This window comes from Campylobacter sp. BCW_6468, from assembly GCF_001762865.1.
Taxonomy (GTDB): domain Bacteria; phylum Campylobacterota; class Campylobacteria; order Campylobacterales; family Campylobacteraceae; genus Campylobacter_D; species Campylobacter_D jejuni.
Genome location: NZ_MJXQ01000030.1, coordinates 57,672 through 115,342, shown reverse-complemented (window position 1 = coordinate 115,342; position 57,671 = coordinate 57,672). Strand labels below are relative to the sequence as shown.

Annotated in this window: 58 protein-coding genes and 3 pseudogenes (2 of these 61 cut by a window edge); 42 read left to right on the top strand and 19 right to left on the bottom strand. The window is 30.0% G+C overall.

From position 1 onward, the window contains the following. The 8 genes from hypF to AJ889_RS03330 all read left to right on the top strand — a co-directional run. Nucleotides 1–934, top strand: the 3' portion of a protein-coding gene (gene hypF / locus AJ889_RS03365; protein ID WP_032582488.1) for a carbamoyltransferase HypF. 1,256 nt of this gene lie to the left of the window's left edge; the window shows 934 of its 2,190 coding nt (coding positions 1,257–2,190); its start codon lies off the left edge, out of view; the stop codon is at nucleotides 932–934. A 77-nt stretch (nucleotides 935–1,011) separates the two neighbouring features. Further along, the gene (gene hypB, locus AJ889_RS03360) at nucleotides 1,012–1,755 is read left to right on the top strand and encodes a hydrogenase nickel incorporation protein HypB (RefSeq protein WP_002852110.1); all 744 of its coding nucleotides are present in this window, start codon (nucleotides 1,012–1,014) and stop codon (nucleotides 1,753–1,755) included. After that, a complete protein-coding gene (locus AJ889_RS03355) occupies nucleotides 1,755–2,036 on the top strand; it encodes a HypC/HybG/HupF family hydrogenase formation chaperone (protein ID WP_002776342.1) in 282 nt (93 codons plus the stop codon). Before hypB ends, AJ889_RS03355 begins: the two co-directional genes overlap by 1 nt. Beyond that, a complete protein-coding gene (gene hypD, locus AJ889_RS03350; protein WP_002799859.1) occupies nucleotides 2,020–3,111 on the top strand; it encodes a hydrogenase formation protein HypD in 1,092 nt (363 codons plus the stop codon). The genes AJ889_RS03355 and hypD overlap by 17 nt, the downstream gene beginning before the upstream one ends. Beyond that, on the top strand, nucleotides 3,108–4,082 hold the full coding sequence (gene hypE, locus AJ889_RS03345) for a hydrogenase expression/formation protein HypE (protein WP_032584687.1): 975 nt from the start codon (nucleotides 3,108–3,110) through the stop codon (nucleotides 4,080–4,082). Before hypD ends, hypE begins: the two co-directional genes overlap by 4 nt. Next, nucleotides 4,082–4,426 (top strand): hydrogenase maturation nickel metallochaperone HypA, encoded by a 345-nt coding sequence (hypA, locus tag AJ889_RS03340; RefSeq protein WP_002871809.1) that lies wholly within the window; start codon nucleotides 4,082–4,084, stop codon nucleotides 4,424–4,426. The genes hypE and hypA overlap by 1 nt, the downstream gene beginning before the upstream one ends. Nucleotides 4,427–4,520: 94 nt before the next feature. Continuing rightward, entirely contained in the window at nucleotides 4,521–6,548 is a 2,028-nt protein-coding gene (locus AJ889_RS03335; protein WP_002934605.1) for a site-specific DNA-methyltransferase, read from the top strand. Beyond that, nucleotides 6,541–9,090, top strand: a complete 2,550-nt coding sequence (locus AJ889_RS03330) for a DEAD/DEAH box helicase family protein (RefSeq protein ID WP_002867719.1) — start codon at nucleotides 6,541–6,543, stop codon at nucleotides 9,088–9,090. The genes AJ889_RS03335 and AJ889_RS03330 overlap by 8 nt, the downstream gene beginning before the upstream one ends. A gap of 30 nt (nucleotides 9,091–9,120) precedes the next feature. Here AJ889_RS03330 and holA read toward each other — a convergent pair whose 3' ends face one another. Next, nucleotides 9,121–10,086, bottom strand: coding sequence for a DNA polymerase III subunit delta (gene holA / locus AJ889_RS03325; protein WP_002934607.1), 966 nt, complete (start codon nucleotides 10,084–10,086; stop codon nucleotides 9,121–9,123). Beyond that, nucleotides 10,079–12,013 (bottom strand): ribonuclease R family protein, encoded by a 1,935-nt coding sequence (locus AJ889_RS03320; protein ID WP_002934608.1) that lies wholly within the window; start codon nucleotides 12,011–12,013, stop codon nucleotides 10,079–10,081. The genes holA and AJ889_RS03320 overlap by 8 nt, the downstream gene beginning before the upstream one ends. A gap of 118 nt (nucleotides 12,014–12,131) precedes the next feature. On the opposite strand from AJ889_RS03320, the gene ilvC reads away from it, so the two are divergent. From ilvC to AJ889_RS03295, 5 genes are read left to right on the top strand one after another with little or no spacing between them, the layout of a single operon-like run. Next, a complete protein-coding gene (gene ilvC, locus AJ889_RS03315; protein ID WP_002858483.1) occupies nucleotides 12,132–13,154 on the top strand; it encodes a ketol-acid reductoisomerase in 1,023 nt (340 codons plus the stop codon). Between the two features lie 3 nt (nucleotides 13,155–13,157). After that, entirely contained in the window at nucleotides 13,158–14,240 is a 1,083-nt protein-coding gene (locus AJ889_RS03310; protein WP_070293254.1) for a divergent polysaccharide deacetylase family protein, read from the top strand. Continuing rightward, on the top strand, nucleotides 14,230–15,003 hold the full coding sequence (locus tag AJ889_RS03305) for a DNA-processing protein DprA (protein ID WP_032584684.1): 774 nt from the start codon (nucleotides 14,230–14,232) through the stop codon (nucleotides 15,001–15,003). Before AJ889_RS03310 ends, AJ889_RS03305 begins: the two co-directional genes overlap by 11 nt. Next, nucleotides 15,000–15,383 carry a Holliday junction resolvase RuvX gene (gene ruvX, locus AJ889_RS03300; RefSeq protein ID WP_002852281.1) on the top strand — a complete coding sequence of 128 codons (384 nt, stop codon included), beginning with the start codon at nucleotides 15,000–15,002 and terminating at the stop codon, nucleotides 15,381–15,383. Before AJ889_RS03305 ends, ruvX begins: the two co-directional genes overlap by 4 nt. Nucleotides 15,384–15,411: 28 nt before the next feature. After that, nucleotides 15,412–16,251, top strand: a complete 840-nt coding sequence (locus AJ889_RS03295; RefSeq protein ID WP_074484747.1) for an RsmB/NOP family class I SAM-dependent RNA methyltransferase — start codon at nucleotides 15,412–15,414, stop codon at nucleotides 16,249–16,251. Nucleotides 16,252–16,426: 175 nt separating this feature from the next. Here AJ889_RS03295 and msrA read toward each other — a convergent pair whose 3' ends face one another. The 4 genes from msrA to aspS are packed head-to-tail and all read right to left on the bottom strand — an operon-like array spanning nucleotide 16,427 to nucleotide 19,820. Next, nucleotides 16,427–16,924: a peptide-methionine (S)-S-oxide reductase MsrA gene (gene msrA / locus AJ889_RS03290; protein ID WP_002852283.1), complete on the bottom strand. Its 498-nt coding sequence runs from the start codon at nucleotides 16,922–16,924 to the stop codon at nucleotides 16,427–16,429. A gap of 41 nt (nucleotides 16,925–16,965) precedes the next feature. Continuing rightward, complete coding sequence (gene ppa / locus AJ889_RS03285; RefSeq protein ID WP_002867724.1) at nucleotides 16,966–17,484, bottom strand: inorganic diphosphatase; 519 nt, start codon at nucleotides 17,482–17,484, stop codon at nucleotides 16,966–16,968. Nucleotides 17,485–17,493: 9 nt separating this feature from the next. Further along, a complete protein-coding gene (locus tag AJ889_RS03280; RefSeq protein WP_002859580.1) occupies nucleotides 17,494–18,072 on the bottom strand; it encodes an adenylate kinase in 579 nt (192 codons plus the stop codon). Next, nucleotides 18,069–19,820, bottom strand: coding sequence for an aspartate--tRNA ligase (gene aspS, locus AJ889_RS03275; RefSeq protein ID WP_032584680.1), 1,752 nt, complete (start codon nucleotides 19,818–19,820; stop codon nucleotides 18,069–18,071). Before aspS ends, AJ889_RS03280 begins: the two co-directional genes overlap by 4 nt. A 90-nt stretch (nucleotides 19,821–19,910) precedes the next feature. Between aspS and AJ889_RS03270 the strand changes: the two genes are divergently transcribed. From AJ889_RS03270 to mrdA, 12 genes are all read left to right on the top strand, one after another. Beyond that, nucleotides 19,911–20,771 carry an NAD(+) kinase gene (locus tag AJ889_RS03270; protein ID WP_002852365.1) on the top strand — a complete coding sequence of 287 codons (861 nt, stop codon included), beginning with the start codon at nucleotides 19,911–19,913 and terminating at the stop codon, nucleotides 20,769–20,771. Next, complete coding sequence (locus tag AJ889_RS03265) at nucleotides 20,771–22,294, top strand: AAA family ATPase (RefSeq protein WP_070293252.1); 1,524 nt, start codon at nucleotides 20,771–20,773, stop codon at nucleotides 22,292–22,294. Before AJ889_RS03270 ends, AJ889_RS03265 begins: the two co-directional genes overlap by 1 nt. Nucleotides 22,295–22,399: 105 nt before the next feature. Continuing rightward, nucleotides 22,400–23,644 (top strand): bile resistance response regulator CbrR, encoded by a 1,245-nt coding sequence (gene cbrR, locus AJ889_RS03260; RefSeq protein WP_002858608.1) that lies wholly within the window; start codon nucleotides 22,400–22,402, stop codon nucleotides 23,642–23,644. Next, complete coding sequence (locus AJ889_RS03255; protein ID WP_002904511.1) at nucleotides 23,635–24,450, top strand: TatD family hydrolase; 816 nt, start codon at nucleotides 23,635–23,637, stop codon at nucleotides 24,448–24,450. Before cbrR ends, AJ889_RS03255 begins: the two co-directional genes overlap by 10 nt. Next, entirely contained in the window at nucleotides 24,450–25,568 is a 1,119-nt protein-coding gene (locus tag AJ889_RS03250; protein ID WP_002874294.1) for a lytic transglycosylase domain-containing protein, read from the top strand. The genes AJ889_RS03255 and AJ889_RS03250 overlap by 1 nt, the downstream gene beginning before the upstream one ends. Further along, the gene (locus AJ889_RS03245) at nucleotides 25,528–26,355 is read left to right on the top strand and encodes a septal ring lytic transglycosylase RlpA family protein (RefSeq protein ID WP_002852227.1); all 828 of its coding nucleotides are present in this window, start codon (nucleotides 25,528–25,530) and stop codon (nucleotides 26,353–26,355) included. The genes AJ889_RS03250 and AJ889_RS03245 overlap by 41 nt, the downstream gene beginning before the upstream one ends. A 5-nt stretch (nucleotides 26,356–26,360) precedes the next feature. Next, on the top strand, nucleotides 26,361–26,849 hold the full coding sequence (locus tag AJ889_RS03240) for an HAD-IIIA family hydrolase (RefSeq protein ID WP_002872380.1): 489 nt from the start codon (nucleotides 26,361–26,363) through the stop codon (nucleotides 26,847–26,849). Further along, entirely contained in the window at nucleotides 26,840–27,355 is a 516-nt protein-coding gene (locus AJ889_RS03235; protein ID WP_002859585.1) for a hypothetical protein, read from the top strand. Before AJ889_RS03240 ends, AJ889_RS03235 begins: the two co-directional genes overlap by 10 nt. Further along, entirely contained in the window at nucleotides 27,337–27,798 is a 462-nt protein-coding gene (locus AJ889_RS03230) for an LptA/OstA family protein (RefSeq protein ID WP_002934613.1), read from the top strand. The genes AJ889_RS03235 and AJ889_RS03230 overlap by 19 nt, the downstream gene beginning before the upstream one ends. After that, nucleotides 27,795–28,391, top strand: coding sequence for a ribosome biogenesis GTP-binding protein YihA/YsxC (gene yihA / locus AJ889_RS03225; RefSeq protein ID WP_002859990.1), 597 nt, complete (start codon nucleotides 27,795–27,797; stop codon nucleotides 28,389–28,391). Before AJ889_RS03230 ends, yihA begins: the two co-directional genes overlap by 4 nt. Beyond that, the gene (locus tag AJ889_RS03220) at nucleotides 28,388–28,882 is read left to right on the top strand and encodes a hypothetical protein (RefSeq protein ID WP_002859588.1); all 495 of its coding nucleotides are present in this window, start codon (nucleotides 28,388–28,390) and stop codon (nucleotides 28,880–28,882) included. The genes yihA and AJ889_RS03220 overlap by 4 nt, the downstream gene beginning before the upstream one ends. Further along, entirely contained in the window at nucleotides 28,883–30,688 is a 1,806-nt protein-coding gene (gene mrdA, locus AJ889_RS03215) for a penicillin-binding protein 2 (RefSeq protein ID WP_002934614.1), read from the top strand. It abuts the gene before it with no gap. A 120-nt stretch (nucleotides 30,689–30,808) separates the two neighbouring features. Here mrdA and AJ889_RS03210 read toward each other — a convergent pair whose 3' ends face one another. From AJ889_RS03210 to AJ889_RS03150, 12 genes and pseudogenes are all read right to left on the bottom strand, one after another. Further along, nucleotides 30,809–32,599 carry an aminopeptidase P family protein gene (locus AJ889_RS03210; protein ID WP_002865668.1) on the bottom strand — a complete coding sequence of 597 codons (1,791 nt, stop codon included), beginning with the start codon at nucleotides 32,597–32,599 and terminating at the stop codon, nucleotides 30,809–30,811. Nucleotides 32,600–32,614: 15 nt separating this feature from the next. Next, entirely contained in the window at nucleotides 32,615–34,168 is a 1,554-nt protein-coding gene (locus tag AJ889_RS03205; protein WP_002867729.1) for a peptide MFS transporter, read from the bottom strand. 198 nt (nucleotides 34,169–34,366) lie between these two features. Next, a pseudogene (locus tag AJ889_RS09615) lies at nucleotides 34,367–35,046 on the bottom strand (oligopeptide:H+ symporter). A 38-nt stretch (nucleotides 35,047–35,084) separates the two neighbouring features. After that, nucleotides 35,085–35,438 carry an amino acid transporter gene (locus tag AJ889_RS09610; RefSeq protein WP_230108722.1) on the bottom strand — a complete coding sequence of 118 codons (354 nt, stop codon included), beginning with the start codon at nucleotides 35,436–35,438 and terminating at the stop codon, nucleotides 35,085–35,087. Nucleotides 35,439–35,446: 8 nt separating this feature from the next. Further along, a complete protein-coding gene (locus tag AJ889_RS09605; RefSeq protein WP_032584675.1) occupies nucleotides 35,447–35,857 on the bottom strand; it encodes an amino acid transporter in 411 nt (136 codons plus the stop codon). 126 nt (nucleotides 35,858–35,983) lie between these two features. Continuing rightward, nucleotides 35,984–36,532 (bottom strand): hypothetical protein, encoded by a 549-nt coding sequence (locus AJ889_RS03180; protein WP_002859998.1) that lies wholly within the window; start codon nucleotides 36,530–36,532, stop codon nucleotides 35,984–35,986. Then, the gene (locus AJ889_RS03175) at nucleotides 36,525–37,631 is read right to left on the bottom strand and encodes a hypothetical protein (RefSeq protein WP_072227280.1); all 1,107 of its coding nucleotides are present in this window, start codon (nucleotides 37,629–37,631) and stop codon (nucleotides 36,525–36,527) included. Before AJ889_RS03175 ends, AJ889_RS03180 begins: the two co-directional genes overlap by 8 nt. Next, nucleotides 37,618–38,493 carry a GTPase Era gene (gene era / locus AJ889_RS03170; protein WP_002935094.1) on the bottom strand — a complete coding sequence of 292 codons (876 nt, stop codon included), beginning with the start codon at nucleotides 38,491–38,493 and terminating at the stop codon, nucleotides 37,618–37,620. The genes AJ889_RS03175 and era overlap by 14 nt, the downstream gene beginning before the upstream one ends. Continuing rightward, nucleotides 38,490–39,809, bottom strand: coding sequence for an ATP-dependent protease ATPase subunit HslU (gene hslU, locus AJ889_RS03165; RefSeq protein WP_002869809.1), 1,320 nt, complete (start codon nucleotides 39,807–39,809; stop codon nucleotides 38,490–38,492). The genes era and hslU overlap by 4 nt, the downstream gene beginning before the upstream one ends. Beyond that, nucleotides 39,806–40,348 (bottom strand): ATP-dependent protease subunit HslV, encoded by a 543-nt coding sequence (gene hslV, locus AJ889_RS03160; RefSeq protein WP_002781630.1) that lies wholly within the window; start codon nucleotides 40,346–40,348, stop codon nucleotides 39,806–39,808. The genes hslU and hslV overlap by 4 nt, the downstream gene beginning before the upstream one ends. After that, the gene (rplI, locus tag AJ889_RS03155) at nucleotides 40,348–40,791 is read right to left on the bottom strand and encodes a 50S ribosomal protein L9 (protein ID WP_002859592.1); all 444 of its coding nucleotides are present in this window, start codon (nucleotides 40,789–40,791) and stop codon (nucleotides 40,348–40,350) included. Before rplI ends, hslV begins: the two co-directional genes overlap by 1 nt. Before the next feature lie 12 nt (nucleotides 40,792–40,803). Next, nucleotides 40,804–42,024, bottom strand: coding sequence for an argininosuccinate synthase (locus AJ889_RS03150; protein ID WP_002935099.1), 1,221 nt, complete (start codon nucleotides 42,022–42,024; stop codon nucleotides 40,804–40,806). 155 nt (nucleotides 42,025–42,179) lie between these two features. Here AJ889_RS03150 and AJ889_RS03145 point away from each other — a divergent pair, with 155 nt between their 5' ends. The 13 genes and pseudogenes from AJ889_RS03145 (at nucleotide 42,180) to AJ889_RS09585 (ending at nucleotide 52,901) form a co-directional block, all read left to right on the top strand. Then, a complete protein-coding gene (locus AJ889_RS03145) occupies nucleotides 42,180–42,425 on the top strand; it encodes an RNA-binding S4 domain-containing protein (RefSeq protein ID WP_002864726.1) in 246 nt (81 codons plus the stop codon). Continuing rightward, nucleotides 42,422–42,829, top strand: coding sequence for a tRNA (adenosine(37)-N6)-threonylcarbamoyltransferase complex ATPase subunit type 1 TsaE (gene tsaE / locus AJ889_RS03140; RefSeq protein WP_002867644.1), 408 nt, complete (start codon nucleotides 42,422–42,424; stop codon nucleotides 42,827–42,829). The genes AJ889_RS03145 and tsaE overlap by 4 nt, the downstream gene beginning before the upstream one ends. Beyond that, entirely contained in the window at nucleotides 42,822–43,550 is a 729-nt protein-coding gene (gene lptB / locus AJ889_RS03135; RefSeq protein WP_002855252.1) for an LPS export ABC transporter ATP-binding protein, read from the top strand. Before tsaE ends, lptB begins: the two co-directional genes overlap by 8 nt. Continuing rightward, nucleotides 43,550–44,800 (top strand): RNA polymerase factor sigma-54, encoded by a 1,251-nt coding sequence (locus AJ889_RS03130; protein WP_002869812.1) that lies wholly within the window; start codon nucleotides 43,550–43,552, stop codon nucleotides 44,798–44,800. Before lptB ends, AJ889_RS03130 begins: the two co-directional genes overlap by 1 nt. Before the next feature lie 163 nt (nucleotides 44,801–44,963). Then, nucleotides 44,964–46,388 carry an anaerobic C4-dicarboxylate transporter gene (locus AJ889_RS03125; protein WP_070293250.1) on the top strand — a complete coding sequence of 475 codons (1,425 nt, stop codon included), beginning with the start codon at nucleotides 44,964–44,966 and terminating at the stop codon, nucleotides 46,386–46,388. 141 nt (nucleotides 46,389–46,529) lie between these two features. Beyond that, nucleotides 46,530–46,717 (top strand): annotated as a pseudogene (gene kdpF / locus AJ889_RS09155) (K(+)-transporting ATPase subunit F). 9 nt (nucleotides 46,718–46,726) lie between these two features. Continuing rightward, nucleotides 46,727–46,930: a potassium-transporting ATPase subunit KdpA gene (locus AJ889_RS09600; RefSeq protein WP_032584672.1), complete on the top strand. Its 204-nt coding sequence runs from the start codon at nucleotides 46,727–46,729 to the stop codon at nucleotides 46,928–46,930. Then, nucleotides 46,911–47,243 (top strand): potassium-transporting ATPase subunit KdpA, encoded by a 333-nt coding sequence (locus AJ889_RS09595; protein WP_215424921.1) that lies wholly within the window; start codon nucleotides 46,911–46,913, stop codon nucleotides 47,241–47,243. Before AJ889_RS09600 ends, AJ889_RS09595 begins: the two co-directional genes overlap by 20 nt. Then, nucleotides 47,243–48,418, top strand: a complete 1,176-nt coding sequence (gene kdpA / locus AJ889_RS03110; RefSeq protein ID WP_070293248.1) for a potassium-transporting ATPase subunit KdpA — start codon at nucleotides 47,243–47,245, stop codon at nucleotides 48,416–48,418. Before AJ889_RS09595 ends, kdpA begins: the two co-directional genes overlap by 1 nt. A 9-nt stretch (nucleotides 48,419–48,427) precedes the next feature. Next, nucleotides 48,428–50,479, top strand: a pseudogene (kdpB, locus tag AJ889_RS03105) (potassium-transporting ATPase subunit KdpB). A gap of 1 nt (nucleotide 50,480) precedes the next feature. Continuing rightward, nucleotides 50,481–51,059 carry a potassium-transporting ATPase subunit C gene (locus AJ889_RS03100; protein ID WP_044278543.1) on the top strand — a complete coding sequence of 193 codons (579 nt, stop codon included), beginning with the start codon at nucleotides 50,481–50,483 and terminating at the stop codon, nucleotides 51,057–51,059. A 58-nt stretch (nucleotides 51,060–51,117) separates the two neighbouring features. After that, entirely contained in the window at nucleotides 51,118–52,233 is a 1,116-nt protein-coding gene (locus AJ889_RS09590; RefSeq protein WP_224326895.1) for a sensor histidine kinase KdpD, read from the top strand. A 23-nt stretch (nucleotides 52,234–52,256) separates the two neighbouring features. After that, a complete protein-coding gene (locus AJ889_RS09585) occupies nucleotides 52,257–52,901 on the top strand; it encodes a DUF4118 domain-containing protein (RefSeq protein ID WP_079261384.1) in 645 nt (214 codons plus the stop codon). 101 nt (nucleotides 52,902–53,002) lie between these two features. Here AJ889_RS09585 and uvrB read toward each other — a convergent pair whose 3' ends face one another. After that, nucleotides 53,003–54,976: an excinuclease ABC subunit UvrB gene (gene uvrB, locus AJ889_RS03090; protein WP_032584670.1), complete on the bottom strand. Its 1,974-nt coding sequence runs from the start codon at nucleotides 54,974–54,976 to the stop codon at nucleotides 53,003–53,005. A gap of 153 nt (nucleotides 54,977–55,129) precedes the next feature. On the opposite strand from uvrB, the gene AJ889_RS03085 reads away from it, so the two are divergent. The 4 genes in view from AJ889_RS03085 to AJ889_RS03070 are tightly spaced (each overlapping or abutting the next) and all read left to right on the top strand, a layout consistent with a single transcriptional unit that may run on beyond the window. After that, entirely contained in the window at nucleotides 55,130–55,360 is a 231-nt protein-coding gene (locus AJ889_RS03085) for a hypothetical protein (RefSeq protein ID WP_002852327.1), read from the top strand. Further along, nucleotides 55,350–55,592 carry a hypothetical protein gene (locus AJ889_RS03080; protein WP_002854947.1) on the top strand — a complete coding sequence of 81 codons (243 nt, stop codon included), beginning with the start codon at nucleotides 55,350–55,352 and terminating at the stop codon, nucleotides 55,590–55,592. The genes AJ889_RS03085 and AJ889_RS03080 overlap by 11 nt, the downstream gene beginning before the upstream one ends. Then, nucleotides 55,589–56,026 carry a prepilin-type N-terminal cleavage/methylation domain-containing protein gene (locus AJ889_RS03075; RefSeq protein ID WP_002852324.1) on the top strand — a complete coding sequence of 146 codons (438 nt, stop codon included), beginning with the start codon at nucleotides 55,589–55,591 and terminating at the stop codon, nucleotides 56,024–56,026. The genes AJ889_RS03080 and AJ889_RS03075 overlap by 4 nt, the downstream gene beginning before the upstream one ends. Further along, a protein-coding gene (locus AJ889_RS03070) for a primosomal protein N' (protein WP_074484734.1) crosses the window boundary here: on the top strand, nucleotides 56,008–57,671 show its 5' portion. 190 nt of this gene lie beyond the right edge of the window; only the first 1,664 of its 1,854 coding nucleotides appear in the window; its start codon is at nucleotides 56,008–56,010; the stop codon falls past the right edge of the window. The genes AJ889_RS03075 and AJ889_RS03070 overlap by 19 nt, the downstream gene beginning before the upstream one ends.

The window sequence follows — 57,671 nt, the reverse complement described above, 5'->3', positions numbered from 1 at the left end:
AATTTCTCCTTATATAGGGGATTTGAAAAGTCTTGATGTGCATGAGAGATTTTTTAAACTTTTAGAATTTTTTAAACAAAATTATGATTTGAAATTTGATGCGATTTTGTGCGATAAACACCCGCATTTTAGCTATGCAAAAGAATTTGAAGAAAGGATTAAAATTTCTCATCATTATGCGCATTTTTGTGCGGCTTATTTTGAATACGAAGAAAATTTTGCAAAAGATGAAAAGGCTTTAGCTTTTATTTGTGATGGAACAGGTTATGGCGAAGATGGTAAAATTTGGGGTGGAGAAGTTTTTGTAGGAAATTTAAAAGAATATGAAAGAATTGCACATTTTGAAAATTTCACTCTTATAAATAGTGATATTAAAAATATACAAAATTTAGCCTTAAGTCTTATTTTTCATTATGATTTAGAAGATAAGGCTAAGGATTTTTTAGCAAAAATTCCAAAAATTAAACTTAAAAATCTTAAAAAAATTTATTCTCATTCTAACTTACAAACAAGTTCTTTAGGACGCATTATCGATGCTTTTGGAAGTATTGTTTTTAACTTAGAAAAAAGTTCTTATGAAGCTCAAGTTGGCTTAATGTGTGAAGCTTTTTATGATAAAAATCTTGATTTTTCTTATAAGCTTTTTGTAGAAAAAGGGCAGGTTAATTTTAAAAATTTAATCCTAGGGGCTTTGCAAGATGAAAAAACTAAGGCGATTACAGGTATGTTTAATGCCTTGGCAAATTTTATCATAGATTTTAGCAAAGATTATGATTTAAAAGTGCTTTTAAGCGGAGGGGTTTTTCAAAACAAAACCTTGCTTGAAATTTTAAAAGCTAAAAATTTTGATTTTTTTATACCTTTAAAGTACCCTTGTAATGATAGCTCCATAGCCTTAGGACAAATGGTGCATTTTTTAAATTTAGAAAAATAAAGCAAATATTCTAAAAACTCATAATTTTTTAATGCTTTTAAGGTTAAAATGAAACAAAAAATATATAAGGAAAGAAAATGTGTAAAGATTGCGGCTGCTCTATAAATTCAAGCCATACGCATGGTCATCATCACGACCACCATCATGAAAATCCAAGTTTAAAAGAAAGCAAAACCATAGAAGTGATTTCTAAAATTTTAAGCAAAAATGATGAAGAAGCTAAGCACAATAGAGCGCATTTTAATGAAGCTAACACGCTTTGTATTAATTTAATGAGTTCCCCAGGTAGTGGAAAAACCACGCTTTTAGAAAGCACGATTAAGGCTTTGAAAAATGAACTTAAAATTGCTGTGATTGAAGGGGATTTAGAAACCAATAATGACGCTCTAAGGGTAAAAAATGCCGGAGCTTTGGCGTATCAAATCACTACAGGACAAAGCTGTCATTTGGACGCTTTTATGGTGCATGAGGCTTTGCATCATTTAGCCATTGATGATGTGGATTTGCTTTTTATAGAAAATGTTGGAAATTTGGTTTGTCCTGCAAGTTATGATTTAGGAGAGCATTTAAATGTGGTTTTGCTTTCGATAACTGAAGGAAGTGATAAGCCGCAAAAATACCCTGTGATGTTTAAAAAGGCTGATATAGTTTTAATCACAAAGGTAGATTTGGCCCATCATTTTGATTTCGATATTAAAGAGGCGACTAGGTTGATTAAAGAATTAAATCCTAGAGCAGATATTATCACCCTTGATGCAAAAAATGGCACCAATATGGAGCTTTGGTATAAGGTGCTTAAACTTAAAAAGGAGCTTTTTTAATGTGTTTGTCTATACCTTCTGAAATTTTAGAAATCGATGAGTTAAACAATGCTTTAGTACAAACTTTAGGCGTGAAAAGAAAAGTTAATTTGGATTTGATTGATGAACCTTTAAAACAAGGCGATTATGTATTAATCCATGTAGGCGTTGCTATGGAAAAAATCGACAAAGAAGCTGCACTAGAAAGCATTAAAACCTATCAAGAAATAGTAGAAAAAATGAATAGTGGAGAGATAAAAAGTGATGAAGGAGATTTGGGTTTAAATGAATTTCATCGATGAATTTAGAGATAAAGAAAGCATTTTAGCTTTAAAAAAACTCATAGAACAAGAACTTAAAAATCCTATTAATATCATGGAAATTTGCGGTGGGCATACGCATAGTATCATGAAATATGCTTTGCCTTCTATTTTGCCAAAGGAAATTAACTTTATCCATGGGCCAGGATGTCCTGTTTGTGTTATGCCAAGAGTTCGCATTGATACAGCTATCAAGTTAGCCTCCATGAAAGATACGATTTTTTGTACTTTAGGGGATCTTTTAAGGGTGCCTGGAAGTGAAATTTCTTTACTGGATTTAAGAGCTAAAGGGGCTGATGTTAGAGCGCTTTATTCTCCGCTTGAGGTTTTGGAAATTGCTAAGCAAAATTTAAACAAAAATATCATCTTTTTTGCTATAGGTTTTGAAACTACTACGCCTATGAGTGCTTTACTTCTTCAAAAGGTTATAGAAGAAAAAATAAATAATGTCTTTTTTCATATCAATCATATCACAGTTCCAGCACCTGTAGAAGCGATCATGAATGATGAAAATGTAAAAATCAATGCTTTTTTAGGTCCTTCTCATGTGAGTGTGATAACAGGTTATGGTATTTATGAGCCTTTAGCAGCAAAATTTAAAACCCCTATAGCGGTGAGTGGTTTTGAGCCAGTTGATATTTTAGAAAGTGTGTTAAATATCATAAAACAAAGCAATGAAGGCACTTTTAAAGTGTATAATCAATACAAAAGAGCCGTAAGCAAAGAAGGCAATGTTAAAGCACAAAATTTAGTAAAAAAATACTTTAGGGTGTGTGATTTTGAATTTCGTGGCTTAGGACTTATTAAAGATGGAGGCTTGGAGTTAAAAGAAGAATTTAGCGCTTACGATGCGAGTAAAAAATTTGATTGTGCGGTGCAAAGTAAAAATGAAAGCAAAGCCTGTATTTGTGGGCAAATTTTAAGAGGTTTGGCCAAGCCTTATGATTGTAAAGTTTTTGGCAAGGCTTGTACGCCAAGAAGTCCTATAGGAAGTTGTATGGTTTCTGGCGAGGGTGCTTGTGCGGCGTATTATAAATACTCAAAGGTGAATGCATGAAAAATATTTCCTTAGCCCACGGAGGTGGCGGAGAAGAGATGAATGAGCTTTTAACTAAGCTTTTTAAGATCTTTGATAATGAAATTTTAAACGCAAATAATGATGCAGCGATTTTGGGAAATTTGGCTTTAAGCACGGATTCTTTTGTTTTAAGTCCGATTTTTTTAGATGAAGAGGTTAATATAGGCAAACTTTGTGTTTGTGGTTCTATTAACGATGTTTTGATGGTGGGTGCTAAGCCAAAATATCTAAGCTTAGGACTTATCTTAGAAGAAGGTTTTGAGCTAGAAAAACTAGAACACATTTTAAAAAGCATTAAAGAAGAATGTGAAAAATGTGGAGTTATGTTAGTTTGTGGCGATACTAAAGTTGTTCCTAAGGGCAAGGCAGATGAAATTTATATCAACACTACAGCCTTAGGTGAAATTATTTCTAAAAAAGAAAGTAAAAATATCAAAGCAGGGCTTAGCATACTTCTTTCAGGCGATATAGGAAGGCATGGAGCTAGTGTTTTAATCAAAAGAAATGAGCTAGAAGCTAATGTTAAAAGTGATTGTAAGGCTTTAGATAAAGAGGTTTTAGAGCTTTTAGAAAAAGATATAAAGGTTGTAGCAATGAGAGATGCTACTCGCGGGGGGCTTAGTGCGGTTTTAAATGAGTGGGCAAAGCAAAGTGGAAATGATCTTTTGATCTTTGAAGAAAAAATCATCGTTCAAGATGAGGTTTTAGGACTTTGCGAGCTTTTTGGTTACGAAGCGTATGAGCTTGCAAATGAAGGCACTTTTATACTTTGTGTGGAAAAAGAAGATGAGTTAAAAGCCTTGGAAATTCTAAAAAAATACAATGTAAATGCGAGTATTATAGGAGAAGTTTTAGAAGAGAAAAAAGCACGCGTGATCTTACAAAACGCTTATGGAGCAAAACGCTTTTTAGAAAGCCCTAAAGGCGAACTTTTACCAAGAATTTGCTAATGCACGAATTAAGTATAGTAGAATCTTTAATCGAACTTTGCGAAGAAAATGCCTTAAACAATAAGGCTTGTAATGTGCAAGAAATTTATGTAAAAATCGGGCGTTTAAGCGGTATAGAAGTGGATCTTTTTAAGCGTTGTTTTGAAACTTTTAAAGAAAACTCAAATATTTGCAAAAATGCTAAACTTTTTATAGAGCTTGCTCCGCTTGAAATTTTATGCTTAAAATGCGATCAAACAAGTATTTTAGAAGAAAATGTTTTTAAGTGTCCTAAATGTCAAAGTATAGAATATAAAATCATACAAGGTGAGGACTTGCACCTTATGCGACTTGTGATGGAGTGAGATAATAAATTTAGAAACATTGTTTTTTGTTTGATTTTATATAATTTCTAGTATTATAATAAAATAAAATTTTTAATTTTACAAGGATTAAAATATGCTAAAAGATAAATTATTGCAAGATTTAGAAGAACATTTTGAAACTTTAGGACAAGTTAGAAATTTAGCACAAAATTATGATGAAAGATTGTTTAATTATCTTTTAGAAGAAAGTAAATATAAAGAAGAATTTAAAAATAGATTTTTTATTTTTAATAAAAAAGTTTTGATTTTTAAAATAAATGAATTTTTAACATTTTTAGATCTTAAAAATTTAAGTGGTAGCTTTACAAGCTATGCTAACAAAATAGGACTTGCAAATAAAACAAAATCTCTTTTAAAAACAAATAACGAAGTAGTATTAAATTTTGCTTTTAAAGATGGCATTATAAAAGGCGGACAAAGTAAAGATGAGCAAAAAACACAAGAGATATTTTTCAATGAAATACTAGCTCATGATGAAATAGATGTGTTATTTGATAAAAAAGCTTTGCAGAATTTTGAACTAATAGGTGAAATAAAAAATTTACAAGAATATTTAAAAAATAATCCAAATTTGCTCATAAAAGGCAATAATTTACTAGTGTTACATTCTTTAAAAAAGCTTTATGCAAATAAAATAAAATTAATCTACATTGATCCACCTTATAATACGGGTAATGATAGTTTTGGTTATAATGACAAATTTAAACACTCTACTTGGCTTACTTTTATGAAAAATCGCCTTGAAATTGCTAGGGAATTTTTAAGAGATGATGGTGTGATTTTTGTGCAATGTGATGATAATGAACAAGCATATTTAAAAGTACTTATGGATGAGATTTTTGGAAGAGATAATTTTGTAAATAGTATAGCTGTTAAATTAAAAAATATTGCAGGAGCAAGTGGAGGAGGAGAAGATAAAAGATTTAAGAAAAATATAGAGTATATTTTAATTTATGGTAAAAGTTATGAAAAATTAGAACAATTTAAATCTGTATATGATTCTAGAGAATTGTATTCTCATATAAGTTTTTGCAAAGAAAATAATATTAGTTGGAAATATACTTCGGCTCTACTCAATGGCGGTGAAAAAAAGTTAATAGCTACAACACTTGATGGTGATGGCAATGAAATTAAAATTTTTGAAAGAATTAATTATGATATAAAATCCATAGGACAAATGATAAAAGATTTTAAAATGAATGAGAAAGAAATTTTTTATCATTATGTAAATAAAATTTTTAGAACCACGATGCCACAAAGTTCAATTAGAGTGAGAGTTCTTGAAAAATTAAAAGAATTAAATTTAAGTCCTTATCTTATATCTATAGAATATACCCCAAAAAGTGGAAGAAATAAAGGTGTTGTATACGAGCAATTTTATAATGGAGAAAAATTAAATTTATTCGCATGGCTAAAAGATGTTATAGAAATTAAAGATAAGCAAATTTTTAAAAAAGAATTAGCTGGAACTTTATGGGATTTTGCTTTCGCAATGACAAATTTAACAAAAGAAGGGGATACTCAATTTAGCAATGCAAAAAAACCCGAAGCTTTACTTCAAAGAATTATAGAAATTTCTACAAATGAAAACGACATAGTAATGGATTTTTTTGCGGGAAGTGGCACTACTCTAGCCGTTGCTCATAAAATGAAACGCAAATGGATAGGCATAGAACAAATGGATTATATAGAAACTATCACAAAAGAAAGACTCAAAAAAGTCATAGAAGGTGAGCAAGGTGGTATCAGCAAAGCAATAAATTGGCAAGGTGGTGGAAATTTTGTTTATGCTGAGCTTATGCCACTTAATGCAATTTATAAAGAAAAAATACAAAATTTAAATGATGAAAAAGAACTAGATAATATTTATCAAGAGTTAAAAACCAAAGCTTTTTTAGATTATAGAGTAGATATAAATGAAATTTTAAAAGATAAAGAATTTGAAAATTTAGACTTAGAAAGCAAAAAAGAAATTTTAAAACTTGTTTTAGACTCTAATATGGATTATCTTTTATATGGTGATATAAAAGATGAAGATTATGCCTTGTCTAAAGAAATAATAAAACTTAATAAAATATTTTATGGTGATGAAAATGTTTAATAAAAAACTACACGAGCTTTTACAAGAAGAATTTGGAAAAAGAGGTATAGAGCAAATAGAAATTCCTTTTTACGTAAAAGAGAATTTATCAAAAGAATTAAGAATTTATCAAGAAAAAGCTCTAAAGTATTATTATGCAAATTCTGATAGCATAAAACAAAGACATTTAATGTTTAATATGGCAACAGGAAGTGGAAAAACTCTTATAATGGCTGCATTAATACTAGATTGTTATAACAAAGGATATAGAAATTTTATATTTTTTGTAAATTCTACTTCGATTTTAGAAAAAACTAAAGCAAATTTTGCAAATAAATATTCTAGCAAATATCTTTTTAAAGAAAATATAAATATAGACTCTAAAAATATAGAAATTAATATTATAAATAATCTTTTTGAAAGCAAAAATGAATGCATTAATATATATTTTACAACTATACAAGCTTTATTTTCTCTTTTTAAAAATGAAAGAGAAAATTCTTTAAGCTTTGAAGATTTAAAAGATGAAAAACTTGTATTTTTAGCTGATGAAGCTCATCATTTAAATAGTGATACTAAAAGCAAAAACGAAAACGAGCTTAAAGAAGGTTGGGAAGCTATTATAAAAAGAGCTTATGAAAGCAATAATGAAAATTTATTATTTGAATTTAGTGCTACTATTCCGCAAGAATTTAATGTTTTGGAGAAATATCAAGATAAAATTATTTATGAATACACCTTAAGAGAATTTTGCAAAGAGGGATATTCTAAACGTATATTTTTAGTTAAGTATGACAATGATAGTTTAGAACATAGATTTTTAGGAGCCGTGCTTTGTAGTCTTTATAGAGAGTTGTTGGCTCAAAAATATAATATCATATTAAAGCCTGTTGTTTTACTTAAGAGTGAATCTATAAAAGAATCTATGCAAAATCAAGAAAAATTTATAGATTTTATAGATAATTTAGAAAGCTTGCATATAGAAGATTTTTATAAAAATATAAACAAAGAAAGTGATCTTTTAAATAAAAGTTTAGAGTTTTTTAAAAAAGAATATCAAAATACTTATGCAAAAACTATTGTAAATTTTTTGAAAAATAATTTTAAAACGCTTTATATGTTAAACACAAATGATGATAAAGAGCTAGAAAAAAATCAAATTTTACTTAATAGCTTAGAAGAAAAAGATAATCAAATAAGAGTTATTTTTTGCGTTGATAAACTTAATGAAGGTTGGGATGTTTTAAATCTTTTTGATATAGTTAGGCTTGGAAATAAAAAGGCAAGTAAAACAATAACCACAAAGGAAGCACAACTTATAGGAAGAGGTGCTAGATATTATTCTTTCAAAAGCGATTTGTTTGATTTTGATGATGAGTTTAGATTTAAAAGAAAGTATGATAGTGATCTTGAAAATGAGTTAAATGCTTTAGAGAAATTAACTTATCATACTAGAAATGATGTTGAGTTTATCAAGCAACTCAATGAAAGCATGAATAAAGAAGGATTATTATTTGAGGAGGAAAAAACACGCATAGATTTAATAGTCAATGAAAAAATAAAAGAGATTATTAAAAATAACAAAATTTATTACGCTAATAATAAAAGAATCAAAAAGCGTGATTTGAAAAATTTTTACATTACAAGAATTGAGATGGAACAAAAAATAAAAGGTTTGCAAATTCCTTATTTTTCAAATTCTATAAAAGAAAGTGAGGAGAAATTTGAAGAAATCAAAGAAGAATATGATCTTCAAAAACCATCTGCTCTTAATCATATAGATAATATATATTTTTTAAAAGCTATGAATATATTAGGACTTGATTTTAACAAAATCAATGAAAATTTTACTTTTAAAAGCAAAAAAGATTTTATAGAAAATTGTTTAAAAAATACAGTTGTTTGTTTTTCAAAACGACAAGAATTTAATCAAATAAATAATCTTGAAATAGCCAAATATATTTTAGAAAATTTTAAATCGCTCAAGCAAAACATAAAACAAGAATACGAAGTAAGTGAGTTTATAACTCATGAATTTAATATAGGGAATAAGGTAGTATTTAAAAATAAAGAGAATTTTAAGGAAATGAATTTTGAGTGGCTTTATCACAAAACTTTTTGTTTTGATAGTAATTTAGAAAAAGAATTTTTAAATTTTATAGAAGTGAAAAAAGATGAAATCAATAAAGTGTTTTCTAAATGGTTTGTTATAAGAAATGAAGGCTTTGAAGAATTTAAAATTTACGATAATAGAAAAGATGAAGTAACTTATGCTATGGGATTTGAACCTGATTTTATTTTCTTTGGTAAGAAAAATAAAGATGATGATAATTTTTTAAGCATACAATGTTTTATAGAAACAAAAGGAGAGCATTTAGCAATAGCAAAAGATGCTTGGAAGGAAGAATTCTTAGAGACTTTAAAAGGAAAAATAATAACCACCAAGGATGATAAAAAATTAACTCTTCAATCTTTACCGTTTTTTATAAACAAGAACTTTAATATAAATGATAAATTCCTTAGTAGTTTTGATGAATTTGTAAGTTTTCAAGATGAAAGATAAGTAATATTTATTTTTACCAAGTATATAAATCTAGCTTTTCAAAATTCTTGCAAGTTTAAGCAAATTTGAAATCAAAAATTCTTTTTTTACGAGCTTAGAATTGGTTTTAAGCTCGTATTCGCATTTAAGCAAAAGAGTGAAAATTTCTTTATATTGTTCGATTTTTAAATTAAAGGCTTGAGAGCTTAAATTTTGTCCCACTTGAGGAGGTGGAGTATAGCCTAAAAGATCTTTAAAGTCAATTTTACCATTGACTTTAGCATAAAGTGCGATTTTAAACAAACGATAAAAAGAATTATACAAAGAGTTGATTAAAGCAATTTCATTAAAATTATCTAAAATTTTTTCAAGTTCGCTTTTAAAGTCTTGTTTTTTTAAAATTTTCTCAAAAAAGCTTTCAAAACTTCCTGTATTCAAACTATAGCAGTATTGTTCTATGGTTTTTTCATCTACTCTTAAACCACTAAATTTATTAAGCTCACTCGCAGCAAGATATAAGTTTTCATCAAAACTTGTAAAAAGAGTAAATAAAGCATTTTGAGTGATTTCAACCCCTAGTTGTTTTGCTTTTATGCTTAAAAGTTCCACGCCTTCTTTAGCTCCGTTAGCTTTGAAAAATCTTACAAAATGAGGAGAGAAAATTTTTTCTATATCGCTTTGTTTAGAATTTTCATCATAAAGCTCTAAAAGAAAGAAATTGTTCGTATTGTTTTTGCAAAGTTCGACTAAAATTTTAAGATCTTTTGTTGGAATTTTTTTAGAAGTTTTGATTTCTAGTAATTTTTTTTCGCTAAAAAGCGATCCTGCGCTTAAAAAATCACTCGCACGAGTGAAGTTGTATTCTTCAAAAAAAAGTTTTAAAGTTTCATCGGGCTTATATTTTTCTTTTATAAATTCAGCATAAAGTTCGCTTTGAAAATTATCTGCTCCATAAAGAAAGAAAAAATTAGGTATTGAATCTTTAGAAAGTAAGATTTGAAGCTCTTTTCTATACATTTTCTTCCTTTATAAGTCTTTGGGTGATTTTAGCATAAATTTTTGCCATAACTATATCCGCTTCTATGATTTGCACCTCAACACTTTCTAGCAAATTTACACGCGTATCATAAAGGATTATATCTGCTCCTTTGATTTCATCATCTAGTTTAGCTATGCAAAGTCCATCATTTTGCACAACTAAAGCTTTAAATTTTTTGCCTATATTTTTAGCTGCCCATCTAGCAAATTTTCTATCCATAAAATCAAAAGCAACCTTATCCGCCTCTCTTTCAAGTGTGCTAAGATTCTCGCAAGTGCTTTCTATGTTTAAAAGTAGATAATTAAAAAGTTTTTCATCGTTTTTTTGCTTGGCTTTTAAAAGTCTGTGCAAAATAAGATCAGAATACCTTCTTATAGGGCTTGTAAAATGTGAGTATTTATCAAAACCTAAGCCAAAATGCCCCGCATTTACGCTAGAATATTCCGCTTTTTTTTGTGCTTTGATGATGAGTTTATCTACTTCTGCTCTTAAATTTAACTCATCGGATAAAGCTTGTATGTCGCGTATGAGTTCAGGAAGATTGGGTTTAAAATTTACATCGATGCCTAGTTCGCGTAATTCATTTAAAAGCTTATCGATTTTTCTTGCATCAGCACTTAAGTGATTTCTAAAAACACCTATATCTATGAGTTTTGCTGCGGCTTTATTGGCTAAAAGCATACAATCTTCGATCAAATTATGCGAAGGCGTGTCTTTTTCAAAAACTGTGCTTTTTAGACTTAAGTTTTTATCTAGATTCATTCTTAATTCTTCGGTGCGAAATTCAAAGGCATTTTTAAGACGCATTTTGCGTAAATTTTTTGTGATTTCAAAAAGCTCATAAAGCCATGAAAGCTCTTTTAAATCAGGTTTTTGTATTAAAATTTCATCAACTTCATCATAATTAAAACGGCGTTTTGAGTTGATAATACCTTCAAAAAGTTCTTCTTTTATGACTTTATTTTCATGATCGAGTGTGATTTTAAAACAATACGCTAAGCGATCTAAATGAGGTTTTAAAGAACAGATATTTTCACTTAAAGGATGCGGTAGCATAGGTATAGCAATATGTGGAAAATAAATAGAAAATCCACGATTTCTTGCTTCTTTATCTATAGCGCTATAAGCATAAACATATTCGCTAACATCAGCAATAGCTACATAAATTTCTCGTTTTTGGGTGTCAAAATAAATCGCATCATCAAAATCTTTTGCATGTATAGGATCTATGGTGCAAAAAGGCAAGGCTCTTAAATCCATGCGATTTTTATACATACTCGCATCAACACTATCACCGTTTGCTAGAGCTTCTTTGATACAAGCGTCGCTAAATTCGTTATTTTTATTAAAAAGAGCTAGGGAGATTTTTTCATCTACGCTTTCATCATGGATATGCCCTAAAACTTCTATGATATTGTTATTTTCATTTTCTATTTTTAAAATTGTCCCTAAAGGTAGTGCTTTTAAGGATTTTTGAGAAGCTTTTAAGGTGGTGCTTAATCCTGTTTTGATATTCATTCCAAGCACGGCTTCGCCATACCTTTTGGTGATCACTAAAGAGGTTTCATTGGCTCTTTTTAGAACCAAAATCACCTTTGCACTGGGGCGTTTTTTCTTTAAAGGTAGAAGTTTTACTGCGACTATATCTTTATAGTTTGCGCCTTTTAGGTTTTTGTTTTCTATCAAAAGATCTTTTTTGAAACTTTCATCAAAGCATTGTAAAAAACCTGTGCCTTTACTCGAAATATCAAGTACTCCAAAGGCAAAACCATTGTTAAGATAGTATTTGTTTTTGTGTTCTTTGATGATATGATTGGTTAAAAGTTCTCTTAAAATTTGTTTAAATTCATTGTTTACTTCGTGAGAGCTAATGCCATAACTAAGACTGTTTAAAAATTCTTTCACTTTTGATACTTTATGATTTTTTGTAAAATTCTTACATAAAGTTTATAAAAAAAATATGAAATTTATACTTTAATTGCTATAATAATACCTTTAATTTTTGAATTTTTAAGGAGTGAATATGGCTATTACAGTATATTATGATAAAGATTGTGATTTAAATTTAATCAAATCAAAAAAAGTAGCAATTATAGGCTTTGGCTCTCAAGGGCACGCTCATGCGATGAATTTAAGAGATAATGGCGTAAATGTAACTATCGGACTTCGTGAAGGTAGTGTAAGTGCTGTTAAAGCAAAAAATGCTGGTTTTGAAGTGGTGAGTGTGAGTGAGGCTTCTAAGATAGCGGATGTGATTATGATTTTAGCTCCTGATGAAATTCAAGCAGATATTTTTAATGTCGAAATAAAACCAAATTTAAGTGAAGGCAAGGCTATAGCTTTTGCACACGGTTTTAATATCCATTATGGTCAAATTGTTGTTCCAAAAGGTGTAGATGTTATCATGATAGCACCTAAAGCACCAGGTCATACAGTAAGAAATGAATTTACTCTAGGTGGTGGAACTCCTTGTTTAATAGCTATCCATCAAGATGAAAGCAAAAATGCTAAAAATTTAGCCTTAAGTTATGCAAGTGCGATCGGGGGTGGACGTACAGGTATTATAGAAACAACCTTTAAAGCCGAAACAGAAACAGATCTTTTTGGTGAGCAAGCTGTGCTTTGTGGTGGACTTAGTGCTTTGATTCAAGCAGGTTTTGAAACTTTGGTTGAAGCAGGTTATGAACCTGAAATGGCTTATTTTGAGTGTTTGCATGAAATGAAACTCATTGTGGATTTGATTTATCAAGGTGGTATTGCAGATATGCGTTATTCTATTTCAAATACTGCAGAATACGGCGATTACATCACAGGGCCAAAGATTATCACTGAAGAGACTAAAAAAGCGATGAAAGGTGTTTTAAAAGATATACAAAATGGTGTTTTTGCAAAAGATTTTATCTTAGAACGCCGTGCAGGTTTTGCTAGAATGCATGCAGAACGCAAAAATATGAATGATTCTTTGATAGAAAAAACAGGACGCAATTTGCGTGCTATGATGCCTTGGATCAGTGCTAAAAAATTAGTAGATAAAGATAAGAACTAAACATTGTCAAAGAAAAAATTAGTTCAAATTCAGCGTTATTTAATCATAGCTATACTTTTTTTACTTTGCATAGCTTTAGCTTTGGGAATTTTAGTAAAATATCAAAATTCCCAAGATGTTTCTTCTGTTAAGCCGGATTATTTTATTGATAAGCAAGAAGATTTAATTTCATTAAATAAAGATCATTATGAAATTGGTATTTTTCAAGAGAATGAGTTTGATAATAATAAATCTGTAAGTATTTTAGAGCAAAAAATTCAAGAAATTGATGATTTAAATACAAGTTTAAATGAGCAAAATTTAAGCAGTGTGGAGCAGAATTTAAGTTTAGAGCAAAATCAGAGTTTAGAACAAAATTTTATTCTAAAAGATACAAATTTAACCCAAGATCAAAATTTAACTTTTAATGAAGATATTCATTTAAATAAAATTTCTAAAAAACCAAAACTTGCTATTATTATCGATGATATGGCAAATGCAAGTCAGGTTAGAGGTTTAAAAGCTTTAAATTTAAAGTTAAATCCTTCTTTTTTTCCGCCAGATAAAAACCATAGCGAAACGCCAAAACTTGCTTTAAAATTTGATTTTTATATGGTGCATTTACCTTTAGCAGCGACTAATTACAATAAACCTGAGCTTGATACTTTAAATTCAAATGATAGCAAAGAAAGAATTTTTAAAAAAATCAAGCAAATTAAAAAAGATTTTAAGGATTTAAGATACATCAATAATCACACGGGAAGTTTATTTACAAGCAATGAAGAAGCTATGAGAAAGCTTTATGAGGTTTTAAAAAATCAAAATATATTTTTTGTAGATTCTAAAACTATAGGAAATTCTAAAGCAAATAAAATAGCCAAAGAGTTAAATGTTCCTTATATACAAAGAGATGTGTTTTTGGATAATGAAGATGATGTTAATTATGTTAAAAAACAACTTGAAAGTGCGGTAAAACTTACACAAAAAAAAGGTTTTGTTATAGCCATAGGACATCCTAGAAAAAATACTTTTAAAGCTTTAGAGCAAAGTAAAGATTTGTTAAAAAGCGTTGATCTTGTGTATTTGAGTGAAATTTATGGCAAGTGAAATTTTGCCTGATGAATTTTTAGAACTTTTTAAAGATTTAAAAAAGCCTCCTAAAAAATTACACTATAAAGGAAATTTATCTTTATTAAAACAAGATAAAATCGCTATTATAGGTTCAAGGCGTATGAGTGTTTATACGAAAAATTGTGTTTTTTCCTTAGCGAGTATGCTTAAAAATGCTCATCTTTGCGTGGTAAGTGGCGGTGCTTTGGGTGTGGATATCACCGCAAGTATGGCAGCTATGCCAAATACTATAGGTATTTTTGCCAATGGTTTAGATCAAATTTATCCAAGAACTAATGAAAAAATCATTAAACAAATTTATGGAAATGCTTTAGCTTTAAGTGAATACGAAGATGATTATTTGCCAAAAAATTATGATTTTTTACTAAGAAATCGTTTGGTTATTGCTTTAAGTAAGGCCGTTGTGGTTGCACAAGCAGATATAAAAAGTGGTTCTATGCAGAGTGCAAAACTTGCTTTAGAACTCAATAAACCTTTATATGTTTTACCACAAAGACTAGAAGAAAGCACAGGAACTAATTTTCTTTTAAAGGAAAATAAAGCAAAGTTAATTTGTGATTTTAAAGAATTTGTAAGTGAGTTTGCAAGTATAGATATAAATCAAGATGAATTTTTAGAGTTTTGTAAAAAAGGTGTGAGTGTTGATGAGGCTTTAAAAATTTATGGACAAAAAGTTTATGAATATGAACTTGAGGGAAAAATTTCCATAGAAGGGCTTTTTATAAGGGTTTTAGCATGAGAGCTTTGGCTTTAGATGTAGGTTTAAAACGCATAGGTGTAGCGCTTTGCATAGATAAAAAGATCGCTTTGCCTTTAGATGCAGTTTTAAGAAAAAATCGCAATCAAGCCGCTAATGAAATCAAAAATTTACTTAAAATACATGAAATTTCTTTACTTATTGTAGGCATTCCTAAGGGTGGATCAAGTGAAGAAGAAATGACAAGACGCATTAAGCATTTTGTTTCTTTGCTTGAATTTGATAAAGAAATTTGCTTTGTAGATGAAAGCGGAACAAGCAAAGAAGCTTTAGGATACGGCGTAGCCAATACACGCAAAAAAGATGGTAAATTAGACTCTTTATCCGCTTTTATCATGATAAAGGATTATTTTGCTCTCTAGAATAGAAAAACTTTATACCAAAGATGAAATGCAAAATATTTTATCTTCTTTTACTCAAGAAAAAAATGTTTGTGTATTTACAAATACTTTAAAAATTAGCATTGAAGAATTAGAAAAAGAATTTTTAAAACAAAAATTAAAATTTAAAAAGATCAATGCTTATTGTTATTTGTTTGATACCAAAGATAAGGCTATCTTAAGTTCTATGAAAGTTTTTAATGAGGCGCACTTTTATATACAAAATTATTCTTCTTATTTGTGTGCTTTAAATTTAGAAGTCAAAGCAGGGCAAAGGGTTCTTGATATGTGTGCAGCTCCGGGTGGTAAAAGTATCAATCTTGCAAATTTTATGCAAAATACAGGTTATTTAGCTTGCAATGAGATGAGTAGGGATAGATTTTTTATTTTGCAAAAAAATCTTAAAAATTACGGCGTGAATGCTAAAGTTTTTATGAAAGATGGTAAAAATATAGGCAATTTATGTCCTTTAAAATTTGATAAAATCTTACTTGATGCACCTTGTTCGACTTTTGCTAAAATAGGTTTTGATTTGGAAAAAAGTTATAAAGAAATCAAAAATATTGCAAAAACTCAAAAAAAACTTCTACATTCTGCTTTAAAGGCATTAAAAATAGGTGGAGAGCTTGTATATAGTACTTGTACCTTTACCAAAGAAGAAAATGAAGAAGTGATAGAGAATGCTTTAAAAAGTGAGTTTAAATTAGAGCTTTTAGATATTGATTTGGAAAATGTTGAGGCTAAAGCAGGGCAAAGTGAAGAATTTGCTGAAATTTCAAAATGCAGACGGATTTTACCAAGCTTAGACTATGATGGATTTTTCATAGCTAAACTTAGGAAATTATGTTAATTAATAAAATTATTCACATTTAAATACAAATTCATAAAAAAACTTAAAAAACAATAAATAATTTTTTCTTTATTTTAAAGCTTAAAGTTCTATTTTTAAGTACTTTGAAAAGAAAATCACAGCGTGAAAAGGCTGTGAATAAAGTTGAATTTTTTTTAACCTTAAAAAGATGAAATTAGTCTGATTGTATTTTTTGCAGTTTTGGAGCTATTACAGCTTGACAATATCCTTGATCGGGATTATTTATAAAATAATGTTGATGATAGTTTTCAGCTTTATAGTAAGTTTGCAATCTTGAAATTTTAGTAACTATTTTTTTACTAAATATTTTTTGCTGTTCTTCAATGAAATTTTGAGCTAAAATTTTATCTTCTTCATTTTCGTAAAATATTATTGAGCGATATTGTATGCCAATATCTTCACCTTGTTTATCTATACTTGTTGGATCATGAATTTTAAAAAAGAGTATTAGGATTTCAAGAAGAGAGATTTGTTTTTCATCGTAATTTATTTTGACAACTTCTATGTTACCATCACCATTACACACGCTTTCATAGCTAGGATTTGGTTTTCCTCCGCTATATCCAACTTCAGTATTGATTACACCTTTTAGACGTTCAAATACGGCTTCAATACACCAAAAACAACCACCACCTAAAATGATATTTTTCATTGCGAGTTTTCCTTAATCTTAGCCCTTTGAAAGGGCTAAGATTATTTATAGTTTTTGATTGCTTTTTCTAAAATTTCAATTGCGGCTTTTTCATCTTTGAAGTCTTGCACTTTAACCCATTTATTTGGTTCTAAAATTTTATAAGTTTCAAAGAAGTTTTTGATTTTATTCAAAGTTGCCTGTGGTAAGTCTGTATAAGTTTTTATATTATCATATCTCGCATCTATTTTTGAATTTGGAACTGCAAGAAGTTTTTCGTCCATTCCACTTTCATCTTCCATGATTAAAACACCGATTAAGCGACAAGGAATCACAGCTCCAGCTTGGATAGGATATTCATTAAGCACTAAAATATCTACAGGATCACCATCATCAGCCAAAGTATTAGCAATAAAACCATAGTTTGCTGGGTAAAACATCGCGCTAGCCATAACGCGATCTACCATGATAGCACCGCTATCTTTATCGATTTCGTATTTTATATTTGAGCCATATGGAATTTCAATTACGGCATTGATTTTATTTGGAATATCTCCGATTTTGATTTTGTTTAAATTCATTTTTTCTCCTTATATACTTTGAATTTTTTTAATCAGTTCTTTCATGTCTGCAACGATAGGTTCGATAGCGCGCTCTCCATCGATAATAAAATGAAGTTTTTTCTTTTGATAAAAATCTAAAATTTCATTTAAAGGTTCTGTATAAACTTTCATTCTATTGTAAAACACTTCTTCATTATCATCTGCGCCGCGATTTCTGCCTAAAACTCTTTCTTTGGCAACTTCTTCGCTTACTCTTACTTCTATGACGCCTTTAAGACAAATTTCATTTTGCTCACTTAAAACCTTATCAAATTCCATCATTTGCTCTACGCTTCTTGGATAGCCATCGATGATGATAGTTTTAGTTGGAGCAGCTTTTAGAGCACAAACTATAGTATTTATAACAACATCTAAAGGAACAAGATTGCCTTTGGAGATAAAACTATCTATAGTTTTTCCAAGCTCGCTCCCACTTGCTACTTCAGCTCTTAAAAGATCTCCTGTTGAATAGTGTGTAATATTTGTCGCATCTGCTTGTGCGATTAAACTAGCATCGGTAGTTTTTCCACTACCTGGTGCACCTATGATTAAAAACAATTCTTTCATTTTATATTCTCCCTTAATTTGATTCCTAATTCTCTCATTGCTTCATTGCTAGCAGGCGATGGTGCATCTGTCATTAAGCATTGCGCTCTTTGGGTTTTTGGAAAGGCTATAACCTCTCTTATGTTGTTTGCTCCTGTAACTAGCATGATGAGTCTATCAAGTCCTATAGCGATACCTCCATGTGGTGGAGCACCAAAACTTAAAGCATCAAGCAAGAAGCCAAATTTTTCTTTTTGTTGTTCTTCATCGATATTTAAAAGTTTAAATACTTTTTGTTGAATATCATTTTTATGGATTCTTATACTACCTCCACCTAGCTCAACGCCATTTAACACTACATCATAAGCAATAGATGAAATTTCTTCTAAATCAGTCTCATCAATATTTTTTGGCATGGTAAAAGGATGGTGCATCGCAGAATAACTTCCGTCATCATTTTGCTCAAACATAGGAAAATCAACAACCCATAAGAATTCCAAGGCATTTGGATCTATAAGTTTTAACTCGTTGGCTAAGAAAATTCTAAATCTTCCCATATAATCAAGCACGGTTTTTTTAGCTCCTGCACCGAAAAATACCACATCTCCTACTTCAAGCTCACAGCGTTTGCTTAGCTCATTTAAATCTTCTTCGCTAAAGAATTTACAAAGTGGACCTTTAAGCCCATCTTTTTTAACTTGTATGAAAGCTAAGCCTTGGGCGCCAAATTTACGCACAAATTCTTCAAATCTTTGCATTTGTCTTTTTGAAAAAATAGTATCGCCTTTTGGAACGCGTATGGCTTTGATGCGATTTTTCTTTGTATCTTTGGCAATATTTGCAAAAATTTCATTATTTGACTTAGTGAAAATATCAATCACATCAATAAATTTAAGATCAAATCTTAAATCCGGCTTATCAGAGCCATAATTTTCCATAGCGTCTTTGTATTGCATTTGTCTAAAAGGGGTTTGAATTTCTTTGCCGCAAGCTTTGAAAATATCTTTTAAAAAAGTTTCAGCTATCTTGATCACATCTTTTTGTTCGCAAAAGCTCATTTCAACATCAATTTGTGTGAATTCAGGTTGGCGATCAGCTCTTAAATCTTCATCTCTAAAACATTTTGCAATTTGAAAATAACGATCAAAACCGCTACACATTAAAAGTTGTTTGAAAAGCTGAGGGCTTTGTGGAAGAGCATAAAATTCACCCTGATGCACACGAGAAGGCACGAGATAATCTCTTGCGCCTTCGGGAGTAGCTTTGGTAAGAATAGGGGTTTCAACTTCTAAAAATCCCATATTTGCCAAAGAATTTCTAGCTGCTATACAAGCTTTAGAACGCAAGGCAAAATTTTCATAAAGTTTAGGATTTCTTAAATCTAAAAAGCGATATTTTAAGCGTAATTCTTCATTTACGCTTTCATCAGCGATAGCAAAAGGAGGTACAGCACTTTCATTTTCTATGGTAAGTTTAGAAACAACTACTTCGATTTCTCCTGTTTTTAACTTAGGATTTACAAGTCCTTCGCCACGCGGACGAATAGTACCTTCTGTAATAAGTACAAATTCATTTCTTGCATTGGAAGCGATTTCATGAGCTTCTTTACTATCATTTGGATCGCAAACAAGTTGGATAATACCGCTTCTATCTCTTAAATCTATAAAAATAACTCCACCATGATCGCGGTAGCTATTTACCCAACCGCAAAGTTTAACGCTTTGACCAACATGGGAAATTCCCAAGTCTGTATTATAATGACTTCGCAAATTTATTCCTTGAAAAAGATTTTTTAAGATAATGAGCAAAATTATAGTATTTTTATTCTTTTGCTTTGCTAAGATTTGATATAATTTTTTATGCAAAATAAAATAGATTATAAAAATATTAAAAAAATTGGACTTGTTACGCGACCCAATGTGAGTTTAGATAAGGAAATTTTAAAACTTCAATCGATTTTATCTATATATAAAGTTGAACTTGTATTGCTTAAAGAAAGTTCTGAAATTTTAGATTTGCCGAAGTATGGATTGGATGATTTGTTTAAAATATCCGATTTTGTTATTTCTTTAGGTGGAGATGGAACTTTGATTTCTTTATGCCGTAAAGCTTGTGAATATGATAAAGCAGTTTTAGGAATTCATGCTGGACATTTAGGTTTTTTAACAGATTTTAAAGTTGATGAAGCTGAAAATTTTTTTCAAGCTTTTTTTCAAGGAGAATTTAGAATAGAAAAGCCTTATTTGTTAAGTGTTTTTTTAGAAGATAAGCAAGGAAAAATTTTAGAAAAATTAGCTTTTAACGATGTGGTTATCAGTAAAAACAATCAAGCTTCTATGGCTCATATAGAAGTTTTTAGAAAAGAAAAGAAATTTAATGAATATTTTGGAGATGGGCTTATTGTTGCAACTCCTGCGGGTTCAACAGCTTATAATTTAAGTGCAAATGGGCCCATAGTTTATACTTTAGCTCAAGCTTTTATCTTAACTCCTGTTTGTTCTCATTCTTTAACACAACGCCCTATTGTCTTACCAAAAGGTTTTGAAATAGAGATTATGGCAAAGGATTGTATACTTTGCATTGATGGGCAAGAAAATTATAAAATGAATGATTTTAAAAGTATAAAAGTGGGTTTAAGTGATAAAAATGTGGCTTTAATTCACCCAAAAAATAGGGATTATTTTCAAATTTTAAAAGAAAAATTACACTGGGGAAATTGATGATAAATAGAATTTTTATGAAAGAAAATCTTGGTTTTAAAAAGGCTGAGCTTGAAATTTCTAAAGGACTTACCGTTTTTACGGGGCTAAGTGGAGCTGGAAAATCAGTTTTGTTTAAAGGAATTTTATCCGCATTTTCTTTGAGTGAAAGTGAGGCTAAAATTGTCGAAATAGAACTAGATGATAAGTTGGATTTAGAAAGTTTTGGTATAGAAAGTGAAGAGGAGAATGTTTTTAAGCTTTTAAAAGAAAAAAACACAAAATATTTTATTAACAATCAAAGCATAGCGAAAAAAAGTTTGCAAAATTTAAGTAAAACTTTTATTAAGTATTTAAGCGCAAAGGAAAATAACGAATTTAGAAATGAAAAATTTTTAAATCTCTTAGATGCCTTGGAGATGCAAGAAAATACAAATTTTGTTTCCTTTTTAGAAGATTTTAAAAAAGATTTTAATGCTTATAGTCAAATTTCTAATGAGCTTAATGCAATTTTAGAAGAAGAAAAAAAAGTAGAAGAATTAAAAGAACTAGCTAGAGCACAAATTGAAAAAATTTCAAGCATTAATCCTAAAATAGGTGAGTATGAAGAGCTTTTAATACTTAAAAAAAAGCTTTCTAAAAAAGATAAATTAGAAGAAGCTTGGAGTAAGGCAGAGCGTATTTTTGAGCTTGAAAAAGTTGTTATTGAAGCTTTAAATTTAAGCGAAGTTGATGCGAGTTTTTTTAGTGAATGTTTGAATGAATTGCGTGTGATTTGCGAAAATCAAAAAATGGAAGATTTGGATTTTGATGTGGAGGCGCTTTTAGATCGCATTGAAAATTTATCCTATCTTATCAAGCGTTATGAAAGCATAGAAAATGCTTTAGAAGTTTTAAAACAAAAAAAATATGAGCTAGAGCATTATGAAAATTTAAGTTTTGAAAAAAAAGAACTTGAAAAAAAATTTCAAGAATTAAAACAAAAATTAGAAGAAAAAGCACAAATTTTAACTCAAACAAGAAAGAAAAACCTTAAAAAATTAGAAAAATGTTTAAATAATTATCTTAAAGATCTTTATATGAAAGATGCAAGTTTGACGCTTAAAGAAAATGAAAAAATTTCAATTTTAGGCAAAGATGAGATAATGCTAGATATTAATTTAGCTCATTTAAAAAATTTAAGTTCGGGTGAATTAAATCGCTTAAGACTTGCTTTTATAGCCACAGAATGTAATATTTTAAATACAGGCAAAGGGATATTATTTTTAGATGAAATTGATGCAAATTTAAGCGGAAAAGAGGCTATGAGTATAGCTAAGGTTTTAGAGGAACTTTCTAAGTTTTATCAAATTTTTGCTATTTCTCATTTGCCTCAACTTTCCTCTAAGGCACATAATCATTTTTTAGTTGAAAAAAATGGTGAAGAAAGTAAGGTAAAAAAGCTTGATCAAGAAGAAAGAATTAAAGAACTTGCTAGGATGGTAAGTGGAGAGCTTGTTAGTGATGAAGCGATCGAATTTGCTAAGACCTTATTTAAGAATTAAGCGGATTTTTTATTTTGCTATGTTAAAATATATAACTATAAAAATTTCCTTTCTTTTGAAATAAATATAATAAAAAATTTTAGATATAAAGGTATTTTACACACTATGAATAAGAAAATTTTAATTATTGATGACAATAAAATGCTCGGCAAACTTTTGGCTAAAAAAATTCAAATGACTTTAGATTATGAGGTAGATATTGCTTTTGGTTTTGCTGAAGCTAAGGAGTTAATGAATAATGATTATTTTTTAGCTTTTGTGGATTTATGCTTGCCAGATGCCCCAAATGGTGAAGTTGTGGATTATGTTATAGAAAAGAAAATTCCTGCTATTGTTCTTACGGCTAGTGGTGATAAGGCTACTAAAGAAAAATTTATGGATAAAGATATATTAGATTATATTTTTAAAGAAAGTGAAACTTGCATTGATGAGATTATTAGTTCTATTGTAAAACTTAATCAATATGCAAAAACTAAAGTGATTGTAGCTATGAGCAAGCTACCTGAACGTAATGAAATTAAAAAAATACTTACTCAAAGACAATTTAATGTTTTAGCTGCGGCTCATGGTGAAGAAGCAATGAGTTATTTAAATGATAATAATGATGTTAAGCTTATTATAGCAGATGTCAATATGCCAGTAATTAGCGGTTTTGAGCTTTTGACTCAAGTAAGAGAACGTTTTAGTGATGATGAATTAGGTGTGATTCTTTTGGGGGATCATAATGATTCATTTGAAGCGAATTCTTTTAAAAATGGAGTTAATGAGTATTTGTTTAAGCCTTTAAGCAAGGAAAGTTTTAATTGTCGCTTAGATCGTTGTTTATCTTACATGGATGATAAAAAATTTTTAAGCACTTATAATGTTTTAGATCCTGTATCTGGGGTTAAAAATTATAATGCTTTAATCGATGGAATAGATGATTATTTTAACGAAATAGCAACAAAAGACGAGGAATTTGCTTTTGCTTTTTTAGATATAGATAATCTTCAAATGATTAACGATGAATACGGCCGTGAAGTTGGTGATGAAGTAATTAAAATCTGCGCCAATGAAATAGTCAATGAAACTAAAGGAAGAGATCTTGTAGGTAGATATAGTGCAGAAAAAATTTGTATTTTGCTTAAAAATATATCCCAAGAAAGAGCGATTAAAATCTTTTCTCGTATACGAGTAAATATAAAAAAGGCTGGTGTTTTAGTTAATTTAGATGAAGTCTTTTTTACAGCTTCTATAGGCGTGGTTTTTGGAAAAAGTGGAGATAAGATTGATTCTTTGGCTGATAAAGCAAGTAAAATATTGTCTCAAGCAAAAGATAATGGCAAGGATAGAGTTGAAGTATGTTCTTAAATCTTGATTTTCAAGATGGTTTAAGGATTGTTGATACGCATTGCCATCTAGACAGTGAAGCATTTAAAGATGATTTAGATGAAACTTTAAATCGTGCTTTTAAAAATGGTATAGAGAAAATCATCATACCTGGTGCTGATATAAAAGACTTGCCTTATGCAGCTACAATTGCTCATAAATATAAAAATATTTTTTTTGCAGCAGGGGTGCATCCTTATGAAATTGATAATTATGATGAGAAAATTTTAAGGCAGTATTTATGCGATGAAAAGTGTGTAGCTGTAGGTGAATGTGGGCTTGATTATTTCCGTTTTAAAAGTGATCTTGCTGAAGAAATTCAAAAAGAAAAAGAAAATCAAAAAAAGATTTTTATCGCACAGCTTGAACTTGCTATTGAATTTAAAAAACCTGTTATCATTCACTCAAGAGAAGCAAATCATGATACTTATGAGATTTTACATGGGTATTCTAAGGATCTTGTAGGAGGAGTTTTACACTGCTTTAATGCAAGCGAACATTTACTAACTCTTTTTGAAGATGGATTTTATTTTGGTATTGGGGGAGTTTTAACTTTTAAAAATGCTAAGAAATTAGTTGAAATTTTACCTAAAATTCCAAAAGATAGACTACTACTTGAAACTGATGCTCCATATCTTACTCCAGAGCCTTATCGCGGTAAAAGAAATGAACCTTTGTTAACTCAATTTGTAGCAAACAAAATGTGTGAAGTATTGGATTTATCAAGAAAAGAACTTCTAGAAATTTGTTTTAACAATTCTGAAAAATTATTTTTTAAAGGTTATTAATGAAAAAAATTTTATTGTGTTTTTTAATATGTTTTAATTTTCTTTTTGCACAAATTAATACTCCTGAATTTTATGAAAGACAAATGAATGTTTTAAGAAATTTAGATATTAATCCAAGTTTTATCAGTGATTTGATTTTTGTGCAAACTCAACAAGATATAAAATCAAAACATGCTCAAACTTTAATAGATAGTATGCAAAATTTTTCAAAAGTTACTCCTATGATAAGAAAAATTTTAGCCCAGCAGGAAGTTCCTGATGAGATTTTGTATCTAGCTATGGTTGAATCAGGCTTGAAAACTCATAGTGTTTCTAATGCCAAGGCTGTAGGGGTTTGGCAATTTATGCAACCAACAGCTAGAAATTTGGGTTTAAGAATCGATGCTTATGTTGATGAAAGGCGTGATCCAGTCAAGTCAACTTATGCCGCTACAAATTATTTAAAAGAGCTAAAAGAAGAATTTGGCAAATGGTATTTGGCACTTTTAGCTTATAATTGCGGAAATGGCAAGCTAAGACAAGCTATCAAGCAAGCAGGAAGTGATGATTTAAGTGTTTTATTGAACCCTGATAAGAAATATCTTTCTTTAGAAACTAGAAATTTTATAAGAAAGATTTTAACGCTTGCTTTTTTAGCTAATGATAGGGATTTTTTACTAGATAAAGATGCGTCTTTAATGAATTATGCTTTAAGCAATGAATTTGCAAAAGTTGATGTGCCTTCTTCTGCATCTTTAAAAGAAATAGCTAAAAATTTAAATATGGATCTTGTAACTTTTAAGAAATATAATCCACAATTTAAACATAATTTTACGCCTCCTGGTAAAGGGTATTATATGTATATACCACTTAATAAAGTAGCATTTTTTGATAAAAATTTTAAAGCAGAAAAACTTGCAAAGGTTGATACAACTATACCTATGACAAGAACTTATACCGTTAAGTCTGGTGACTCTTTATATAAAATAGCAAAAAATTATAATATAAGTGTTGATGAAATTCGAGAATTCAATAAAATAGCAAAAAATCATCTTAGCATTAATCAAAAATTAATTATACCAATCAAGGAGAATAAAAATGCAAATAAAAACAATTACACTAAAGTTGTCAGCCGTTAGTCTAGGGGCTTTATTTTTTAGTGGTTGTTTAGGCACTAGTTTTTTTTCTAGCTTGGATAATGCTCAAGTGTATTATCCTTCAAATGATTTTAAAAGCAGTCCTAGTTCTTCAGGGACTAAAGGAACGATGAAGCCTTATACTATCAACGGTAAAACTTATTATCCTACTGTTGTAGCAGTAGGCGAAACTGCTGATGGTATTGCGAGTTGGTATGGGCCAGGCTTTCACGGCAAGAAAACCTCTAATGGCGAAACCTATAATCAAAATGCTTTAACCGCGGCTCATAAAACTTTACCTATGAATACCATCTTAAAAGTAACCAATCTAAATAACAATCGTCAAGTTACCGTTCGTGTGAATGATAGAGGTCCTTTTGTAAATAATCGTATTATAGATTTATCAAAAGGAGCTGCTAGTCAAATTGATATGATTGCTTCAGGAACAGCTCCAGTAAGGCTTGAGGTTATAGGGTTTGGATCAAGTAATTCGGGTAATAATATTGTACATTCTAATGTAAACTATGGAAATAGTGGAGAGATTGCAAATAATGGACAAATTTATGAAGGTGGAAATTTCATGGTTCAAATTGGAGCCTTTAAAAACCCAGCTGGAGCACAAACGATAGCAGCAAGATATAAAACTTATAGAACTTATAGCTCTACTATACGCACAAGTTCAGTGGATGGGTTAAATCGCGTTTTCTTAACAGGCTTTAGAAGTGAAGATGAAGCAAGGGATTTTGCTGCAAGTGGTGCATTTGCAGGTGCATTTGTTGTAAGAGAGTAAAAATTATGACAGAATTGATTTTTTTGGATGTAGATGGCTGTTTAACTGATGGAAAAATTATTTATACTTCTAATGGAGAATTTATTAAAGAATTTGATGTAAAAGATGGAGCGGCTATCGAGGCTTGGCTAAAGCTTGGTAAAAAAATTGCTATTATTACAGGTAGAAATTGTCCTTGTGTTGAAAAAAGAGCTAAAGATTTAAAAATAGAAATTTTATATCAAGGTATCAAAGATAAGTTAGCTTGTGCAAAAGAAATTTTACAAAAACTTAATTTAGATTTTTCTCAGTGTGCGGCTATTGGGGATTATTTTAATGATAAGGCTTTACTTGAAAGTGTAGGACTTAGTTTTAAGCCAAAAGATGGTCATAAAGATTTAAATGTAGACATAGTGCTTAGCAAAAAAGGTGGTAAGGCTGCTGTAGCACAGATGATAGAAATTTTAGTAGAAAAAAATCATCTAAAAGAAGAATGGAATAAGCTTTGGCTATAAAAATTTTTGGAATTTTAATTGCTCTTTTTACAATTACTTTTACGATTTTAAGTTTGCAAGATCCATATTCTTTGAATTTGCAAACTAATGCTTTAAATTTTAAAAATATTGAGGCTAAAAATTTGAAAGCTTATGAGAGTAATGCTAGTACAATTAAGGCATATTATAAGGCAAATTCTTGGGTGAGATATGCAGATAGAGATGAATTTAATGATTTTATTACTTTAAATTTAGATTTTAATCTTAGTGCGAATCGTTTAGAGTTTTTCAATAAAGATATGAGCAAGGTTTTGTTTGAAGGAAATGTTACTTATATAGGTTCTAATAATGTCAAAATTATTTCTCAAGAGGTAGAATACCAACCTAAGGATAAAATTTTACATACAAATACTAATTTTAAAGCTCTGATCAATGGAAGTATTATTAACGGAAATACTTTAAACTATGATGTAAAAAACAAAATTTTAAATATCCAAGGAGTAAATGCGTGGTTGCAAGACAAATAATTTTATTGTTAGCTTGTGTAAGTGTAACTTGGGCAACTCAAATTGAAGTAAAAGCTTTAAATTTTTACTCAGATGAAAATAAGGGTGAAAGTATTCTTAGTGGAAATGTAGAAGTAATTAGAGGTGATGATATTTTAAATTCTGAAAAATTGATTATTTATACGGATAAAAATCGCAAACCTATTCGTTATGAAGCAATGCAAAATGCTAGGTTTAAGATTGTTTTAAAAGGTAAAATTTATAAAGGTAGTGGAGATAAATTTATTTATAATGTTATTAAAGATACTTACGAGATTAATGGTCATGCTTATATAAATGAGCTTGGAAGCAATCAAAAACTTTTTGGTGATAAAATAATAGTCGATAGAAAAGCTAATATTTATCGAGTGGAGAGTAAGGATCAAAAACCTGCTCGTTTTGTGTTTGATCTTAAAGACAAATGATAATTAGTGCTAAATTTATCACTTCTTTAGTGAAATTTGATGAGAATTTGAGCTCAAATTTTAGTGAAGTAGCATTTTTGGGGCGTTCTAATGTCGGAAAAAGTTCTTTAATCAATTCTTTGTGTAAACAAAAAAATTTAGCCAAAAGTTCGGCAACTCCTGGAAAAACTCAGCTTATAAATTTTTTCGAAGTAGCTTGCAAAAGAAATGAAGAAAAATTTAATATCAATTTTATCGATTTACCAGGGTTTGGTTATGCAAAGGTTTCTAAAAATTTAAAAGAAATATGGAATCAAAACTTAGATGAATTTTTAAAATTAAGAACCTCGATAAAGTTATTTATACATTTAATCGACTCAAGACATACTCATTTAGAGATCGATGTAAATTTAAATGACTATTTGAAAAGATTTTTACGACCTGATCAAAAAATTTTAAAAGTTTTTACCAAATGCGATAAATTAAATCAAAGTGAAAAAGCTAAGTTAAAAAATGAATTTAAAGACTCTATTTTAGTTTCAAATTTGAATAAATTTGGCCTTGATTCTTTAGAAGATATTATTATCAATCAAACTTTAGGTCTTGATAAATGAGAAGAAATTTAAGTGCTTATAAAGCAAAATTTAATGGAGCTTATGTCTTTTTAGGATTTTTTTTTCTAATTTATCAGATTCTTGGTTCGACTTTTGTATATACCCCGTTACTTTATGGGATTTTTTTCTGTTATATGTTTTGCTTATTAGAAGAGAGAGAGAGAACTTTTTCAAAGCTTGATTTTAGATGGTATTTTTCTTTATTTTTTTTATTTTTTACTGATATAACTTATAATTTTTTTATTTTTTCATCTTGGTTGGCATTTTTTATTTTTTATTATCTTTGTGCAGATTGGATTAAGACAAATTTAAAAATTGGTAAATTTATCCCTGTTGTTTTTGTGCTTTGTGCTTACGGCATTATTTTGTTTTTGGATATGATATTGTTTTATATTGGAGATGAAAAAATTAAAATTTTAGGATGGGCGTATATTGTTTCAGTTTTTATAGAATGTTGTTTAGCTTATGTGTTTTTTAAAGGTAAAATTTAAATGAGAATGCGTCTAGTTGTTGGATTTATACTATTGTTTTTTATATTTTTATTAAGTCGTGTGTATTATTTGAGTATAAAATCAAATGTATATTATGAAGAGCTTGCTAAACAAAATGCCATAAAAACTGAATTTTTACCACCTGTTAGGGGTCAAATTACAGATAGAAATGGAACTTTATTGGCTATTAATGATTTGGGTTTTAGTATTTCTATTAAACCTTATTTAAGTATTAAAAAGTCAAATAAAGGAATTTTAGATAAAGAATTATCTGAACTTACAAATTTATTTCCTGATTTAAATGCTAGTAAATTAGCAGAAATTTATAAGAGAAATGATTCTTACTATAATCAAGATTTTATTAAAGTTGTAGATTTTATACCCTACGATGAGATTATTCCGCATTATTCAGAGTTAAATCTTAATAAAACAATAAAAATAGATCCTGTTGTAAAAAGAAAATATCCTTTTGGAAAATTGGCTTCGCATATTATTGGGTATGTAGGTAAGGCAAATTTGCAAGATGTTCAAGAAAATGAAATAGCAAAACTTTCTAACTATACGGGAAAAAGCGGTATAGAACGCTATTATAATGATATTTTACAAGGAGAAAAAGGAACTAGGGTTTATAAGGTTAATGCCTTAAATCAAGAAGTAGAACAGCTTTCTCACACTCCTGCTATGTCTAATGATATAGAACTTACGATAGATATAGAGCTTCAGTCTTATTTAACTTCATTGTTTGAAGGGAATGCTGGAGCTGCTATAATTATGAATGTAAATGATGGATCTATTTTAGCTGCAGGGAGTTTCCCTGAATATGATCTTAATCCTTTTGTAACAGGGATTTCTTTTAAGGATTGGGATGAGCTTTCAAATAGTCTTGATCATCCTTTTACAAATAAACTTATAAATGGATATTATCCTCCAGGTTCTGTTGTAAAAATGGGAGTAGGGCTTTCTTTTTTAAATTCTAAAAATATTAGCCCGTCGACTCAATATGTTTGCAATGGAAGCATTGAACTTGGAGGCAGGTTTTTTAGATGTTGGAATCGATCAGGCCATGGACCTGTGGATTTAAAACATGCGATAAAATATAGTTGTGATGTTTATTTTTATAATGGCAGTTTGCAAGTTGGAATCGATCAAATAAGTGAAACTTTATCTCGCATTGGCTTTGGAGCGAAAACAGGGGTAGATTTACCTAGTGAATTTGTAGGAACTTTACCAAGCAAAGAATGGAAGATGCAAAGATATAGACAATCTTGGTTTCAAGGTGATACTTTAAATACAGCTATAGGTCAAGGTAATTTTCTTGCAACACCTATGCAAATTGCTAGATATACGGCTCAAATCGCAAAAGGTGGAGAGGTTATACCTCATTTTTTAAAAAGCATAGAAAATAATAATACAACTATAGAAAATCAAATGGATGAAAATAAAAAAGAAATTTTTACTTTGTTTGAAAAGAGTCAATTGCCTTATATAAGAGATGCAATGTATGCTGTTGCTAATGAGCAAGGAGGAACCTCTTATCGTTATTTGCATAATCTTGATGTGAAAGTTGCAGCAAAAACAGGAACTGCTCAGGTTGTGGGATTTTCACAAACAGATAAAAATAGGGTTGATGAAAAACAATTTGAGTATTATACTAGATCTCATGCGTGGCTTACTTCTTATGCTCCTTATTCTAAGCCAAAATATGTAGTTACCGTTCTTTTGGAACATGGTGGGAGAAATATTACTTCAGGGGCAACTGTAGCTAAAATTTATCAAAAAATGATTGAACTTGGATATTTTAAATAATTTTTAGTTGTAAATTGAGTTTTTCAAAAAAAACTTTTTTAGCAATTGGTTTAAAAATCTTGTATTAAACAAATTATAAGTTTAATACAAGGAAAATTTATCTATGTTAACAAAAGTATCTTAAAAGATGGCTTTTGTTCTTTTTTCAAGCCAAACTAGAGCTTTTGGATAATCACCTAGCTTAGGAGAAAGTTTTTCAAATACTTCTTTGTGATAATTGTTTAACCATTCTTTTTCTTTTTCATCTAACATTTTTGTATCAATACAAGATATTTCAAAAGGACAAAGAGTAACAGGTTTAAAGTATAAAAACTCTCCAAAATCTTTATTTTTAGGATTTTCTACTTTGGTATGAATAACTAAATTTTCAAGTCTTATGCCCCATTTACCTACTTTATAAATACCTGGCTCTATGGAGGTTAGCATACCTTCTTTGGCTTTTGTTTTTTCAAGCACAGGGGATAGATAAGATAAAACTTGTGGACCTTCATGGACATTTAAAAAATATCCCACGCCATGTCCTGTGCCGTGTATATAGTCAATTTGTTCTTTCCATAAAGGTGCGCGTGTGATTGCATCAAGTAAGGGCATAGCTATATCTTTTGGAAAAATTGCACTGGAAATGGCAATATGTGCTTTTAAAACCAAGGTATAGTCATGAATTTGTTCTGCATTAGCCTTTCCTATTGGTACAACGCGTGTAATATCTGTTGTGCCGTTTTTATATTGTCCACCAGAATCAATAAGTAAAAGCCCATCTTTTTTAAGATAAGCAAAACTCTCTTTTGTGGCTTTATAATGTGGATATGCTGCATTTTCGTTAAAGCCTGCTATAGTGGTAAAACTATCACTTATGTAGTACTTGCTTTGTGCTCTAAATTCGCTTGCTTTAACATCTATGTCTAATTCGCTTATTAGTTCTTTATTTTCTATCGCTTCTTCAAGCCAGGCAAAAAATTTACATAAAGCCACTCCATCTTCTATCATAGCATCTTGTATATGCGCTATTTCTTTTGTATTTTTAGCTGCTTTTAAGTGAGTGCTTGGATTAATTTCTTGAATGATTTTTACGCTTTTATCTAAAGAATTTATGAGTAAAGCGGTCATTTTTGAAGGTTCAATAAGCAAATTTGTATTTGCAAGTTTTTCAAGCTCCATGATGATTTCATCATAATTTTTAAGCCAAAACCCATCTAAATTTAATTTTTTTTCAAGTTCTGAATTTACTTTTTTCTGATCAACAAAAAGCAAGGCTTTGTCTTCCAAGATTAGCAAATGACTTAAAAATACAGGATTATAATTTACATCATTCCCTCTTAAATTTGTAAGCCAAGCTATATCATCAAGGCTGGAGATTAAATGAGAGGTAACATTTAAATTTTTCATTTTTTGACGCACTAATGCTAATTTTTCTTTTCTTGAGTAAGAGCAGTATTCTAGTTCGTGTTCATAAATTTTTTCTTGTGGTAAAGTGGGACGATCTTTCCAAAGCGGACTTATCAAATCTATATGTTTTAAATTTGCCTTGCAATTAATCTTTAAATCTTTTTGCAAAGATAAAGGTAAAAGTGCAAAATCGATGCCTAAAATTTGATCTTCGCTTAAATTTTTTTCCAACCATTTGGTAAAAGTATTTTTAGCATCTTGCTTTTGTAAAAGTATGCCACTACCTTCTAATTCCTTTTGTGCTTGAAGCCAATATCTTCCATCTACCCACAAAAAGCCCTCTTCTTGTGTGATAAGAACTGTTCCAACAGAACCCTTAAAGCCACTGATAAAGACTCTGTTTTTGTAATATTCTGGTAAATATTCGCTCAAATGCGGATCCGCGCTTAAGATGAGATAGGCGTCAATATTATTTTCTTTCATTAATCTTCTAAGTTCTAATACTCTTTGTTTGTAAATACTCATATTTTCTCCTTAATATTAATTTTTTAGTATTTTATTGATAGGTTTTTTGAGTATAAGTAAAATTATAACAGCACCAAGTAATATCCACATACATTGGTAAAATAAATTTGGCAAATAAGCTATATTTTCTTCACTTGCTTTACCACCTATGAATCCAGCTAAAGCATTACCTAATGCACTTGCTACAAACCAAAGTCCCATGACTTGAGATTTAATTAAATTAGGTGCAATTTTTGTCATTATAGAAAGTCCCACAGGGGAAAGGCAAAGCTCTCCTAAAACCATAAGCAAAAAGCTACTGACAAGCCACCAAGGTGAAACTAAAATAATTTGTGATGAATTTTCTAAATTTTCTCTTAATGTATTAGCATCGCCATTTAAACTAATTGCATGATTTGAAGCTAAAGCCATTATTAAAAATGCCAAAGCTGCACCCAAAAGTCCTAATGCAAATTTAATAATAGATGAAATTTCTTTATTATTTTTGGCACATATAGTCCATATAAAAGCACTAAAAGGTGCAAAAAGTATAACAAATAAACCTCCAAGAGATTGAAACCATATTGTAGGAATTTCATAATTTAATATGGTTTTATCTGTTAATTTTTCTGCAAAAAAATTAAAAGAAGTATATTGTTGCTCATATACTGACCAAAATAACGCAGCCGCTAAAAATAAAACAATAAAAATAATTAAATTTCTTTTTTCTTCTATTTTTAAAGAAGTAAAAGCGAAAAGATATAAAAAATAAATTCCAGCACAAGCTAAGATAGTTAGAATAATATTTTTATTAATAACTTGTGCATCTAATTTTATAAAACCACCAAGGATTAAAAATATTGCTCCAAGCAAAACAATACCTGATACAATGATGATGTAAAATGCGTTTTTGCTTTTTTTGCTTGGTCTATCCCAAGTAGAGTCTATGCCAACTTTTTCATCAAATTCTTTTAAATCAGGCATAGTTTTTAGGTAGAAAATAATTACCGCTAAAAGCATACCAATCCCACCTGCACCAAAACCAAAGTGCCATCCGTATTCTTTTTGTAAAAAGCCGCAAATTAAAGGAGCTACAAAAGCACCAAAATTAAAGCACATATAAAAAAGAGTAAAACCAGAGTCACGCCTTGCATCATTTTTTTTATAAAGCATTCCAACCATTACAGAAGCACAAGTTTTAAAAAGTCCTGTACCTATAACCAAAAAAACCATACCAACAAAAATCATTTTATTGTTAAAATAAGAAAAGGCTATGCACAAATGTCCAAATGCTATAGTTAGAGCACCTAGTAAAATTGCTCTTTTTTGTCCTAAGTAATTGTCCGCAAGCCATCCACCCGGCAAAGCAGCAAGATATAAACAACTTGCAAAAATTCCCATAATTGCACTTGCTTCTTCAGGTTTTAAGTTCATTCCACTTTTTTCAAAACTTGCTATCATAAAAAGGTAAAGCAAGGGACGAATTCCGTAAAAAGAAAATCTTTCCCAAAGCTCAGTAAGTGAAAGAGATAAAAGTGGTTTTGGATGTCCAAAAAATGAAGTATCTAAATTTTTTACATTTTTACTCAATTTATATCCTTTGTGTATTTTTATTTATAAATTATAGACAAGAAATTAAAAAATATGTATAACTTTGTAATATTTTTAAATGATTTATATCATAATGTTACTTTTTTGCAAATATAAAAAAAGAAATATTAAGATCAATTTTCAACTTTGGTGTATTTTGTATTTTAAGTTTAGTTAGATAATTGCTTATTTTTTTTGTTAAGATGGTTTTTTAGCAATAAAAAGCAAAAGTGCTACAACAAAAAGCATCCACATGCATTGTCCAAAAATATTAGGAAGTTGATCGATGTTTTTAATATTGACATTTCCTCCTATAAGTCCTGCAACAAAATTTCCAAGCGCACTTGCTACAAACCAAAGTCCCATGATTTGATTTTTGATTAAATCAGGGGCAACCTTAGCCATTATAGAGAGTCCAATAGGAGACACGCATAATTCCCCAAGTGTTAAAAAGAATATACTTATGATAATCCAAGCCATGGATATTGGCAAACCATTGTTGTTTATTAGATTTTGTGAAGCAAAGGTCATCATCATAAAACCAATACCGGCAAATAATATTCCTAAAGTAAATTTTCCAATGGAAGAAAAATATATATTTTTTTCTCTAAAAATATCCAAATATAACTTGCTATAGGAGCAAGTATGATGATAAAAATTGGATTAAAAGATTGAAACCAGTTTGTTGGAATTTTCCAATCAAAAATATTTCTATTTGTAAAATCTTGCGCAAAAAGATTATAAGCAGTAGGTTTTTGTTCAAAAGCACTCCAAAAAAAAGTGGCTGCAAAGAATAAAACAATTAAAATTATTAATTGTTGTTTCTCTCTTTTATTTAAGGCTTTAAAAACAAAAAGATATATGAAATAAATTACCAAGCATAGTAAAATTACAATTAGAAGTTTTTTTGATAGTATTATATGGGATTAATATTTACAAGATTAATAAACATTAGAAAAAATCCAATAATACTTAACAAGCTTATACTTAGTATAAGAGTTAAATTTTTTACTTTTTTAAATGGTTGTTCCCAGTTTTGCTTTAAGGTACAATTTTTATGAAATTCTTCAAGCTCAAGGGCAGCTTTAAAATATAAAATAAGCAAAGAGATTAGCATACCTAAACCTCCTATGACAAATCCTAAATGATAATTCCATTTTGCTTGAACAAAACCACATATAAGAGGAGCAATGAATGCTCCAATGTTAATTCCTATATAAAAAATCGTATAGCCAGTATCGCATCTTGTATTATTTTGTTTATACAACATTCCAACTGTTACAGAAGCGCTAGTTTTAAAAAATCCAGTACCAATAACGATAAAAGAAGTCCTAGGAAAAATATAGGTGTGCTTAAAATAGATAAGGCTATGCTAATATGTCCTAAAGCTATAATAAAAGAACCTAAAAATAAAGCCTTTTTTTGCCCTAAATAATTATCAGTAATCCAGCCTCCAGGAAGTGCTGCTAAATACAAGCATCCTGCAAAAATGCCATAAATTGCCGAGGCGTATTCAGTGCTTATTCCAAGTCCACCTTTGCTTATGGTTGTTGCCATGAAAAGCACAAGTAAAGATCGTATGCCATAAAAAGCAAATCTTTCCCAAAGTTCTACCATTGATAGAGAGAATAAAGGCTTGGGATGACCTAGTAAATTTGTATCGAGTTTTTGTATTTCTTGTTTAGTCACTTCCCAATACCTTTCTTTTTTATGCTTAAAATATTTTAACTAATAGTAATAGAAAAATAATTAAATTACAATATTTTTAAATATTTTTTTTATAATAATATTTAAAAATATAATATTTTAATATTATTATAAATTAACAAATTTAAACATTAAATCAAGCTTTAATTTTAAACCCTGTGTATTGTATAGTTTTATTTTATCAATTTTTAAAGCTATAGGAAGATTTTCTAAATTTTGTATAAAATTGAGCAAGTCTTTAAAGTTGCCATTTAAACTTAGAGAAACATAATTATAGTGAATAAAATTTTTGTTTTCTTGGGAAAATTTTATTTCATTAATGATTAAATTTTTGGATAAATTATTGATTTTTTTATTGAAAAAATCTTTATCATAAAAAAATAAATGCAATTTTTCTTTATAGTATTTTAATTTTTCTTCCTCTGTTTTTATCTGTTTTGTTAGCTTTGTCTCTATTTCTTTAAGATGTGAATTTTCTATTTTTGCTTCATTTAATGCAAGGTAATTATGTTCTACTAATGTTTTTTGAAAAATATCTTCCAAAAAGTGATCGTGAATTTTAAAAGCTAAAAACAAAGCACAAAGGCAGATAAAAGAAATAAAAAGAAATTTTTCCCTAGGATTTAAATTTTGCAAAAATATTTCTATTTTATTCATGTATGACTTCTAATATGATATTCAATGTTTCTTCATTTTTATCAAGAATTTTAAAAGCAGAATTTAGATTTTCTAATGCTCTTTTAAAGTGGTTTTCATCGATAAAAGAAAGAATGATTTTTGTTTGTTCAAATTCAAGATTTGTGATTTTAAGTTTATTGGAATTAAGCCATGATATGATTTGATTTAGAATGATTGCCTTATTTTTGTCTAAATTGATTTCTTTTGTTATGGTGGATAAAATATGAAATTGTTGTTGTGTAGATGATATTTTATTAGAAAGAGTAAAGTTTAAATCTTGTATGTTTGTTAATAATTTTTGCTTATCTTGTTTTAGTTTAGAAATTTCTTCTTGTATGATAAAATTTTTATTTTGAATTTCCTTATTTTGTTTGTACTCTATAAAATCTTTAAATAATAAAATCATCATGCTAAGACTAAAGCTAAAAATAAATATTAATATAATTTTAAAAGAAATAGATATTTTTATTTTATTATGCTTGATAAAATTACAATTTTGATCTAGATTTTTTATACTATATGAACTTAATTTCAATAAACTATTTTTATCAAGAATATCATTTAGATTTAAACATTTTATTTGAGATGAGAAGTAATGTTTGATTGTATTCAAATCCTGATAAAGTAGCAATTTGCTTTCATAGTGTTTTAAAAGTTCTGTAAATCGATTTTGTTTAAAAAATAAATCCATATTACCTGGATTGAAATTTTCGATTTTTTTAAGATTGATAAATTTTCCTTCTTGGTAAAAATATAAATATAAAGTTTGATCATATAAATTTAAAACACAATAATCACTTTCCTCAATAAATCTTTCATCAAACAAAGCTTGAAAAATTAAAGGCTCAGGAAAGCAAAAACGACTTTTTTTCAATTTGTAAACAGGCGCTAAAAAACAATGATAAATTTCATTATGTTTAAAAAAAGCTATTTGATAGTCAAAGGGTTTGCTTAGCTTAAAATCTGCGGTTAAATTGTTAAAAAGTTCGTCTTCTTTGGATATTCCTGTTCTTTGAGCATAAAGCAAATCTGTAGATTTTATAAAATTTATTTTATTTAATGAATTAATTTTCATCATTTAAAAGTTTTTTTAAAAATTCTTCATCTTTTTGCCAGTTTTTTTTCACTGTTACGAAAAGCTTTAAAAGTACTTTTTTTTGTGCAAGTTTTGAAATTTTAAAGCGTGCATCTTTGCCTATTCTTTTTAAAGTTGCCCCTTCTTTTCCTATAAGCATACCCTTGTGAGAGTTTGTATCTGTGATGATATTGGCTTCTAGGATTAAAAGATTAGGTGTGTCTTTGGTGCGATTGATAAGCACTTCGCTACTATAAGGAAGCTCATCGCTTAAATTTTCATAAATACTTTCAAGTATGAAATCTCTATAAAGTTCTTTTTCGCTACTCGCACTTAAAAATTCAGGATCATAAAAATACTCATGTTCATCAAGGTATTTTACTATCTCATCTAACAAGCCTTTTTTATAGCTTTTTTTCTTAGAAGAATAAGGAATGATAGCCTTAAAATGTTGGCTAAATTTTGCATATTCGCTAAGTTTTTTTAAAAGCGTAGCATTGTCGGTTAAATCTACTTTATTTAAAGCGATGATATGTGGTACTTGTGGGTTTAGACTAAGGAAATTTTCATAGTCTTTTGTACTATCAAAAACACTTGCCACAAATAAAATCACATCACAATCTCCCATGGATTTAATAGCACTTTGGACAAGCAGTTGATTAAGCGTAGCACCGCTTTCGTGAAGTCCTGGGGTATCGATGAAAATGATTTGATTTTTTTCATGCATCACTATGGCTTTGATTTTACGCCTTGTGGCGTTTTGTTTGTGAGAAACTAGGGCGATTTTTTCTTCTAATAAGGAATTGATTAAAGTACTTTTTCCTGCATTAGTACGCCCTATGATACTAACAAAGCCACTTTTCACAAAATATACCTTGCAAGATCTTTATTTTCTATGATATCTCCGAGTTTTTCTTCTACCATTTTTTTATCCACTACGAATTTTTTACCCGCATACTCATCAGCTTCAAAGCTTAGATCTTCAAGTAATTTTTCTATTACAGTATGTAAGCGTCTAGCACCTATATCTTGCATTTCTTCATTGGCTCTTGAAGCTATTTTTGCTATTTCTTTAATAGCTTCATCATTAAATTCAAGTTCTAAATTTTCAGTTTTTAAAAGCTGAGAGTATTGTTTTAAAAGTGAATTTTTAGGGCGTGTTAAAATTTCATAAAGAGCTTTATCATCAAGACTATCTAATTCCACTCTTAAAGGAAAGCGTCCCTGAAGTTCAGGGATAAGATCACTTGGTTTGCTAAGATGAAAAGCCCCTGCAGCGATAAAAAGAATATGATCGGTTTTTAAAGTACCTATTTTTGTTTGTACATTTGATCCCTCGACTATAGGAAGTAAGTCTCTTTGCACCCCTTCTTTACTTGGATCTTGGCGGTTTGAATTTCCGCTTGAAACAGCGATTTTATCGATTTCATCAATAAAAATAATACCTTCATTTTCCGCTCTTTTTAAGGCTTCGCTTTTGATGCTTTCTTGGTCTAGGATTTTTTCTCCTGCTTCATTTTTTAAAGCATTTTTAGCGTCTTTGATTTTCATTTCTTTTTTGACTTTTTTACTGCCAACGCCTATAACCTTAACTATATCTTGCATTGCACCCATTTCAGGAGGTAGGTTAGGATTGGTATCGAACATATTTTGTGAAATTTCTATCTCTATGGTGCTTTCATCAAGATCGCCATTTCTTAGTTTAGTTCTCATTTTTTCAAGACTGTTTTTATATTCTTCTTGTTTTTCATCGCTGATACCCTTTGGTAAAGGTGGCAAAAGTTTTTCTAAAATTTTATTTTCTATAAATTCATCGATTTTATCTTTGTTTTTTTCTCTTTGTTCGTTTTTTACTAAATTTAAAGCCGCATTAGCAAGATCTCTTACCATGCTTTCTACATCACGACCTACAAAACCTACTTCAGTATATTTACTCGCCTCGATTTTGATGAAAGGAAAGCCCATCATTTTAGCTAAACGCCTAGCGATTTCTGTTTTTCCTACACCTGTAGAACCTATCATCAAGATATTTTTTGGCACTATATCATCTTGCAACTCAGGGCTAAGTTGCATTCTGCGGTAGCGATTTCTTAAAGCTATAGCTATGATTTTTTTAGCTTTTTTTTGTCCTATAACATAATCATCTAAAAATTTAACGATTTCTTTTGGAGTTAGATTCATTTCTCATCCTCGATTACATAAGTTTTGATATTGGTATTGGTATAAATGCAAATTTCACCTGCGATTTGAAGACTTGATTTTACAAGTTCTTCTTCATCTAAATCGGTATGTTTTGCTAAGGCTCTAGCAGCTGAAAGCGCATAGTTTCCACCACTTCCTATAGCTGCGATTTGCCCATCTTCAGGTTCGACCACATCGCCTGTACCAGAAAGTAGAAAAATGTGATTTCTATCAAGTACGAGCATCATGGCTTCAAGTTTTCTTAGGTATTTGTCTTTTCTCCATTCTTTAGAAAAGTCAATCGCTGCTTTTAAAAGATCGCCTTTAGAACTTTGAAGGAGATTTTCAAACATATCAAAAAGATTAAAAGCATCAGCTGTTGATCCTGCAAAACCTGCTAAAACTTTGCCATTGTTGAGTTTTCTAATCTTTACAGCATTGCCTTTTAGCACCGTATTTCCAAAGCTTACTTGTCCATCTCCGCCAATTACGGATTTATTTTTACCTTTGTAAGCTAAAATCGTTGTTGCGTGAAACATTATTCTGCCTTTATATTTATGTTAAATTTAGCATGGATTGCGTGTCCAAGTTTTACGCTTACTTCGTGGATTCCTAAGCTTTTTAAGGTATCGCATTCCAAACTTTTTTTATCGATTTCTATATGGCTTTGTTCTTTTAGGGCGTGAGCGATTTCATCTTTGGTTACGCCACCAAACAAACTTCCATTTGCACCTACGGGTTTTGAAATTTCAAGAGTGATTTTGCTAAGTTCTTCTTTGAGTTTTTCTAAATTTACGATTTCAAAGCGTAAATTTTCAGCCTCTTTTTTCTTGTCGCTTTCATATTTTCTTAAAACTTCATTAGTAGCTGCTTTAGCAAAGCCTTTAGCGATTAAGAAATTTTGTCCGTAGCCGTCTTTTACTTCTTTTATTTCTCCTGCTTTTCCAAGTGCTTTTACATCTTTGATTAATAATACTTTCATTTTATTCCTTTATTAAAATTTTCTTCCATTTTTTCCTGCGATGATAAAACGCAAAGCATTAAGCTTGATAAAGCCTGCTGCGTCTTTTTGATTATACACTTCATCTTCTTCAAAAGTACAATAAGCTGCGTTAAACAAGCTATCGTTCGAACTTTCGCGTCCTATAACTATCACATTGCCTTTATAAAGCTCGAGTTTTACTCTGCCATTGGCGTGAATTTGAGACTCATCGATTAAGGCTTGAAGCATCATTCTTTCAGGCGAGAACCAATAGCCATTGTAAATTAAACTTGCGTATTTTGGCATGAGTTCATCTTTTAAGTGTGCTGCTTCTCTATCAAGCGTGATGCTTTCAAGCGCTCTGTGTGCTTTTAAAAGTATGGTACCGCCTGGAGTTTCGTAACAACCACGGCTTTTCATACCTACATAGCGATTTTCTACTATATCAAGGCGTCCTATACCGTGTTTGCAGCCTAGTTCGTTAAGTTTGGTTAAAAGTCCTGCAGGACTTAGTTTTTCTCCATTTATCGCTACTAAATCTCCTTTTTGGAAATCAAGTTCTATAATTTCACTTTCATTTGGAGCATCTTTTGGGCTTTTACTCCATCTCCACATATCTTCTTCAGGTGCGCGTGCAGGATCTTCTAAGACAAGTCCTTCGTAAGAAATATGAAGTAAATTTGCGTCCATAGAATAAGGGGATTTTCCTTTTTTCTTAGAAATATCAATACCGTGTTTTTGTGCATAAGTAAGGAGTTTTTCACGACTGTTTAAATCCCACTCACGCCATGGAGCGATGATTTTTAAATCGGGATTAAAAGCAAGATAACCAAGTTCAAAACGCACTTGATCATTTCCTTTACCTGTGGCACCATGACTTACTGCATCAGCACCTGTTTGCAGGGCGATTTGTGCTTGAGTTTTTGCTATAAGTGGTCTTGCTATACTTGTTCCTAAAAGATATTCTCCTTCATAAATCGCATTGGCTCTAAACATAGGAAATACATAATCTTTAACAAATTCATCTCTTAAATCTTTAATGAAAATATTTTCTTCTTTTATGCCTAAAGAAAGGGCTTTTTTTCTTGCAGGTTCGAGTTCTTCACCTTGACCAATATCTGCTGTAAAAGTTACAACTTCACAATTATACTCATCTTGAAGCCATTTTAAAATAATGCTCGTATCAAGCCCCCCAGAATACGCTAAAACTACTTTTTTTACTTCATTTTTCATAAGATATCCTTTGTTAAAATAGATTTGAAAATTGTAAAATTGTATCCAAATTTCATTAAAGAAAAGTTTTTACTTGCTATTTTCTTAAAAAAATAAAGCAAAGGCGTAAGCAAATTTTGTTCCAAAAATTGATTTTTTTTGCTAAAATTGCTTTTATGAGAGTAGATAAATTTTTAAATGTAGTTAATATCACGAAAAGAAGAGCTATTTCTGAAGATATGTGTAAAAGTGGTGTAGTGGGGATTAATGGCGTTATTGTTAAGGCGAGTAAAGAGGTTAAGGTAGGTGATATTATCACTTTACATTTTACTGAATACACTCAAAAATATAAAGTGCTAGCTCTACCTAGTACGAAAAGCATTCCTAAAAACGCACAAAATGAATATGTGGTAAAATTATGAAAGAATTTATTTTAGCAAAAAATGAGATCAAAACGATGCTTCAAATAATGCCTAAAGAAGGTGTTGTTTTGCTTCAAGGAGATTTGGCTAGCGGAAAAACAAGCTTAGTGCAAGCTTGGGTTAAATTTCTTGGTCTTGATGCAAGGGTGGATTCTCCAACTTTTTCCATTATGCAAAGATATGAAAATCATGATATTTGCATTTATCATTATGATATTTATCAAGAAGGTTTAGAAGGACTTTTAGCGAATGGTTTATTTGAAAATTTTTTTGAAAAAGGTTTGCATTTGGTTGAATGGGGCGGTGAAAATTTGAAAAAAACTTTAATGAAATTTGGAATTTCTACTATCCAGATTAAAATTAGCATTAAAGATGACAAAAGAAAGTATGAAATTTATGAGTAAATTAGAAATTGTAAATTTGGAAAAAATTATTAAAAAAACTAAGATTATACATGGAATTTCTTTGGAGGTTAATAGCGGAGAAGTTGTAGGACTTTTAGGGCCAAATGGTGCAGGAAAAACAACAACTTTTTATATGATATGTGGACTTATTTCTCCAAGTAGTGGAAAAGTTCTTTTAGATGGTTTAGATGTGACAAAAGATCCTTTAAATAAAAGAGCTCGATCAGGGATAGGTTATTTACCTCAAGAAAGTAGTATTTTTAAGGATTTAAGTGTAGAAGATAACCTGCTTTTAGCGGCTCAGATTTTTTATAAAGATAAAAAAATTTTACATGATAAAGTTGAGCAAATGCTTGAACTTTTAAGTATAGAACCTATTCGTTTAAGGAAAGGTTTAAGTTTAAGTGGAGGCGAAAGAAGGCGTTGTGAGATCGCTCGAAGTTTGATGTGTGAACCTAAGTTTTTGCTTCTTGATGAGCCTTTTGCAGGTGTTGATCCTATAGCAGTAGCTGAAATTCAAACTTTAATTAAAGAGCTTAAAAGATTAGGAATTGGGGTTTTAATTACCGATCATAATGTGCGTGAGACTTTGGCTATTTGTGATAGAGCTTATGTTATAAGATCAGGTTCTTTACTTGCTAGTGGGAATGCTGATGAAATTGCAACCAATAAAGACGTGAAAAAGTATTATTTAGGAGCGGAGTTTAAACTCCTTGATTGATGTTAAAGCAAAAAATCACCCAAGCGCCCAAGACTAAAATTTCTCAAACTTTACGCTCTTGGTTGCCTATTTTACAAGCAAATATAGAGGATTTAAAAGAAAATTTAGATAAATTTGCTGAGGATAATCCTTTCTTAAATGTTCAAGATTCGATACAAACTCATGATAAGGGTAAGAATTATTTTGATTCATTTTATAAACATAATGTAAATTCGGCTTTTGTGGATAGTAAAGGACTTGCCAAAAAAAGTGTTTATGAGCTTTTAAATGAACAGATTCTTCCTCCTTTGTTTCCTACAAGCAAATCTCAAGAACTTGCAAAAAAAATTATAGAATGCTTAAATGAGGAGGGATATTTTGAACACGATGAAGAATTTTTAAAAGAGTATTCTTTGGAAGAAATTGAGCGAGTAAGAGCAAGATTTAAATTTTTAGATCCTACAGGAGTGGGAGCTAAAGATTATAAAGAAGCATTTTTATTTGCTCTTGAAAATATGGAGTTAGATGAAGATATTGATGAGTTTTGTAGAATGTTGATTATGGATTTTGAAAATATACAAAACTATACCAAAGAGCCTTTATATAAAGAAGCATTAGCTGTACTTAAGCGCTTTAGCACTCCCCCTTTTTTGGAATATTTTGAAGATTCTCGTATAATTGTTCCTGATATTTTTGTTTATAAAGAAAATGGTGAAATTAAAGTAAAAATCAATGATGATTATTATCCTGAAATTTCAATCCAAACTGATGGTTTAGAGCATGATTTTTTAAGTCATTACATCAAAGAAGCAAAAAATTTAGTTGATGCTTTAGCGATGAGAAAAGCTACTCTTTATAAAATAGGGCTTATGATAGTAGAATATCAATATGATTTTTTTATGGGAAAAGAGATAAAACCTATGACTTTTAAGGATTTAGCACTTGATTTAGAACGCAATGCTTCGACTATATCAAGAGCTGTGGCAAATAAATATTTAAGTTGTGAAAGAGGACTTATCCCTTTGCGTGATTTTTTTGCTTTTGCTCTTGATGAAGAGGGAGAGACTTCAAATGTAGGTGTTAAAGAATTTGTAGCAAATTTGGTAAAGAATGAAGATCGAAATAAACCTTTAAGTGATAGTAAAATTTTAGAATTAATCAAAGAAGAATTTAAAGTCGATATAGGGCGAAGAACTATTACAAAATATCGCAAACATCTTAATATAGCAAGCTCTACAGATAGAAAAAAATTATATGAACTTGAAGGATAAAATTCTATCAATCTATCAAACCCATTACACTTTTGTTTTATATTTAAATTTAATTTAAATAATATAAAAAATTATTGTTTTATTTTTAGAAATATTATTCTTTAATTTAAAAATGTGATACAATAATAACTGTTTTTAAATATTAATTTTCAAAGGAGTTAAAATGGACTTTTTAACAGGCCTTAGTGAGGGAGGGCAATTTGCAATCCAAATCATTATCGTTTTAATTTGTCTTTTTTACGGTGCAAAAAAAGGCGGCATAGCGCTTGGTTTACTTGGTGGTATAGGTATTTTAATGCTTGTATTTGCTTTTCATATAAAGCCTGGAAAACCAGCCATAGATGTTATGCTTACAATTTTAGCGGTAGTGGTTGCGAGTGCAACTTTGCAAGCAAGCGGTGGTTTGGATGTTATGCTTCAAATAGCAGAAAGAATTTTAAGACGCAATCCTAAGTTTTTAACAATATTAGCGCCTTTTGTAACCTGCTTTTTGACTATACTTTGTGGAACAGGACATGTGGTTTATACTATTATGCCTATTATTTATGATATAGCGATTAAAAACGGTATTCGTCCTGAGCGTCCAATGGCGGCAGCTTCTATATCGTCACAAATGGGTATTATTGCATCTCCTGTATCTGTGGCTGTTGTGAGTTTGACTGCTTTGCTTTTAAATGCTAATCATAAATTAGCAGGTTTTGATGGTTATATTAATCTTCTTCAAATTACCATACCTAGTACATTATTTGGTGTATTGTGTATAGGAATTTTTTCTTGGTTTAGAGGAAAAGATTTGGATAAAGATGAGGTATTTCAAGAAAAACTTAAAGATCCTGAATTTAAAAAATATGTTTATGGGGATTCTAAAACACTTTTAGGTGTTAAACTTCCAAAAAGCGATTGGGTTGCAATGTGGATTTTCTTAGGTGCTATTGCTTTAGTGGCTTTGCTTGGTGTGTTTGATAATCTAAGACCAAATTGGGGTCAAGTGGTAAAAAATGGCATTCCTCAAGTAGATGCTTTAGGCAATCCTAAAATGGATGTTTTATCCATGGTTTCAGTTATTCAGATGTTTATGCTTTTAGCAGGTTCTTTGATTATCATCTTTACTAAAACAGAAACTAAAAAAATCGGCTCTAATGAAATTTTTAAATCAGGTATGATAGCACTTGTTGCGGTTTTTGGAATTTCTTGGATGGCTGATACTATGTTTGCAGTTCACACTCCTATGATGAAAGCAGCGCTTGGAGATATAGTAAAAGAGCATCCTTGGACTTATGCTGTAATGCTTCTTTTAATTTCAAAATTTGTAAACTCTCAAGCAGCGGCTATTTCGGCTTTTGTTCCTTTGGCTTTAGGAATTGGTGTTGAACCTGGTGTGATTGTTGCTTTTGCGGCTGCTTGTTATGGATATTATATTTTACCAACTTATCCAAGCGATTTGGCTACTATACAATTTGACAGATCAGGTACTACTCACATCGGTAAATTTGTTATCAATCATAGTTTTATTTTACCAGGTCTTATAGGTGTAATCACTTCTTGTATAGCAGGATATTTTATCGCTATGGCAGCGGGTTATCTTTAACAATTTTTAGCAGGATTTTTCCTGCTAAATTCTTCATTTGTCTTTTTATTTAATATAGATAAAAATTATAAATAAATCATAAAATTAGTATTAATCAAAATATAAGCTTAACAAGGATAGGATAAATCCTATTTTGAATCAATGAGAAAGGGCTATTCTATGGATGTTATCTTTGCTTTGCTTCTACTTTTAGCTTTTGGTAGTTTATGGTTTTTTATCCATTTTTGTGAAATTCAAACTAGGACAAGCGGATGATATTTTTACTAGTTTTAAGCTTAATACTTGCTCTTTATTTATTTTATGCTCTATTATATCCTGAAAAATTTTAAAGGAAAAATATGCTAGAAATTTTAATAACACTGATTATAGCTTTTATATCGGCTTTAATTTTTGGAAACTATCTTTATAAAATTGCAAGCTGTAAAAAAACTATTTTTGATTTTATTTTTAATCCAATTGATAACTTAATTTATAAAATTTGTGCAATTGATAGAAAAAATATGACTTGGCAAAAATTATTCTTTGCATTTAATTGCTTTTAATGCCTTAGTGGCTATTTTTTCTTTCGTGATTTTTTATTTGCAAGATAAACTTTTTTTAAATCCCAATTCGATAAATTCTATGAAAGGGGATTTGAATTTAAATACTGTAATTAGTTTTATTACAAATACAAACCTTCAGCATTATAGTGGAGAGAGTGCTTTAAGTTTGCTTTCGCAAAATACAGGCATTTTACTTGCTATGTTTGTTTCAAGCGCAAGTGGATATTCTGCTTGTATGGCTTTTTGTCGTGCTTTATGTAGTATGCAAATGGGAAATTTTATGAAGATTTTACGCGTATTATTACGCGTTTGATGTTGCCTTTAGGTTTTATTTTGGCTGTAATTTTTATCTCTGAAGGCGTGGTGCAAAATTATCACGCAAATTTTAGCGTGCTTACTTTAGAAAATAAATTTCAAAGCATTGCCACAGGTCCTGTTGCAGCTCTTGAGTCTATAAAACATTTAGGGACAAATGGGGGTGGTTTTTTTGGTGCTAATTCAAGCATGCCTTTTGAAAATCCTACTTTACTTACAAATTTTTTGCAAATTTTATCCATGATGCTTATTCCTAGTGCCTGTGTTGTAGCTTTTGGATTGATGGTTTATCATAGAAAAGAAAGACAAGGTTTTGCTCTTATGGGAAAAGAAGGGGGAGTTATTTTTGGTGCAATGGGGATTATTTTTATCATTTCTTTGCTTTTAATTTATTTTAGCGAAAAAATGTCAAATCCAAATTTGGATTTTTTGGGTTTAAATGCAAATTTGGGAAATTTGGAAGGTAAAGAAATAAGATTTGGCACAGATGGTTCGAGTTTATTTAGTGCTGTAACTACCGCTTTTACTACAGGAAGCGTCAATAATATGCACGATAGTTTAAATCCATTAAGTATCAGTGCTACTTTGCTAAATATGATGCTAAATATAGCTTTCGGTGGCGAAGGAGTAGGGCTTATGAATATGATTATTTATGTGCTTTTAACCGTGTTTATTTGTGCATTAATGATAGGTAGAACTCCAGAATTCTTGGGTAAAAAAATAGAAAGCGCACAAATGAAGCTTATAGCTTTGGTAATTCTTATCCATCCTTTATTAATCCTTGTTTTAAGTGCATTAGCTGTTGTTTTTGCAAAAGATAGTATAAGCAATCCTAGCTTTCATGACTTGGCTCAAATTTTGTATGAATTTAGTTCTTCGGCAGCAAATAATGGTTCAGGACTTGAAGGTTTAAAAGATGATAATTTATTTTGGAATTTAAGCACAGCTTTTGCTATGTTTTGTGGGCGTTATTTGGTTTTAATAGCTCAGCTTGCTATAGCTGGATCGCTTTTGGCTAAAAATACACAAGAAAATACTGCAAATTCTTTAAAAACGGATAATTTAACTTTTATGTTTGTGCTTGTTTGTATTATATATATTTTTGCTGCACTTACTTTTTTTCCAGTGCTTACTTTATCAAGCGTTGCAGAATATTTATCTTTATGGCATTAAGGAGAGTCAATGTCTAAAAAACAAAATAAACTCATTACAAAAGAAATTTTAAATAATGCCATAAAAAAAGGAGCATTTTTAAAATTTGATCCACGCTTGATGGTAAAAAATCCTGTTATGTTTATGGTGGAAGTTGGATCGATTCTTACTTTGATTTTAAGTATTTTTCCTACTTTATTTAATGGAAATTCTGATGAAAGAATTTATAACATCTTAATCACTTTTATTTTATTTATAATCTTGCTTTTTGCAAATTTTGCAGAAAGTATTGCAGAAGGAAGGGGTAAAGCCCAAGCAGCTACCTTAAGACAAAGCAAAAAGGATTCTAAAGCTAGACGCATAAAAAGTGATGGCAGTGAAGAAATGCTTAATTCTAGCGAGTTAAAAATAGGTGATATAGTTTTAGTTAAAGCAGGTGAACTTATACCTAATGATGGAGAAATTATAGAAGGTGCTGCAAGTGTTGATGAATCAGCTATTACAGGTGAAAGTGCACCTGTTATGCGTGAAGCGGGCGGTGATTTTTCTTCTGTTACAGGTGGGACTACGGTTTTAACTGATTTTTTAAAGATTAAAATTTTAGTTGGAGCTGGGGAAAGTTTTTTAGATAAAATGATCAATCTTGTAGAAGGTGCTGCGCGTCAAAAAACTCCAAATGAAATTGCTCTTAATACTCTTTTAATTGCACTTAGTTTGAGTTTTTTGGTGGTGGTTGTAAGTTTATATCCTTTTATACAATTTTTAGGCGTGAGTTTGCCTATTTCATGGTTAGTAGCATTGCTTGTATGTCTTATTCCTACAACTATAGGGGGGGGGCTTTTATCAGCTATAGGAATAGCAGGTATGGACAGGGTAACGCGTTTTAATGTGATCGCACTTTCAGGCAAGGCTGTTGAAAGTTGTGGTGATGTTGATACTATGATTTTAGATAAAACAGGAACGATTACTTTTGGAAACCGTTTGGCAAATGAATTTTATGAAGTCCAAGGTATAAGTAAAGAAAAAATGATTAAAGCTTGTGTTTTATCCTCTTTAAAAGATGAAACTCCAGAAGGTAAAAGCATAGTTGCATTGGCTTAAAAAATGGGTTATGAATTAGAAGGTAATGATATTAAAGAATTTATCGAATTTAGCGCTCAAAATAGAATGAGTGGTGTGGATTTGCAAGATAATATAAAAATTCGCAAAGGTGCTTTTGATGCTATAAGAGCTTATATAAGCGAAATGAATGGAAAAATTCCTAGCGATTTAGAAACTAAGGTAATGGAAATTTCAAATCTTGGTGGTACTCCTTTGGTAGTGTGTAAAAATGAAAAAATTTTAGGAGTGATTTATCTAAAGGATACAGTAAAACCAGGACTTAAAGAGCGCTTTGATGAGCTTAGAAAAATGGGCATAAAAACTTTAATGTGTACCGGAGATAATCCTTTAACAGCAGCTACTATAGCCAAAGAAGCAGGGCTTGATGGATTTATAGCAGAATGCAAGCCTGAAGATAAAATAGAAGCTATTAAAAAAGAACAAGCCCAAGGTAAGATAGTAGCCATGACAGGAGATGGAACCAATGATGCTCCAGCTCTTGCACAAGCTGATGTAGGTATAGCTATGAACTCAGGAACTCAAGCAGCCAAAGAAGCAGCCAATATGATAGATCTTGATTCTAATCCTACTAAAATTTTAGAAGTAGTTGAAATAGGAAAAGGTTTGCTTATTACTAGAGGCAGTCTTACAACTTTTAGTATGGCAAATGATATTGCTAAGTATTTTGCTATTTTACCTGCTATGTTTAGTGTGGTTTTACCTCAAATGCAAATTTTAAATATTATGCATTTAGCTACCCCGCAAAGCGCTATTTTATCAGCACTTATTTTTAATGCTATTATTATACCTTTGCTCATACCTATTGCTATGCGTGGAGTTAAATTTAAGCCTATGAAAAGCGAGCATTTGCTTTTAAGAAATTTAAGTATTTATGGTTTGGGTGGTATGATCGCACCTTTTATAGGGATAAAAATAATTGATATTCCTATAGCTTGGATACTTAGAATTTTAGGAGTGTGATATGCTTAGAACTTTGCTTAGTTTTTTTGTGGTAATGCTAATATTGTGTACTCTTGTTTATCCTTTTGCTTTAAATACAGTTGCAAAATTTATTTTTCCTTATCAATCAAGTGGAAGTTTAGTAGATAAAGAAGGTCGTCCGAATTTGGATGTAAGCAAAGCGGTAGGTTCAAAGCTTTTGGGTCAAGATTTTAATAAACCTTATTTTCTACATTCAAGAACATCTGTGTCAAATTACAATACAAGCGATACAAATGAAAGCAGTGTAAGTTCAGGTGGATTTAATTATGCTATGTCAAATCCTGCTTTAAAAGAGCGTGTGCAAAAAGATTTGCAAAAATTTTTAGATGAAAATCCGCAAATTACAAAAGAACAAATTCCTTTGGATTTATTAAGTGCTTCAGGATCAGGTCTTGATCCTCATATCAGTCTTCAAGCAGCCCTAGTACAAATTCCTAGGATAAGTCAATCTTCAAAAATCACCAAAGAAGAACTAGAAAAAATCATTCAAGAAAATACCGAGTCTAAATTTTTAGGGATTTTTGGGGAAGAAAAGGTTAATGTTTATAGCTATTGCTAAAGCCATGAAAAAAGAATAAACATGCAAAGACAAAGTCCTGAACAAATTCTTAAAAAACTTGAGGTTAAAGCCAAGGAAGAAGAAAAAAAACAAACTTGCAAAATTAAAAATCTTCTTAGGTTATGCTGCAGGTTCTGGAAAAACTTATGCTATGTTAAGTGAAGCTAGAACTTTAAGGGATAATGGAATTGATGTTGTTTTAGGCTATATAGAGCCTCACGATAGACCTGAAACAATGGCTTTAACACAAGGTTTTGAAAGCATAGCTAATCTTGAAATCCCTTATAAAAATATAGTATTAAAAGAATTTGATTTAGACGCTACCCTTAAGAGAAAGCCTGCTTTGGTTTTGGTAGATGAGCTTGCACACACTAATGCTAAAGGCTTGCGTAATGAAAAGCGTTTTCAAGATATAGAAGAACTTCTAAAAGCAGGGATTGATGTTTATACTACTTTAAATATACAGCATTTAGAAAGTTTAAATGATTTAGTCGCTAATATCAGTAAGATAGAAGTTAAAGAGCGTATTCCTGATCGTATTTTTGATGAGGCTGATCAGGTTGAACTTGTTGATATTGAACCTAATAAGCTTTTAAAAAGAATGCAAGATGGTAAAATTTATAAGGAAAAACAAGCCAAACTAGCACTTGAAAATTTCTTTCGCCAAGAAAGACTTATAGCTTTGCGTGAGATTGCCTTAAGAAGACTTGCTTCAAGAGTGAATTTAAGAGCAAGTAAACAAAGGCTTATTAATGATGATTTAGCTTATCATACTGGAGAGCATATTTTAGTTTGTATTAATGCTTCAAATGCAAAGGTTATTCGTGCGGCTGCAAGACTTGCTTTAGCTTTTCATGCTAAATTGAGTGCGCTTTATATAAAAAATCCCAATATTAAAGAAGAAAAAGCCTTAGAAGAAAATATAGAACTAGCTAAAAGTTTTGATGCTGAAATCATTAGCGTATATGATGATATAGCAAGACAAATTGCAGAGTATTCAAGTCTTAGCAATGTTTCTAAAATTGTTTTAGGTAAAAATAAAGATAAAAAAAGTTTAAAGAAGAGATTTTTGAAGCTGTTGCTAAAAAAGCACCCAATATTGATTTATATCTTGTTAATGAAAATCAAATTTCTACTCCTAAAATACGAAGTAAAAAAGGTTTTGATTTTTTAGGTTTTTTAAAAATCACAGGAGTTTTGCTTTTAGCAACTTTTATAGCTTTTGTATTTCATAAATTTAATACTCAGCCAAGTAATATGGTTATGATTTTTATTTTAGCAGTTTTTGCTTCTTCTTTTATTTCTGATAATAAAATTTTCGCCTTTTATTCTTCTTTGGTAAGTGTTTTGATTTATAATTTTTTCTTTTTAGAACCTATTTTTAGTCTTAAAGTTCATGATAGTGGAAATATTATTACTTTTACAACCATGTTTATAGTTGGATTTTTAACAGCTGTTTTTACTAGAAGATTAAAATTGCAATCTAAAGAACTCACTAAAAGAGCTTATAGAACAGCTATTTTGCTTGAAAATAGTGAAAATTTAGCAAGAGTGAAAAGCAAACAAGAGCTTTGGGAACAACTTGGAAATCAAGCTTTAAAATTATTAAATTTGCCTATTATTATTTATCCTATAAATAAAAACAATATTTTATCGAAACCTTTGTTGTTTTTTAACGATGATAAGCAAATGTTAAAAAATTGTTTTAGTGCTGATGAGATTGCTATTGCTCAATGGGTTGCAACAAATAAAGAAAGAGCAGGTGTTTGTACAAATACCCTGCCTAATGCTAATGCTATGTATTTACCTATAGAAGATGGGAAAAAACTAAAGGGGTTATAGGTATAGTTTTAAAAGAAAAACGTCCCTTGCAAGACTTTCAGTATGAAATTTTAAGTGCTTTACTTAATGAGGCAGGAGTTAGAACAAGGGATATATTTTTATTATAAATCCCTTAATTTATTAATCTCATCTCTAATAGCAGCAGCTTTTTCAAACTCAAGTGCTTTAGCTGCTTCAAGCATTTGTTTTCTTAACTCTTTGACAAGTTTAGCTCTTTCGCTAGCAGGCATTTTTTCTAGTTTTTTACCTTTGCGATAAATTTCGCCTAAATCCTCTTCATTTTTCAAACTCTCTTCAATATGGCGTTTGACTGAAGTTGGCGTGATATTGTGTTTTTTATTATAAGCCATTTGAAGTTTGCGGCGTTCATTGGTGGTATCCATAGCTTCTTGCATGGATTTTGTGATTTTTTTGCAAAAAAGCAAAACCTTACCATTGACATTTCTAGCTGCTCTTCCCATGGTTTGGATTAAACTTGTAGTGCTTCTTAAAAATCCTTCCTTATCTGCATCCATAATGGCAATGAGTGAAACTTCAGGTAGATCTAGTCCTTCTCTAAGTAAGTTAATGCCAATTAGCATATCAAAAGCACCGCTTCTTAAACCTCTTATGATTTCATTGCGTTCTATAGCATCGATGTCTGAGTGCATGTATTTGACTTTTATACCAAGCTCTAAATAATACCTTGTAAGTTCTTCAGCGAGTTTTTTAGTTAGCACAGTCACTAAAACACGTTCATTCCTTTGTATGACTTTTTTAGCCTCATCAAATAAAATTTCAACCTGATTATCACTATCTTTTAACTCTATTAAAGGATCAAGCAGTCCCGTAGGACGCATGATTTGATGAAAGATGTTTTCTTTGCTAAGTTCAAGTTCTAAAGGTGCAGGTGTGGCTGAAACAAAAAGAAATTGACAATTTTTATGGATAAATTCATCAAACATTAAAGGACGATTATCCAAGGCTGAAGGCAAACGAAAACCATAATCTACCAAGGTTTGTTTTCTGCTTCTATCTCCTGCAAACATACCTCTAAATTGTGGTAAAGATACATGGCTTTCATCGACTATAACAAGAAATTTCCTATTTTTAATCGCAAAATAATCAAAAAGCGTATAAGGAGTATCACCTTCTTTAAGCCCTGTTAAATGCCTTGCATAGTTTTCAACTCCTTTACACATTCCTGTGCTTGTAAGCATTTCAAGATCAAATTCAACCCTTTGTTTAAGGCGTTGATATTCTACGAGTTTATTTTCATGTTCAAAATAAGCAAGGCGTTCGTTAAGTTCTGCTTTTATGTCTTTTATCGCTTGTTTTAATCTTGTTTCGCCCACGCTAAACTGGCTTGTAGGATAGAGTATGAAGCGTTTTAAATCTTTACCTTTTTTATTTTCTAAAACATTGTAATGATACATAGCATCAAGCTCATCGCCAAAAAATTCAAGTCTTACTACTTCATCTTCATAATAAGCTGGATAAATATCTATAATATCTCCTTGAACTCTAAAATCTGCACGATCAAAAAAATTATCATTTCTTTTATAACCCATATCTACAAGTTTTTTTAAAAGTTCTTTTTGTGAAATTTGCATACCTAGTTCAAAGATTAAAACCATGCCTATGTATTCATTTGGATTACCAAGTCCATAATTTGCCGAAACGCTAGCTATGCAAACTACATCTTCATAACTTAAAAGAGAAGCAGTAGCGCTCAGTCTTAAACGCTCTAAGTCTTCATTAGTGGAGCTGTCTTTTTCTATGAAAACATCAGTGCGTGGGATATAGGCTTCAGGTTGATAATAATCATAATAAGATATAAAATATTCCACATGATTTTTAGAAAAAAAGCCTTTAAATTCGCTATAAAGTTGTGCACAAAGGCTTTTGTTGTGACTCATGATAAGAGTAGGCATATTAAGTTCTTTAATGACATTTGCCATGGTAAAGGTTTTTCCACTTCCTGTAACGCCTAGTAAGGTTTGATATTTGTTGCCTTTTTTTATACTTTTTACTATACCTTTTATGGCTTCTTGTTGATCAGGACTAGGTTTAAATTCGCTGGTAAGTTCTAACATTTTTCTACTTTATTTTTATTTTTGAAAAAATTTTAAAAGAAAATGCTTTAATTAAAAATTAATTGACAATAAAAACCTAAATTTAAATTTTTTTCTGCTACAATATCAAATAATATTTTCCATAAATTACAAATTTTTTAAGAAGGCAAAAATATGTTTGATGAAAAAATAATCAATACTATGACAGATAAAGTAAATGAATTAATTGAAAAGTATAACGAAGTTTGCGAAGCCAATGAGGCTTTAAGAAATGAGCTTGTAAGCGTTAAAGCACAAAATGAAGCAAAAAGTAATCAAATCATGCGTTTAGAAGAAGAACTTAAATCTCGCAATATAGAAAGCGAAGATATTTATAAGAAAATAGAGGCTGTTCTTGGCAGATAATCTAAAACAAGTCATTGTTAATGTTAATGCAAAAGATTTCATTGTTAAGTGCAGTGAAGAATTTGCAAATTTTTTAGAAGATGATATCGCTTTGATTTCAGGGGGTACTAAAAAAATAGAACTTAAACGCTTTGTAGATGCGTTTGTTAAAAAAAGTTATGAAAATTATATTCTAGAAAGAGAACTTAAGAAACTAATAAAAGCAATCAATGAAGAACTCCCGACAAAATGAATAAAGCTTTTACTCTGCTTGAGCTTGTTTTTGTGATTTTGATTTTGGGAATTTTGTCAAGCTTATCTTTATCTTTTATCAATACTACAAAAGATGAGGTTAAAATTTTAAAATTAAAAATGGACTATGAAATGCTAAGCTCAGCTCTTGCTTTAATGCGTAGTCAAATGAGACTTAAAAATTTAAATTTTCCAGAAATTTTAGATAATGCGCAAAACAATCAAGCCAAAGAAAAACTCTTTTATTGTTTAAATGATTGTGATTATTCTTTGCTTGATACACCTATTTATTCTGATTTTAAATCTTGGATAAAAATAGGTAAAAATCACTATAGATTTGCATTAAATGCTAAAGAGATGGTTGAATTTATTTATGATTCTAAAGAAGGTTTGTTAAAATGTATAGGAAGTTCTAGATGCAAAGATCTGATATAAGATATTATGAACTTGCAATTTGTGGTTTGTATTTGGATAATTTAACTTTTCATAGTTTTGATGAAATCAAACCTTTAACACAAGTATTAGTGGATTTAAAATCTAAAAAAAATCTTAAAGCCATCGTACTTAAAGAATGTCAAAAACCTGATTTTAAAACTATAGAAATTAAAGAAATTACAAAGTATTTTCTAACTCCTTTGCAACTTGAATTGGCAAATTTTATTGTTTATTATTATGCTTCAAAACTTGGTTTTGTTTTGGGTTTTTTTGAAACTAGTCCTAAGTATGAATGTCAAAAAATGTTTTTTAAAGATACCCCTAAGCTAAGCAATCAACAACAAAATGCCTTAAGTTTTCTTCAAAAAGAAAATAATTCTTTGCTTTTTGCTGACACAGGTAGTGGTAAGACTGAAATTTATATTTCTTTAATAAAAGAGTGTTTAGAACAGGGTAAGCAAGCTTTACTTTTGATGCCAGAAATCGCACTTACTCCACAAATGCAAAAGCGTTTAGAAGTATATTTTAAGGATAATTTTTTCCTGTGGCATTCTAAAATTTCAAAGAAAAAAAAGCAAGAATATTTAGAGTGTTTTTGCAAGGGAGAAGTGCTTTTAGTAGCGGGTGCAAGATCGGCTTTGTTTTTACCTTTTAGAAATTTAGGACTTATTGTAGTAGATGAAGAACACGATAATTCTTATAAGGCTTCTAACCAGCCTTTTATCAATGCAAGAGATTTAGCACTTTTTTTGGGTCAAAAAAATAATATTAAAGTGGTTTTAGGTTCTGCAACCCCATCTTTAACGAGCTTTTATAAACAAAAAAGTTTTAGACTAAAAGGAACTTTTTTTGAGAGTAAAAAACATTTTTTATATGATGAAAATGAGCTCGGTATAACACCTATGCTTTTAAGTGAATTAGAAAAAAGTTTAAAACATCAAAAACAAGCTATAGTGTTTTTACCTACAAGGGCTAATTTTAGGCAAATCATTTGCAAGGATTGTGGAGAAACGATAAAATGTCCTTTTTGTTCTATTGCTATGAGTATGCATAAAAAGAAAAATATTTTAAAATGTCATTATTGTAATTATACTTCTTTAATAGAGCAAAATTGTCCAAGTTGCAAAGGAGAAATGTTAGAAGCTAGAAAAATGGGGACTGCTGAACTTTTAGAGCTTTTGCAAAATGCTTTGCCTTTAGCAAAAATAGCAAAATTTGATAGCGATGAAATCACAAGCGTTAAAAAGCTTAATACTATTTTAAAAAACTTTAATGAAAATAAGATCGATATACTTATTGGCACTTCTATGCTTGCTAAAGGACATGATTATCATAGTGTGGATTTGAGTGTGATTTTAGGGCTTGATGAATATTTGTTGCGTCCTAGTTTTAGAGCGAGTGAAGAAACTTTAGCTTTAGCTATGCAAGTTGCAGGCAGGGCAGGGCGTAAAGGCGAAGCAAGAGTACTTTTGCAAACAAAAAATAGAGCTTTTTTTGAAAGGTATATAGAGAATTATGATGCTTTTTTAAAAGATGAGTTAGAAAATAGAAAAGATCTTTACCCCCCATTTAAACGCCTTTTAAGAGTTCTTATAGAAGATAAAGATCAAAAAAGTGCACAAAAACTTTGTGAAAAATTTGCTTC

Excerpts from the sequence above, each read along its gene's own strand:
- AJ889_RS03085 (WP_002852327.1), top strand. The coding sequence starts at position 55,130 with ATGTTTGATGAAAAAATAATCAATACTATGACAGATAAAGTAAATGAA.
- AJ889_RS03175 (WP_072227280.1), bottom strand. The coding sequence starts at position 37,631 with ATGATGAAAATTAATTCATTAAATAAAATAAATTTTATAAAATCTACA.
- uvrB (WP_032584670.1), bottom strand. The coding sequence starts at position 54,976 with ATGTTAGAACTTACCAGCGAATTTAAACCTAGTCCTGATCAACAAGAA.
- holA (WP_002934607.1), bottom strand. The coding sequence starts at position 10,086 with ATGTATAGAAAAGAGCTTCAAATCTTACTTTCTAAAGATTCAATACCT.
- msrA (WP_002852283.1), bottom strand. The coding sequence starts at position 16,924 with ATGAAAAATATCATTTTAGGTGGTGGTTGTTTTTGGTGTATTGAAGCC.
- AJ889_RS03210 (WP_002865668.1), bottom strand. The coding sequence starts at position 32,599 with ATGAGTATTTACAAACAAAGAGTATTAGAACTTAGAAGATTAATGAAA.
- AJ889_RS03250 (WP_002874294.1), top strand. The coding sequence starts at position 24,450 with ATGAAAAAAATTTTATTGTGTTTTTTAATATGTTTTAATTTTCTTTTT.
- kdpA (WP_070293248.1), top strand. The coding sequence starts at position 47,243 with ATGTTGCCTTTAGGTTTTATTTTGGCTGTAATTTTTATCTCTGAAGGC.
- AJ889_RS03150 (WP_002935099.1), bottom strand. The coding sequence starts at position 42,024 with ATGAAAAATGAAGTAAAAAAAGTAGTTTTAGCGTATTCTGGGGGGCTT.
- AJ889_RS03355 (WP_002776342.1), top strand. The coding sequence starts at position 1,755 with ATGTGTTTGTCTATACCTTCTGAAATTTTAGAAATCGATGAGTTAAAC.
- tsaE (WP_002867644.1), top strand. The coding sequence starts at position 42,422 with ATGAAAGAATTTATTTTAGCAAAAAATGAGATCAAAACGATGCTTCAA.
- hypA (WP_002871809.1), top strand. The coding sequence starts at position 4,082 with ATGCACGAATTAAGTATAGTAGAATCTTTAATCGAACTTTGCGAAGAA.
- hslV (WP_002781630.1), bottom strand. The coding sequence starts at position 40,348 with ATGTTTCACGCAACAACGATTTTAGCTTACAAAGGTAAAAATAAATCC.
- AJ889_RS03255 (WP_002904511.1), top strand. The coding sequence starts at position 23,635 with ATGTTCTTAAATCTTGATTTTCAAGATGGTTTAAGGATTGTTGATACG.
- AJ889_RS03180 (WP_002859998.1), bottom strand. The coding sequence starts at position 36,532 with ATGAATAAAATAGAAATATTTTTGCAAAATTTAAATCCTAGGGAAAAA.
- AJ889_RS03145 (WP_002864726.1), top strand. The coding sequence starts at position 42,180 with ATGAGAGTAGATAAATTTTTAAATGTAGTTAATATCACGAAAAGAAGA.
- ruvX (WP_002852281.1), top strand. The coding sequence starts at position 15,000 with ATGAGAGCTTTGGCTTTAGATGTAGGTTTAAAACGCATAGGTGTAGCG.
- hypE (WP_032584687.1), top strand. The coding sequence starts at position 3,108 with ATGAAAAATATTTCCTTAGCCCACGGAGGTGGCGGAGAAGAGATGAAT.
- ilvC (WP_002858483.1), top strand. The coding sequence starts at position 12,132 with ATGGCTATTACAGTATATTATGATAAAGATTGTGATTTAAATTTAATC.
- ppa (WP_002867724.1), bottom strand. The coding sequence starts at position 17,484 with ATGAATTTAAACAAAATCAAAATCGGAGATATTCCAAATAAAATCAAT.
- lptB (WP_002855252.1), top strand. The coding sequence starts at position 42,822 with ATGAGTAAATTAGAAATTGTAAATTTGGAAAAAATTATTAAAAAAACT.
- hypB (WP_002852110.1), top strand. The coding sequence starts at position 1,012 with ATGTGTAAAGATTGCGGCTGCTCTATAAATTCAAGCCATACGCATGGT.
- rplI (WP_002859592.1), bottom strand. The coding sequence starts at position 40,791 with ATGAAAGTATTATTAATCAAAGATGTAAAAGCACTTGGAAAAGCAGGA.
- AJ889_RS09610 (WP_230108722.1), bottom strand. The coding sequence starts at position 35,438 with ATGTTGTATAAACAAAATAATACAAGATGCGATACTGGCTATACGATT.
- AJ889_RS03270 (WP_002852365.1), top strand. The coding sequence starts at position 19,911 with ATGCAAAATAAAATAGATTATAAAAATATTAAAAAAATTGGACTTGTT.
- mrdA (WP_002934614.1), top strand. The coding sequence starts at position 28,883 with ATGAGAATGCGTCTAGTTGTTGGATTTATACTATTGTTTTTTATATTT.
- cbrR (WP_002858608.1), top strand. The coding sequence starts at position 22,400 with ATGAATAAGAAAATTTTAATTATTGATGACAATAAAATGCTCGGCAAA.
- hypD (WP_002799859.1), top strand. The coding sequence starts at position 2,020 with ATGAATTTCATCGATGAATTTAGAGATAAAGAAAGCATTTTAGCTTTA.
- AJ889_RS03240 (WP_002872380.1), top strand. The coding sequence starts at position 26,361 with ATGACAGAATTGATTTTTTTGGATGTAGATGGCTGTTTAACTGATGGA.
- AJ889_RS03305 (WP_032584684.1), top strand. The coding sequence starts at position 14,230 with ATGGCAAGTGAAATTTTGCCTGATGAATTTTTAGAACTTTTTAAAGAT.
- AJ889_RS03245 (WP_002852227.1), top strand. The coding sequence starts at position 25,528 with ATGCAAATAAAAACAATTACACTAAAGTTGTCAGCCGTTAGTCTAGGG.
- AJ889_RS03130 (WP_002869812.1), top strand. The coding sequence starts at position 43,550 with ATGTTAAAGCAAAAAATCACCCAAGCGCCCAAGACTAAAATTTCTCAA.
- hslU (WP_002869809.1), bottom strand. The coding sequence starts at position 39,809 with ATGAATCTAACTCCAAAAGAAATCGTTAAATTTTTAGATGATTATGTT.
- AJ889_RS03295 (WP_074484747.1), top strand. The coding sequence starts at position 15,412 with ATGCAAAATATTTTATCTTCTTTTACTCAAGAAAAAAATGTTTGTGTA.
- AJ889_RS03330 (WP_002867719.1), top strand. The coding sequence starts at position 6,541 with ATGTTTAATAAAAAACTACACGAGCTTTTACAAGAAGAATTTGGAAAA.
- AJ889_RS03075 (WP_002852324.1), top strand. The coding sequence starts at position 55,589 with ATGAATAAAGCTTTTACTCTGCTTGAGCTTGTTTTTGTGATTTTGATT.
- AJ889_RS03280 (WP_002859580.1), bottom strand. The coding sequence starts at position 18,072 with ATGAAAGAATTGTTTTTAATCATAGGTGCACCAGGTAGTGGAAAAACT.
- AJ889_RS03100 (WP_044278543.1), top strand. The coding sequence starts at position 50,481 with ATGCTTAGAACTTTGCTTAGTTTTTTTGTGGTAATGCTAATATTGTGT.
- AJ889_RS03125 (WP_070293250.1), top strand. The coding sequence starts at position 44,964 with ATGGACTTTTTAACAGGCCTTAGTGAGGGAGGGCAATTTGCAATCCAA.
- AJ889_RS03265 (WP_070293252.1), top strand. The coding sequence starts at position 20,771 with ATGATAAATAGAATTTTTATGAAAGAAAATCTTGGTTTTAAAAAGGCT.
- AJ889_RS03220 (WP_002859588.1), top strand. The coding sequence starts at position 28,388 with ATGAGAAGAAATTTAAGTGCTTATAAAGCAAAATTTAATGGAGCTTAT.
- AJ889_RS09600 (WP_032584672.1), top strand. The coding sequence starts at position 46,727 with ATGCTAGAAATTTTAATAACACTGATTATAGCTTTTATATCGGCTTTA.
- yihA (WP_002859990.1), top strand. The coding sequence starts at position 27,795 with ATGATAATTAGTGCTAAATTTATCACTTCTTTAGTGAAATTTGATGAG.
- AJ889_RS03335 (WP_002934605.1), top strand. The coding sequence starts at position 4,521 with ATGCTAAAAGATAAATTATTGCAAGATTTAGAAGAACATTTTGAAACT.